Origin of the sequence: Flavobacterium sp. ACN6 (assembly GCF_002304005.1) — a bacterium.
Lineage (GTDB): Bacteria > Bacteroidota > Bacteroidia > Flavobacteriales > Flavobacteriaceae > Flavobacterium.
On the sequence record NZ_MRCQ01000005.1, the window covers coordinates 115,344 to 173,014 of the forward strand.

At 33.1% G+C, this 57,671-nt stretch carries 40 protein-coding genes, 1 tRNA gene and 1 pseudogene (2 of these 42 cut by a window edge); 25 read left to right on the forward strand and 17 right to left on the reverse strand.

Translation table 11 applies throughout. The features are described 5' to 3' along the window. Together BSF42_RS09460 and BSF42_RS09465 are read right to left on the reverse strand one after the other, a co-directional pair. Nucleotides 1-1,415: the 5' portion of a Tex family protein gene (locus tag BSF42_RS09460; protein ID WP_095952843.1), read on the reverse strand. Its footprint begins 709 nt before the window's first position; 1,415 of the gene's 2,124 nt are visible here — the first part of the coding sequence; it begins with the start codon at nt 1,413-1,415; its stop codon lies off the left edge, out of view. A 59-nt stretch (nt 1,416-1,474) separates the two neighbouring features. Further along, nucleotides 1,475-2,773, reverse strand: coding sequence for a Fic family protein (locus BSF42_RS09465; RefSeq protein WP_095952844.1), 1,299 nt, complete (start codon nt 2,771-2,773; stop codon nt 1,475-1,477). Between the two features lie 176 nt (nt 2,774-2,949). On the opposite strand from BSF42_RS09465, the gene BSF42_RS09470 reads away from it, so the two are divergent. Further along, a complete protein-coding gene (locus BSF42_RS09470; protein WP_095952845.1) occupies nt 2,950-3,219 on the forward strand; it encodes a DUF1294 domain-containing protein in 270 nt (89 codons plus the stop codon). Nucleotides 3,220-3,366: 147 nt separating this feature from the next. Here the strand turns inward: BSF42_RS09470 and rpiB are convergent, their stop codons facing one another. Together rpiB and BSF42_RS09480 are read right to left on the reverse strand one after the other, a co-directional pair. Further along, nucleotides 3,367-3,798, reverse strand: a complete 432-nt coding sequence (gene rpiB / locus BSF42_RS09475; RefSeq protein WP_095952846.1) for a ribose 5-phosphate isomerase B — start codon at nt 3,796-3,798, stop codon at nt 3,367-3,369. 790 nt (nt 3,799-4,588) lie between these two features. Next, complete coding sequence (locus BSF42_RS09480; protein WP_095952847.1) at nt 4,589-4,822, reverse strand: DUF2007 domain-containing protein; 234 nt, start codon at nt 4,820-4,822, stop codon at nt 4,589-4,591. A 110-nt stretch (nt 4,823-4,932) separates the two neighbouring features. Here BSF42_RS09480 and rnr point away from each other — a divergent pair, with 110 nt between their 5' ends. From rnr to BSF42_RS09495, 3 genes are read left to right on the forward strand one after another with little or no spacing between them, the layout of a single operon-like run. Next, nucleotides 4,933-7,113, forward strand: coding sequence for a ribonuclease R (gene rnr, locus BSF42_RS09485; protein WP_095952848.1), 2,181 nt, complete (start codon nt 4,933-4,935; stop codon nt 7,111-7,113). Nucleotides 7,114-7,137: 24 nt separating this feature from the next. Then, a complete protein-coding gene (locus tag BSF42_RS09490) occupies nt 7,138-7,806 on the forward strand; it encodes a head GIN domain-containing protein (protein WP_095952849.1) in 669 nt (222 codons plus the stop codon). 14 nt (nt 7,807-7,820) lie between these two features. Then, nucleotides 7,821-8,498 carry a LysE family translocator gene (locus tag BSF42_RS09495; protein WP_095952850.1) on the forward strand — a complete coding sequence of 226 codons (678 nt, stop codon included), beginning with the start codon at nt 7,821-7,823 and terminating at the stop codon, nt 8,496-8,498. Between the two features lie 812 nt (nt 8,499-9,310). On the opposite strand, the gene BSF42_RS22380 is transcribed toward BSF42_RS09495, so the two are convergent. The 4 genes from BSF42_RS22380 to BSF42_RS09510 form a co-directional block, all read right to left on the reverse strand. Then, nucleotides 9,311-9,381 (reverse strand) — tRNA-Cys (locus BSF42_RS22380). A gap of 94 nt (nt 9,382-9,475) precedes the next feature. Then, on the reverse strand, nt 9,476-9,835 hold the full coding sequence (folB, locus tag BSF42_RS09500; protein WP_095952851.1) for a dihydroneopterin aldolase: 360 nt from the start codon (nt 9,833-9,835) through the stop codon (nt 9,476-9,478). Nucleotides 9,836-9,840: 5 nt separating this feature from the next. Next, nucleotides 9,841-10,146, reverse strand: a complete 306-nt coding sequence (locus tag BSF42_RS09505; protein ID WP_095952852.1) for a type II toxin-antitoxin system RelE/ParE family toxin — start codon at nt 10,144-10,146, stop codon at nt 9,841-9,843. Beyond that, nucleotides 10,137-10,352 (reverse strand): hypothetical protein, encoded by a 216-nt coding sequence (locus BSF42_RS09510; protein ID WP_095952853.1) that lies wholly within the window; start codon nt 10,350-10,352, stop codon nt 10,137-10,139. Before BSF42_RS09510 ends, BSF42_RS09505 begins: the two co-directional genes overlap by 10 nt. A gap of 134 nt (nt 10,353-10,486) precedes the next feature. Between BSF42_RS09510 and BSF42_RS09515 the strand changes: the two genes are divergently transcribed. The 5 genes from BSF42_RS09515 (at nt 10,487) to BSF42_RS09535 (ending at nt 15,259) form a co-directional block, all read left to right on the forward strand. After that, a complete protein-coding gene (locus tag BSF42_RS09515; protein ID WP_095952854.1) occupies nt 10,487-12,604 on the forward strand; it encodes a glutamine--tRNA ligase/YqeY domain fusion protein in 2,118 nt (705 codons plus the stop codon). Nucleotides 12,605-13,679: 1,075 nt separating this feature from the next. Then, nucleotides 13,680-14,159, forward strand: a complete 480-nt coding sequence (locus tag BSF42_RS09520) for a hypothetical protein (protein ID WP_095952855.1) — start codon at nt 13,680-13,682, stop codon at nt 14,157-14,159. A 78-nt stretch (nt 14,160-14,237) separates the two neighbouring features. Beyond that, nucleotides 14,238-14,564, forward strand: coding sequence for a YtxH domain-containing protein (locus BSF42_RS09525; protein ID WP_095952856.1), 327 nt, complete (start codon nt 14,238-14,240; stop codon nt 14,562-14,564). A gap of 84 nt (nt 14,565-14,648) precedes the next feature. After that, nucleotides 14,649-14,999: a competence protein gene (locus tag BSF42_RS09530; protein WP_095952857.1), complete on the forward strand. Its 351-nt coding sequence runs from the start codon at nt 14,649-14,651 to the stop codon at nt 14,997-14,999. A gap of 5 nt (nt 15,000-15,004) precedes the next feature. Next, a complete protein-coding gene (locus tag BSF42_RS09535) occupies nt 15,005-15,259 on the forward strand; it encodes a DUF6327 family protein (protein ID WP_095952858.1) in 255 nt (84 codons plus the stop codon). A gap of 17 nt (nt 15,260-15,276) precedes the next feature. Here the strand turns inward: BSF42_RS09535 and BSF42_RS09540 are convergent, their stop codons facing one another. Then, complete coding sequence (locus BSF42_RS09540) at nt 15,277-16,260, reverse strand: SPFH domain-containing protein (RefSeq protein WP_095952859.1); 984 nt, start codon at nt 16,258-16,260, stop codon at nt 15,277-15,279. Nucleotides 16,261-16,425: 165 nt separating this feature from the next. Further along, nucleotides 16,426-17,931, reverse strand: a complete 1,506-nt coding sequence (gene gltX, locus BSF42_RS09545; RefSeq protein WP_095952860.1) for a glutamate--tRNA ligase — start codon at nt 17,929-17,931, stop codon at nt 16,426-16,428. A gap of 164 nt (nt 17,932-18,095) precedes the next feature. Between gltX and BSF42_RS09550 the strand changes: the two genes are divergently transcribed. From BSF42_RS09550 to BSF42_RS09580, 7 genes are all read left to right on the forward strand, one after another. Further along, nucleotides 18,096-21,494: a hypothetical protein gene (locus BSF42_RS09550; protein WP_095952861.1), complete on the forward strand. Its 3,399-nt coding sequence runs from the start codon at nt 18,096-18,098 to the stop codon at nt 21,492-21,494. Further along, entirely contained in the window at nt 21,491-21,910 is a 420-nt protein-coding gene (gene ybeY, locus BSF42_RS09555; RefSeq protein WP_095952862.1) for an rRNA maturation RNase YbeY, read from the forward strand. The genes BSF42_RS09550 and ybeY overlap by 4 nt, the downstream gene beginning before the upstream one ends. Before the next feature lie 451 nt (nt 21,911-22,361). Then, entirely contained in the window at nt 22,362-24,233 is a 1,872-nt protein-coding gene (mnmG, locus tag BSF42_RS09560; RefSeq protein WP_095952863.1) for a tRNA uridine-5-carboxymethylaminomethyl(34) synthesis enzyme MnmG, read from the forward strand. Nucleotides 24,234-24,888: 655 nt separating this feature from the next. After that, nucleotides 24,889-25,737, forward strand: a complete 849-nt coding sequence (locus tag BSF42_RS09565; RefSeq protein ID WP_095952864.1) for a bifunctional 2-polyprenyl-6-hydroxyphenol methylase/3-demethylubiquinol 3-O-methyltransferase UbiG — start codon at nt 24,889-24,891, stop codon at nt 25,735-25,737. A 234-nt stretch (nt 25,738-25,971) separates the two neighbouring features. Further along, nucleotides 25,972-26,556 (forward strand): OmpH family outer membrane protein, encoded by a 585-nt coding sequence (locus tag BSF42_RS09570; RefSeq protein ID WP_095952865.1) that lies wholly within the window; start codon nt 25,972-25,974, stop codon nt 26,554-26,556. Between the two features lie 103 nt (nt 26,557-26,659). After that, on the forward strand, nt 26,660-28,939 hold the full coding sequence (locus BSF42_RS09575; protein ID WP_095952866.1) for a helix-turn-helix domain-containing protein: 2,280 nt from the start codon (nt 26,660-26,662) through the stop codon (nt 28,937-28,939). Between the two features lie 163 nt (nt 28,940-29,102). Then, on the forward strand, nt 29,103-29,777 hold the full coding sequence (locus BSF42_RS09580) for a hypothetical protein (RefSeq protein WP_253251022.1): 675 nt from the start codon (nt 29,103-29,105) through the stop codon (nt 29,775-29,777). Nucleotides 29,778-29,820: 43 nt separating this feature from the next. On the opposite strand, the gene BSF42_RS09585 is transcribed toward BSF42_RS09580, so the two are convergent. Beyond that, complete coding sequence (locus BSF42_RS09585) at nt 29,821-30,282, reverse strand: hypothetical protein (RefSeq protein WP_141248444.1); 462 nt, start codon at nt 30,280-30,282, stop codon at nt 29,821-29,823. Between the two features lie 121 nt (nt 30,283-30,403). Next, complete coding sequence (locus BSF42_RS09590; protein WP_095952868.1) at nt 30,404-31,375, reverse strand: SPOR domain-containing protein; 972 nt, start codon at nt 31,373-31,375, stop codon at nt 30,404-30,406. A 237-nt stretch (nt 31,376-31,612) separates the two neighbouring features. Here BSF42_RS09590 and dprA point away from each other — a divergent pair, with 237 nt between their 5' ends. Then, nucleotides 31,613-32,713: a DNA-processing protein DprA gene (dprA, locus tag BSF42_RS09595; protein WP_095953026.1), complete on the forward strand. Its 1,101-nt coding sequence runs from the start codon at nt 31,613-31,615 to the stop codon at nt 32,711-32,713. 263 nt (nt 32,714-32,976) lie between these two features. Here the strand turns inward: dprA and trpS are convergent, their stop codons facing one another. After that, nucleotides 32,977-33,951 (reverse strand): tryptophan--tRNA ligase, encoded by a 975-nt coding sequence (trpS, locus tag BSF42_RS09600; RefSeq protein WP_095952869.1) that lies wholly within the window; start codon nt 33,949-33,951, stop codon nt 32,977-32,979. A gap of 259 nt (nt 33,952-34,210) precedes the next feature. On the opposite strand from trpS, the pseudogene BSF42_RS09605 reads away from it, so the two are divergent. Both BSF42_RS09605 and BSF42_RS09610 read left to right on the forward strand, forming a co-directional pair. Beyond that, nucleotides 34,211-34,587: pseudogene (locus BSF42_RS09605) on the forward strand (GxxExxY protein). A 156-nt stretch (nt 34,588-34,743) separates the two neighbouring features. Next, the gene (locus BSF42_RS09610) at nt 34,744-35,493 is read left to right on the forward strand and encodes a 1-acyl-sn-glycerol-3-phosphate acyltransferase (protein WP_095952870.1); all 750 of its coding nucleotides are present in this window, start codon (nt 34,744-34,746) and stop codon (nt 35,491-35,493) included. Nucleotides 35,494-36,039: 546 nt separating this feature from the next. On the opposite strand, the gene recA is transcribed toward BSF42_RS09610, so the two are convergent. The 4 genes from recA to BSF42_RS09630 all read right to left on the reverse strand — a co-directional run bounded on the left by recA (nt 36,040) and on the right by BSF42_RS09630 (nt 39,358). Then, nucleotides 36,040-37,047: a recombinase RecA gene (gene recA, locus BSF42_RS09615; RefSeq protein WP_095952871.1), complete on the reverse strand. Its 1,008-nt coding sequence runs from the start codon at nt 37,045-37,047 to the stop codon at nt 36,040-36,042. Between the two features lie 160 nt (nt 37,048-37,207). Next, nucleotides 37,208-37,717, reverse strand: a complete 510-nt coding sequence (locus BSF42_RS09620) for an acyl-CoA thioesterase (RefSeq protein WP_095952872.1) — start codon at nt 37,715-37,717, stop codon at nt 37,208-37,210. Nucleotides 37,718-37,818: 101 nt separating this feature from the next. Next, entirely contained in the window at nt 37,819-38,202 is a 384-nt protein-coding gene (locus BSF42_RS09625; protein ID WP_095952873.1) for a DoxX family protein, read from the reverse strand. A 7-nt stretch (nt 38,203-38,209) separates the two neighbouring features. Further along, complete coding sequence (locus BSF42_RS09630; RefSeq protein WP_095952874.1) at nt 38,210-39,358, reverse strand: DNA polymerase III subunit delta'; 1,149 nt, start codon at nt 39,356-39,358, stop codon at nt 38,210-38,212. A gap of 435 nt (nt 39,359-39,793) precedes the next feature. On the opposite strand from BSF42_RS09630, the gene BSF42_RS09635 reads away from it, so the two are divergent. From BSF42_RS09635 to BSF42_RS09660, 6 genes are all read left to right on the forward strand, one after another. Further along, complete coding sequence (locus BSF42_RS09635; RefSeq protein WP_095952875.1) at nt 39,794-40,246, forward strand: hypothetical protein; 453 nt, start codon at nt 39,794-39,796, stop codon at nt 40,244-40,246. Between the two features lie 192 nt (nt 40,247-40,438). Further along, a complete protein-coding gene (locus BSF42_RS09640; protein WP_095952876.1) occupies nt 40,439-41,731 on the forward strand; it encodes a hypothetical protein in 1,293 nt (430 codons plus the stop codon). A 101-nt stretch (nt 41,732-41,832) separates the two neighbouring features. Next, nucleotides 41,833-42,228: a hypothetical protein gene (locus BSF42_RS09645; RefSeq protein ID WP_095952877.1), complete on the forward strand. Its 396-nt coding sequence runs from the start codon at nt 41,833-41,835 to the stop codon at nt 42,226-42,228. Further along, entirely contained in the window at nt 42,225-43,685 is a 1,461-nt protein-coding gene (sprC, locus tag BSF42_RS09650; RefSeq protein ID WP_095952878.1) for a gliding motility protein SprC, read from the forward strand. Before BSF42_RS09645 ends, sprC begins: the two co-directional genes overlap by 4 nt. Nucleotide 43,686: 1 nt before the next feature. Beyond that, nucleotides 43,687-48,108, forward strand: coding sequence for a type IX secretion system membrane protein PorP/SprF (locus tag BSF42_RS22790; RefSeq protein WP_095952879.1), 4,422 nt, complete (start codon nt 43,687-43,689; stop codon nt 48,106-48,108). Nucleotides 48,109-48,242: 134 nt separating this feature from the next. Beyond that, nucleotides 48,243-57,671: the 5' portion of a T9SS type B sorting domain-containing protein gene (locus tag BSF42_RS09660; RefSeq protein WP_172426665.1), read on the forward strand. Its footprint extends 8,802 nt past the window's final position; the window shows 9,429 of its 18,231 coding nt (coding positions 1-9,429); its start codon is at nt 48,243-48,245; the stop codon falls past the right edge of the window.

A 57,671-nucleotide genomic window follows, 5' to 3' on the forward strand; every position in this document is an offset into this window, starting at 1 on the left:
GTATTATCTAATTCTTCTTTAAGTTTGGTTTGATCCACATCATGTTGATATTGGCCTACGCCGATAGCTTTTGGATCAATTTTTACCAATTCGGCTAGCGGATCTGAAAGTCTTCTTCCGATAGAAACCGAACCACGAACCGTTACATCATAATTTGGAAATTCTTCCCTTGCAATTTTTGATGCCGAATAAACCGAAGCTCCTGCTTCAGAAACAATGAAAACCTGAACCGGTTTGTCGAATGCTATTTTTTTGATAAAAAATTCGGTTTCGCGTGAAGCAGTTCCGTTTCCAATAGAAATTGCATCAATTTGATACGCATTTACCATTGAACGAATTTTTTTTATCGCCATTGCTTCCTCCTTTTGAGGCGCGTGCGGATAAATCGTTTCATTGTATAATAAATCGCCTTTTTCATCCAGACAAACTATTTTACAACCGCTTCTAAATCCAGGATCGATTGCCAAAATACGTTTTTCTCCCAAAGGCGGCGCCAATAATAACTGCCCTAAATTGTTGGCAAAAACCTGAATAGAATTGGCATCGGCTTTTGCTTTTGCTTCCTGCAAAGTTTCATTTCCAATCGCCGGATTTAATAAACGTTTGTAACTGTCTTCAATCGCTAATTGCAAATGAGCTGTTGTGTTATTTTGTTTTTTAATAATGATTTCGTCAATTACATCGTAAGCTTCGTCGATATCAACATCAATTTTCATTTTGATAAATCCTTCATTCTCTGCACGAAGCATTGCCAATAATCGGTGTGCCGGCGCTTTTGTCAAAGGTTCTTCCCAATCAAAATACTGACTGAATTTTTGTGCTCCCTCCTCCTCTGCTTTCTTTTTTACAACTTTGGTTCCAATGGTTGCTTTTCGCTGATATAATCTACGCAGCTGTTTACGAACATAAATATTTTCGTTGATCCATTCGGCTACAATATCTCGCGCGCCCTGCATAGCGGCTTCTTCATTAATAACATTTTCATTGATGTATTGTGTCGAAATAAAATCAACGTCAGCATCACTTTCAGACATGATAATTTTTGCCAAAGGCTCTAAACCAAATTCACGCGCAACATCTGCTTTTGTTTTTTTCTTCTTTTTATATGGAAGGTAAAAATCTTCAATTTCTTGAAGATCAAAACTCTGTTCAATTTTTTGTTTCAATTCTGGCGTAAGTGCTTTTTGTTCTTCAATAGATTTTAGAACGGCTTCTTTACGTTTTACAAGTGTATCGTAGTCTTTTTGCAATTTTGCAATCTGCTCAATTACAGTTTCATCTAGATTTCCAGTCGAATCTTTTCGGTATCTGGAAATAAACGGAATAGTACAATCTTCCTCTAATAATTTTACAGTGTTTTGAATGCTGATTGGTGGTGCCTGAACAGATTTGGCAATAAATTGAATATTAGTCATTTATTTATTGTTTAAAAAAGATGTAAAAAATGCGAGATTTAACGATAACCTCGCGTTTTTTATAATTTATATGATTTTAAAATTTTATTAAACTGTTTTGATTTAATAAAATTGTGTTTTATTTTATTAACTTGTATTTTTTCTAGAAACCCTAAATTTTCGAGATTATTTAAGTCAGCTCTAGCTGTAAAATTTGAAATTCCGAATCTATTTTCAATTTCCTTACTGCTTAAAACCCTATCTGAATCTTCATTTAAAATTTTTAAAATTTGTGCTTGACGCTCATTTACATTTGGTATTTTAATAAATTTTGCTGCTTGAATTACTTCTTTTTGTTTTCTGCCAATATATTCTTTCAAAGCTGTAAAAGCCTTCTCCATTGTTTTTATATGATAAGTTATAAAATAAGTAAGGTCATTTTGATCTATTTCTGAATATAAAAAAGCTTTTTCATACTGGACTTTTGTATCTTTTATAATAGTAGAAATCGTTAAATATTCTGTAAGCCAGTAACCATTTTTAAGCATATACCAATAAAATAATGCTCTAGCCGTTCTACCATTACCATCAGAAAAAGGATGTATCCACCCTATCATAAAATGAATGATAATCCCTTTAATAATTGGATGAATAAACGTTTTTTGTTCTTCATTAAAAAACAAACATAAGTCATTAATTAACTTTTGTATTTCCTCATCTTTTGGTGGTGTATGTACTACTTCACTATTTGAATGATCTACCACATAAATATCATTATTCTCTCTATATCTGCCTTCATCTTCGGTATCTTCTAATGTATTGGTAGAAATAAGCTTATGAATATACAGCAGATTTTCTGGGGTTAAATTATCATTTTTATGTTGAACAATATATTTCATTGTGAAATAATTGTTCATAATCATCTGTTCTGATTTGTTTTTTGGCTTACGCTCTTTTTGAATCATTTCTTTTGCCGCTCTTCTAGTGGTATTTGCACCTTCCATTTGACTGCTAGAAATAGCTTCTTCCATTATTGAACTGATCAGAAATTTATTTTTGTCTGTATCATTTATACCTATGTTGCTTCCAAGATTTCCTCCAATATGTAAATCAAAATGATGTAAAAGTCTAAGAATGTAATCCGTAACATTAAAATTAAAAGAATATGTTCCGAATAAAATATTTTGCTTATTTAATGATCGAGATAATTTAACAACATTCCAATATTGTTCAGGTTCAATAGATTTTGTTTTATATTTTACTTTATCCCAATATAAATATTCATCATTGATTTCTTTCAACTCGCCCGACAATGTAAGCTGAGTGAGTAAGTTTATAGTATTATTGTCGTATTTCGATATTGGTGGATATTCTAACATATAACAGTTTTATGCTAAATTAGTAAAAAATGCGAGATTCTTGTAAAATCTCGCATTTTTTACTAATTTTAAATTTTATAAGAAAATATATCTAATTAAATTAAAACTTATATTAAATTTTTAAATTTTGTAGTAACTTTCGACTATATAATATCTTTGTTTTTAATTATTACCCAATGAAAGTTTTATTACTATATTTTTTATTTGTAAACGTTCTCACGTTTATTATCACTGGTTATGATAAATTTCTAGCCAGACGAAATAAGAGAAGAATTTCTGAAGCTGCCTTATTTTTTCTTGCCTTTATTGGTGGGACAATTGGTTTGTTTGCAGGAATGTTATTCTTTAGACATAAAACGAGTAAAACTACATTTATTATGAAATTCCTCTATATTATTTTAGTTCAGGTTGTAATTATATATTTGAAATACACTCACAATATATAGATATTAACATTGTTGATAACCTTAAAAATCAACTATAAATAACTGTCTATAAAATATTTAAAAAATAAAAAAACCGGATGGATTTTAAAAATCCGCCCGGTGTGTTTATCTCTTATTGGTGCGAAGCACCCGCTTTTTTTTGACGTTTTACGAACAAGCAATTTTATTTACTCTATTCTGGTGTCTTCCACCCTCAAAAGCTGTTGTTAAAAAGGTTTCAACAATTTCAACTGCCTGAGGAATAGAAGTAAAACGCGCTGGAATACTCACAATATTAGCATCATTATGTAAACGTGTCAAATAAGCAATCTCTTTAGTCCAGCATAAACCAGCTCTTACTTTTGGGTGTTTATTAACAGTCATAGCAATTCCGTTTCCGCTGCCACAGATTACTACTCCAAAATCTGCTTTTCCTTCAGATACATCATTTGCAACTGGATGTCCAAAATCAGGATAATCAACAGAAGCATCCGTATCAGTTCCATAATTAGTTACTTCATATCCTTTAGCTTCAAGCATTGCAACAATTGCTTTTTTATATTCTGGTCCAGCGTGGTCGTTTCCTATTGAAATTTTCATTTTTTCTATACTATTAAGTTGTGTAGTACAAATTTACTCAATTAATAAAATGTTTGCCACGAATTTACCAATTTTCACTAATTTGTTTTCTTTAACAATACATATAACATTATTAAAAAGTAAAATACAGCTCTAACAAATTCGTTCAATTCTATTGCAAAAACCTTTATTTTACAACTATCTTACTGTCAGAATCTTATCACTTATTAACAATTTTAATAACTATATAACTATCTCATTATCAATAAAGAATAAACAGAATATTTGTTAAAATTTTGAAGTGTTAATAGCGAAACCTAATTCGTTGATATTCAATTAACTTTAAGTTAACATTATTTGTTAATAAGTTCAGAAAGAAAATTAGAAGTTTTTTTTGGTTGTGTCAAAAAAAAGCCTAATCCAAAACTGGAATTAGAAAACCTAATAAAGTTTCAGGAATTTTTGGAAAAGTTATCAATATCAAAAATGCCATTTTCAACAAATAGCAGCATATCAACTTATCTACAAAATGAATCTATTTTTAGTTGTCAACCGTTGTTAATTAAAATACAAAAAGACTTATAAATTAATCTTTTAGCTCCATATAAGTATGTTGATAACTCTATATAACTAAGAGAAACTTCATTTCAATACTTTTAAAAATAAATTTATTCGACATATTAACACACTATAATAACCAACAAATTTTTTTAAATTTTTAAAAATCTTTTTTGTTGTATTTAATATATGTTGAAAACTAAAAAAGTTTAAAAAGAAAAAAATTGAATTTTAGTTTGAAAAAAGAATCTGTCTAAACGATTTTGAGAGGATTGTTTAGTCTGTCCAAAATTTCCTGAACTTGTTCAAAATCGTTTGGATGAACTTTGAGTTTGATGCCGCCCAATGCAGCCGAGTACATTGGAACAAAAGAAAGTGTCATTTCGTTTTCAAAAAAATATGGAATTTCTTCTTGTTCGAGTAAGTGTTTGAGAACCACTGTTTCGTGTTGATAATTGAATACGGCGATCGTCTTAAAGCTTTCCATATAAGGTGTTTTTGTAAATGTACGAAAAGTTATATTTTTAATAATTCTATTTGTTAAAAAGTATTATCTGATTTCTTATTTGTAATTTTAAACCTTATAAGAAAAGATATATGAGTAAGAAAATTAGAAAGCCGATAAAAAAAGAGAAAGATTTCTCTGGAAAAATAATAAAGATTTTATCGCAAAATGCTAATAAACCATTCAATTATAAACAGATAGGAGCAAAGCTTGAACTTGATGATACTAATAGTAGAAATCAGATTATAAAGGAATTAAAGATTCTAGCTTCGCAAAATAAAATTATAGAATCAGAACCTGGAAAATATCTAGTAAAAGCCGAAAGTCAGGATTACTACGAAGGAACAATAGATATGACGAGCAGAAAAACTGCTTATTTTATTTGTCCAGATTTTGCAGAAGATGTTTTTATTCCCACCAATAATTTGAATCGTGCATTAGACAAAGACAAAGTAAAAGTTTACGTTTATAACAGAAGAAAAGGAAAAAGACCTGAAGGTGAAGTAATTGAAGTTGTCGAAAGAGATAAAACAGAATTTGTTGGTGTAATTGATATGCAGCCAAATTTTGCTTTTGTTTCGACTGCAAATCCTAAAATGTATACCGATATTTTTATTCCAAAAGATAAAATTGGAGAAGCAGAAAACGGTGATGTTGTTTTAGTTAAGATTGAAGATTGGCCAAAAAGAGCTGATAGTCCGTTTGGATCTGTCATTAAAGTTTTGGGAAAACCTGGTGAACACAATACCGAGATTCACGCTATTTTAGCTGAATACGGACTTCCTGCAGATTTTCCAGTAGAAGTAGAGGTTTTTGCACAAAAAATAGATACTTCAATTCAGGAATCTGAAATTGCAAAACGTCGTGATATGCGTGATACGCTTACGTTTACGATAGATCCAAAAGATGCAAAAGATTTTGATGATGCATTGTCTTTCAAAAAATTAGAAAATGGAAACTTCGAAATAGGAATTCACATTGCCGATGTTTCGTATTATTTAGAAGAAGGAACAATCCTGGATGATGAGGCTTATCAACGCGCCACTTCGGTTTATTTGGTGGATAGAGTAGTGCCAATGCTTCCGGAAGTTTTATCTAATTTTGCGTGTTCATTACGTCCAAATGAAGAGAAATATACCTTCTCTGCAGTATTTGAAGTTTCTCCAACTGCGCAGGTTATTAACCAATGGTTTGGAAGAACTGTAATTTATTCAGATCAGCGTTTTGCTTACGAAGAAGCACAATATATCATTGAAACAAAAGACAATACAATTCCGGTTGATGTTTCAATTACAGGTGAATCGTATGTTGTTTCAGATGAAATAACCGAAGCCACTTTAAAGCTAGATGAATTAGCGAAGATTTTAAGAAAGAAAAGAATGCAGAATGGTGCTATTTCTTTTGATAAAGTAGAAGTTAAATTTAATCTGGATGCAGAAGGTGAACCAGAAGGTGTGTACTTCAAAGTTTCAAAAGATGCCAATCATTTGATTGAAGAATTCATGCTTTTGGCCAACAGAAAAGTCGCAGAATACATTGGAAAACAAAAGAAAACATTTGTTTACAGAATTCACGACGAACCAAACGAAGACAAATTAATTGCGATGCAAACCGTAATTGCTAAATTTGGTTATAAAATTGATTTCAGAAATAAAGGAGATATTTCGAAATCATTGAATGCTTTGATGGAAGAAGTAAACGGTAAAAAAGAGCAAAATTTAATTGATACTCTTGCGATTAGAAGTATGAGTAAAGCTAAATATTCGACAGAGAATATTGGCCATTACGGATTAGCTTTTGATTATTACAGCCATTTTACATCGCCAATTCGTCGTTATCCAGACGTTATGGTACACCGTTTGTTACAGTATTATTTAGATAACGGAGCTTCTGTAGACGAAGAAACTTATGAAACAAAATGTCTGCATTGTTCAAACATGGAAAGTTTAGCAACTAATGCGGAACGTGATAGTATTAAATACATGCAGGTTAAATACATGCAGGATCACCAAGACGAAGAATTTCTTGGCGTTATTTCTGGTGTTACCGAATGGGGAATTTATGTTGAAATCGTTTCTAATAAATGCGAAGGAATGGTAAGAATCAGAGAAATAAAAGATGATTACTATACTTTCGATGAAAAACAATATGCATTGGTTGGAGCAACTTCAAACAGCATTTTGCAATTGGGAGATGAAATTTATGTTAAAGTAAAAAATGCCGATTTAGTGAAAAAACAACTTGATTTTCATTTTTTACGAAGAGCAGAATAATTATTAATTAAAAAAAATAAAAGTATGAGAAAGCTAATAATTGGAGCAGCAATTTTATTTGTACAAATGTCTTTTGGTCAAGTGACCAAAGAATTAGGAGATTTTGACAGCGTTAAGGTTTACGATAAATTAAGTGTAAAATTAGTGCAGTCATCTGAAAATAAACTTGTGATAAAAGGAGCAAGAGAAGCAGAATTAGAAGCTGTTAATAAAAATGGTATTTTAAAAATAAGAATGCCTTTTCCAAAACTTCTTTCAGGAAACGATCTTGAAGTAACTTTGTATTACAAACGCATTGAATTAATCGATGTAAATGAAGGTGCAGAAGTTACAAGCAAGGAAACGCTAAAAGCAACTTCATTTAAAGTAAGCGCACAAGAAGGTGGAAAAATCAACGTAGATTTGGATGTTGATAAGCTAAAAGTGAGTTCAGTTTCTGGTGGAGAAATCACTGCAACTGGTAAAGCTGATAACCTTGATGCAGGTTTAGGAGCCGGCGGTTATTTCCTTGGAAGTAAATTATTAACCTCTCAAACGAAAGTAAGCGTTTCTGCGGGCGGAAAAGCAGATGTGAATGCTTCGACCTTAGTTGATGCAAAAGTAAGCGCAGGAGGCTCTATTTACATTTATGGGAAACCAAAGCAAATAAATCAAAAAACAGTTTTTGGTGGTAAAATCGAAGAAGTAAAATAACAACTAGTATTTTGATGATAAATGATATTCTGGCTGGACTGCCATGGGGACTTTTTCTAAGCTTTATGGTAGGTCCGGTATTTTTTATACTATTAGAAACCAGCATTACAAAAGGATTCAGAGCTGCAATTGTCTTTGATTTTGGTGTAGTTCTAGGTGATATCTTTTTTATAGCAATTGCTTATTTAGGAAGTTATAGATTGATTTCCAGTTTAAAAGATAAACCTGCACTATTTATTTTTGGTGGAATTATCATGCTGGCTTATGGTATTATTTCTTTCGTAAGATTGAAAAATGACGAAAAAATTGATGACGAAGAAATTGATCGTGATATTATAAAAAGAAATTACGGAAGTTTATTCATAAAAGGTTTTTTACTCAACGTTATTAATATCGGTGTTTTAGGATTTTGGTTAGCTGTTATTATTTCAATCGGACCAAAATTAGAAATGCAGAATTCAAGAATGATTACTTTTTTTACCGCTGTAATTATCACTTATTTATTGGTTGACTGCCTTAAAATAGTATTAGCCAAACAATTAAAATCTAAAATGACACCAACTAACATCCTAAAAATTAAGAAAGGAATTAGTATTGTTTTAATGGTTTTTGGAGTAGCTTTAATCACTCAAGGCTGGTTTCCAAAAGAAAAAGAAATGGTTCGAAATGCTTTTGAGAAGATAGAAAAGTAGTTGTTAATAACTCAAAAATATAAAATTAAGCCTCTGAATTTAAGAGGCTTTTTTGTGTTTATAACTGTTAGTTTAGAACTTTGTCAAAGTTTCAAACTTTGACAAAGTTGAATCCAGTTTGTCATTCTTGAGAAACGAAGAATCACACAAGTAATTCCGTAAGCAATATCTCCAATCTTTGTAGAGTTACTAGTGTGATTCTTCGTTCAGAATGACAAGATTGTGGAAAAATTAAACATACAAAAAACTTTCAAGGCAATTTAAAGGTTTTGAGTTATCGTCTGGATTCGAAGGTAATCTTTATCTAATTTTTTCAAAAAATTAAACATAAAAAAACCTTCAAATTGCTTTGAAGGTTTTAGAGGCATCGTCCGGATTCGAACCGATATATTTAATTAATTTTTTCAAAAAATTAAACATAAAAAAAACCTTCAAATTGCTTTGAAGGTTTTGAGGCATCGTCTGGATTCGAACCGATATATTTTAATTAATTTTTTCTAAAAATTAAACATAAAAAAACCTGTAAGTTTCCTTGAAGTTTTGAGGCATGGTTCGGATTCGTACCGATATATTTTAATTAATTTTTTCTAAAAATTAAACATAAAAAAAACTGTAAGTTTCCTTGAAGTTTTGTGACATCGTTTGGATTCGAACCGATATATTTAATTAATTTTTTCTAAAAATTAAACATAAAAAAAACTCTAAGTTTCCTTGAAGTTTTGTGACATCGTTTGGATTCGAACCGATATATTTAATTAATTTTTTCTAAAAATTAAACATAAAAAAACCTTCAAATTGCTTTGAAGGTTTTGAGGCATCGTCCGGATTCGAACCGGAGTAGGAGCTTTTGCAGAGCCCAGCCTAGCCGCTCGGCCACGACGCCATTGCTTGAACGGATGGCAAAAGTAACTAAAATCTTTAAATTTCAAAAGTTTCAAAGTAACTATTTTAAAATTTTAAGTTTTTAATTAGAAAAATTACTTTCTATTTTCCGTCAATTTTATGGTAACTGATTCAACATCACCGCCAATAGGAGGATTTATTTTAGAAACCCAAACTGTAGTTTTTTCTACCATTTTAATCTCTGCAAGCACTCGAATATTGATTCTTTTGGCTACATGCTCTAATAAATGCGAACGAATTGCCATTTCTTCGGTAACAATTTTGTTCAAATGAACGTAATCAACAGTGTCTAAAAGATGATCTGTTTCTGCAGATTTCTGTAAATTGGTTTTAATTTTTAGATCGACAGTGTAATCAGATCCTATTTTTCCTTCTTCAATTAAACATCCATGGTACGAAAAAGTGCGAATGTTTTTAAGTTTTATAACTCCCATTTTTATTATTTTATTCTTGTAGTATTTGGATCTTGGTAATTTGATGTTACAGCTAGTATGAAAACAGTTTTCTTGTTTTCATCAACTTTAAAATGAATAGTGTAAGGAAATTTCTTTAAGGGTAAGGTTCTAACAGTATTATACTTTTCTTCAAAAAAAGGAATATTTTCTAATGTTTTACGGTAACTTTTAAATTCTAAATAGAATAATTTTCCTACTCCTTTACTTTTAGATTCATAATAATCGGCAGCTTCATCAACTTCAAGTTTAGCTCGTGAAAGAATTTGAAGTTTAAAATTGTCTACAGCCATTTCTTATCCATTTCCTTTTCAAAATCATCCCAACAAATATAATCTTCTGGCTTAGCGTTTTTAATACGTTCTAAAACCATTTCCTGTTGCCATTGCGGAACTTCATTCTCTATGTTTTCATTGATAGAAACATCTGGAACATGTTTAAAAAAACTAATAAAAGTTTCGTAAAAATCGTCTGGAATTGTAACGGTTAATTGTCTCATAACTTTTAAAATTTATACAAAAATACTAATAATTTAGTTTCACGTTTAAAGTTTCACGTTTAACGCCAGTTAAGTAACTTTAAACCTGAAACCTGAAACCTTTTTTTTATCTTTGCTAAAATTACTATAAAATAATGGCATCAGAAGAGAAATCACTCAATTTTATTGAACAAATCATAGAGGAAGATTTGAAATCAGGTCTTTCGCAAACTAAACTTCATTTTCGTTTTCCACCAGAGCCAAACGGTTATTTACACATTGGACACGCAAGTTCTATTGCTTTAAATTTTGGTTTAGGAATTGATTATCAGTCACCTGTAAATTTACGTTTTGACGATACCAATCCAGAAAAAGAAGAGCAGGAATTTGTTGATGCGATTAAAAAAGATGTAGAATGGTTGGGTTACAAATGGGCCGAAGAGCGTTATGCATCAGATTATTTTCAACAATTGTATGATTGGGCAGTTTTATTAATTAAAAAAGATAAAGCGTATGTTGACAGTCAATCTTCTGAAGATATGGCGATTCAAAAAGGGACTCCATCAACTGTAGGGACTGATAGTCCATTCAGAAACCGTTCTGTAGAAGAAAATTTAGATTTATTCGAAAGAATGAGAAACGGTGAATTTGAGGCTGGAACTCATATTCTTCGCGCAAAAATTGACATGAAATCAACCAATATGCTGATGCGTGATCCTATCATGTATAGAATTTTGCACAGGCATCATCATAGAACTGGAGATGATTGGAAAATTTATCCAATGTATGATTGGGCACACGGACAAAGTGATTATTTAGAAGAAATCTCACACTCATTTTGTACGCTAGAATTTTTGCCTCATAGAGAATTATACGATTGGTTTTTAGATCAGATTTTAGACGAAAATAGATTACGTCCAAAGCAGAGAGAATTTGCAAGACGTAACCTTTCACATACCGTTGTTAGTAAAAGAAAATTACAGCAACTAGTTAAAGAAAAGCACGTTAACGGTTGGGATGATCCAAGAATGTCAACTATTTCTGGATTAAGAAGACGTGGTTATACAGCTGCTTCATTGCGTAATTTTGCCAATACAATTGGTATTGCAAAACGAGATAATTTGATCAATGTATCGGTTTTAGAATTTTGTATTCGTGAAGATTTGAACAAAATTGCACCTCGTGTAATGGCCGTTTTAGATCCGGTAAAATTGGTAATTACAAATTATCCTGAAGGAAAAGAGGAGTGGTTAGAAGCGGAGAATAACCAGGAAGATGAAAATGCTGGTTTCAGAAAAGTGCCTTTTGCTCGTGAATTATACATCGAAAGAGAAGACTTTTTAGAAGAAGCTCCGGCTAAATTTTTCCGTTTAACTTTAGGAAAAGAAGTACGTCTTAAAAATGCCTATATCATTAAAGGTGAAAGTGTTATAAAAGATTCTGAAGGTAATATTACAGAAATTCATGTCACTTATGATACTGATTCTTTAAGCGGAAGCGGAACAGAAGCAAGCCAAAGAAAAGTATCTGGAACCTTACATTGGGTTTCTATTTCACATGCAGTTGAAGCAGAAGTTCGTTTGTACGACCGTTTATTTACAGATGAAGCTCCAGACAGTTATAAAGACAAAAATTTCTTAGATTTTGTTAATCCAAATTCACTAGAAATTGTAACTGGATTTGTGGAACCAAGTTTATCAACAGCTCAAAATGAAGATAAATTTCAGTTTCAACGTTTGGGTTATTTTACTGTTGATAAAGACTCAAGTGCTTCAAAATTAGTATTTAACAAAACTGTTGGATTAAAAGATGCTTGGGAAGAAAAGGGTAAAAAAGAAGAAAACAGCATTAATAATTCTTTAAAAGAAATCAATAAATATTTTAAAGTTGATAGTAAACCAGAACGTATTGCAATTGAAAGTGCAATAGGGGAGAACATTAAAAATGTTACTAGTTTTTCACTTTTACAGAATTCATTAAAGAAGAATATCAGCAATAATAAAGCTTCATTGTTATTTGCTCAATTTATTTTGAAATATTCAACTTGGAAATCAACTGATTTTGAAGAAGAAGATGTTAAAAAATTATATTCAATGTCCTTGAAAAGTGAATCAACTTATGTTAGATCAAAAGCACTTTTAAATTTGAGAGATATTGAAGAAGTAAGTTTCAAAAATCAATATGATGATGAAATTTTGAAATTATATTCAAATCCTCCAAAAAATGCATCGGAGAGAGAAAATGAAATTCTTGCCGAAATGGTAAAGAAGTAAAATAATTAAAATCTATTGAAAAGCGCTTTTTAAAAGCGCTTTTTTATTATATATAAAATTTATTAAAAAATAATTTTCTATAGATTTTATAAATTAAAATCAGCTTTCATAAATTAAATTTAAAGCATTTTTTTAATTCTTCCACCTCGTTAATCTTATTTGTAAAATTCGTTTAGTAGAAGTCTTTATTTCAGTTTTTTTCCTTTTTTACTCCATTTTTAAGATTTTGATTTAATTTTTTCTCCGACGAAATTTTTTAAATAAAATTTAAGCAATAAATTCGATTAGAAATATTAAATATAATTTTAATCTATTATAATTATATTATTTATAGTTTATATGAATTATTTATAAAATTGATTGTTTGTAATTATACATAAATTTTAACAATTAAAACTAACAGTCATAATTATTTTAAAATTCTTTCCATTTCAATAATTCTGATTTTAAAAAAAAATAGAATCGGAACTTACTTCAATTTCTCTCCTTTAAATTACCAATTTCTGTGTATAAATTAATTTGATTAAAAAATCTATAATTATAAATTGTTATAATAATTAATATAATTTATAATTTATTAAATTTTAATAGTTTTTATATATTAAAAATAACGATAATAAATGAATTTTAAAGCTGTTTTTTAATGAAGTCGATAATGTAACTCATTTTTTAAATTATTGTTTATATATGATCTTTATTTTAGTTTTAGCTGTTATTTTTATCAGTTTAACGGGTTGTTAACATACAATTGTTTATAAAGTTGCTATTTTTAACTTAATAAGTAGAAGTCAGAAATGATTTTTATAAAATTAAAATTTGCCGTTAAAGAAACTAAAATGAAATCTGATGTTTTTAAAAACTCGTAATTTTTATTGCATCAGCTTTTCAAAATTGATTTCTTGTAAAGACAATTTTATGTTCTCATTTTTATTGTGATGTAATCTTGATAATATTTCGCGTAAAAGGTATTTTTCAAATTGTATCATAATGTACAAAATTCCATAATGTTGAATTTGTGTGAAGCTTTAGTTTTCAAATTTCAAATCTGATCATTTTTAATTTAAATCTAATTATCATGAAAATTTTATATTTTACGCTAGCCGTGTTATTTGCAAATGTTGCAATTTCACAAACACATCAAATTACAAAACACAATGGTGAACAACTTGATGTTAATTTCATAAAAAACGAAAATGGTTTAGTTTATTATTCTTTGAACGGAAGTTCTGAAGAAGTAAAAATTAGCAAACACGCTGTTTCATCAATTACTAATAAGCAAACCAAACAAACTCAGAAAGTTTCTGATAAAATAATAGTAGATTCAAAAGATGATTACAAAATGGTAACTGTTCTGCCTCAAGAAAAGACAATAGGACTGAAGCAGGCAGCTAGTTTTACAGGTGTCTCGACAAGGACGAAAGGTGAACCGCCTATTGCTAATCAGAATCAAACTGCTATGAGAATCAAAACTAAGTCAGCTTCCAACGGTTATCCTTTTGTGAGTATCATTGAAAAAGGTGATGGAAAGTATGAAGCGGTTTCTTATGTGTATTAAGTTTTTGTAAATAACTTTTAGTCACCAATTTATAATTCAAAAAGAAGTATCTTTATTAATCACTTAAATAAGAATATTATGTCAAATAATTCAAATACAATTGCAGCAATTTTAGCTGGTGCTGCAGTAGGAGCGGCAATCGGAATTTTATTTGCTCCAGACAAAGGATCAAAAACCCGAACTAAAATTAAAGAAGGAATTGATGATGCAAAACATAATTTGCAGGATTCTTTTGAAGCAAGTTCTGAAGTGCTTCGTGAAAAATTCACAAGCGCAACACATAATCTTGATGGAACGTTGAATGATTTACTTTCAAATGTAAGTCATAAAACAGAAGAAGTGATTACTTTTTTAGAATCTAAGTTGGCTGATTTAAAGGCACAAAACGCTAAACTTCAGAAATAAAATCTATTAATTTGTATAAGAAGCACATAACTTGCTTATTTTTATAAGACAGTTTTGTGCTTTTTTTATTTTAAAAAATCAATTATGGCTTTTGAAGAATTAAAAGAGAATACTGAAAAAATCCAAGATCAAACTAAAGTTTACATAGACAGTCATTTGGCTTACTATAAACTTTGGGGTTTTAAAGTAGCAATGAAATCGACAACGTTGATTTTTAAATTTACGTTGATATTATTATGCTTTACGATGGTTTTAATTTTCGGATCTTTTGCAGCAGCTTATGCTTTTGGAGAATTGTTCGAAAGTAATGCACTTGGATTCTTAGCAGTAGGAGGGATCTATCTTTTCTTTACAATTTTACTTTTCTTTATAAAGGATAAAATGGTTGAAGGACCAATTTTAGAGAAATTTTCAGAAATATTTTTTAACGATTAAGACTTATGGAAAAGAAAAAATACTCATCATATGCTGAAATCGACAGAGATTTGGAAATCTTAAAACTACAAAAAGATATTAATTATCAGAGATTAGTTTTAAGTTTTCAGAGAACAAAAGAAAGCATAACACCACAAAATATAGTGAGCGGATTTGTTTCATCGTACACAGATTACTTTAAAAATTCTTATCCACAAATTTTACAATCTATTATACCTTTTGTTATCAATTGGTTTACAAATAAAAAAAGAGGCAATTAAGCCTCTTTTTAGTTTTATTATTGTTGAACATCTGGTTGAATGTCATCTTCATATCCAGATTGAGGTTGAATTGGTTTTGGTTTTTCAACCTTTTTATTATTTTTCTTCATCATTTCTCCAACTTGGTTTGAAGCAGAGAATGAAGCAACCATATTGTTAAGCATATCACTTCCGGCTTGTGGAGAGTTTGGAAGCAAAATTAAGTTAGAATTTGTATCTGCTCCAATTGCTTGTAAAGTATCATAATGTTGTGTAACTACAATTAAAGCAGAAGCTTCCTGCGAATTAATTCCAACATTGTTTAAAACTTCAACACTTTCTACAAGACCTCTTGCAATTTCACGACGTTGATCTGCAATACCTTGTCCTTGTAAACGCTTACTTTCTGCCTCAGCTTTTGCTTTTGCAACGATTCTAATTCTTGAACTTTCAGCTTCAAATTCTGCAGCAGTTTTTTCTCTGTCGGCAGCATTAATTCTGTTCATGGCATTTTTTACCTGAATGTCTGGATCAATATCGGTAACCAAAGTATTGATGATATCGTATCCGTATGTTGACATTGCTTCGTTTAATTCACGTTTTACGGCAACTGCAATATCATCTTTTCTTTCAAAAACATCATCCAATTTTAATTTAGGAACTTCGGCACGAACTACGTCAAATACATAAGAAGTAATTTGATCATGCGGATATTCTAGTTTATAAAATGCTTCGTATACTTTTTCCTGGATCACTTTAAATTGAACTGAAACTTTCATTTTGATAAAAACGTTGTCTCTAGTTTTGGTCTCGATGATAACATCTAATTGTTGAATTTTAAGATTTACACGTCCGGCCAATCTATCAACCAACGGAATTTTAAGTTGTAATCCTGAATTTCTTACGCTATGGAATTTTCCAAATCGCTCGATAATTACAGAACTCTGCTGTTTTACAGTAAAGAAAGACGACATGAAAATGAAGAATGCCAATACTAAAAAGATAATAAATGCTGTACTCATGGTGATATAGTTTATGTTTATGAATTCGGTAAATTACGAAAATTCTTCTAAAATAAAATTTTTAAGCATTAAAAAAACGCTAAGAACATTTATTAGATGTTTCTTAGCGTTTAGTTTAAATTTGAAATTATTTCTAAATTCTCTTAATATCTCAATAATCAAATATTATAATGTTGTTATTGCTTTTTGAATTCTTGCAATAGTTTCTTCTTTTCCAATAATTTCAACAATGTCAAATAGGTGAGGACCTTTAAGAGCTCCAACCAAACTTAAACGGAAAGGCTGCATAACTTTACCCATTCCAATTTCATTTTTAGTTAACCAGTCTTTTACGATTGCTTCGATATTAGCAGAATCAAAACCTTCAATATATTCAAGAGTTGAAATCAATTCCTGCATTAAAGCCGGAGTTTCTTCCTTCCAATTTTTGCTTGCTTTTTCATCATATGATGTTGGTGCCTGGAAAAAGAAATCAGTTAAATCCCAAAATTCAGAAACAAAATGAGCTCTTTCTTTAATCAAAGAAACAATTCTTGTAACGTCATATTTAGAAACATCAACACCTTTTTCTATCAAAGTAGGAGAGAAACTTTTCGCTAAATCTGCATCATTTTGTTTGATTAAGTATTGGTGATTAAACCATTTATTTTTCTCTGGATCAAATTTAGCTCCAGCTTTATGAACTCTATTTAAGTCAAAAGCTTCTGCTAATTCTTCTAATGAAAATATTTCTTTTTCGGTTCCATCGTTCCATCCTAATAAAGCAAGGAAGTTTACAACGGCTTCTGGAAAAAATCCTTTCTCTCTATATCCAGATGAAACTCCTTCTTCCGTTTTCCATTCTAAAGGAAATACAGGGAATCCCATTTTGTCTCCATCTCTTTTTGATAATTTTCCATTTCCAACTGGTTTTAAAATCAAAGGTAAATGAGCAAATTCTGGAGCTTCCCAACCAAATGCTTTGTATAATAAAACGTGAAGCGGCATAGACGGTAACCATTCTTCACCACGAATAACATGTGAAGTTTCCATCAAATGATCATCTACAATATTGGCTAAATGATACGTTGGCATTCCGTCACTTTTAAACAAGACTTTATCATCAAGTAAACTTGTTTCAAATTTTACATCACCACGAATGATATCTTTTAAGTGTAAAGTTTCATCAACCGGAGTTTTAAAACGAATCACATAATGTTCTCCATTTGCAATTCTTTTAGCAACTTCATCAGCAGAAATTACTAACGAAGTATCCAATTTTTCACGAATGCTATGATTGTAGATAAATGTTTTTCCTTCTGCTTCTTGTTCTTTTCTCAAAGCGTCCAAAGATTCCGGAGTATCAAAAGCATAATATGCCCAGCCAGAATTAATCAATTGATCTGCATATTGCTGATATAATTCTTTACGTTCGCTTTGTCTGTATGGACCAAATTTTTCGTTTTTTCCAACTGTTTCTTCAGGAGCAATACCTAACCATTCTAAAGCTTCCATAATGTAAGCTTCTGCACCTGGAACAAAACGCGTTTGGTCTGTATCTTCAATTCGAAGATAAAAAACACCGTTATGTTTTTTGGCAAATAAATAATTAAATAGGGCAGTACGAACTCCGCCAATATGTAATGGTCCAGTTGGACTTGGTGCAAAACGCACACGAACTTGCTTTGACATTTGTTTAAAATTTTGTTGCAAAGATACGATATTAGTCAAAAGCCGAAAGTCGAAAGTCTGAAAGGTTTTTAGCTGTGTGCTAAACTTTTGACTTTCGACTTTTGGCTTTCAGACTTATTATTATAATTACTACTTTTATGGGTTATAATTAAAACAGATTTATTTTGAAAACAACATCTGCTATATACCAGAAGCTGGAGGCTTTCATTAAGAAATATTATACCAACGAATTGATAAAAGGATTGCTTCTTTTTACTGGTTTTGGTTTATTGTATTTTTTATTTACGCTTTTTATAGAATACTTTCTGTGGTTGAAACCGCTAGGAAGAACATTTCTTTTCTGGATATTTATTGCAGTGGAAGTTTTCCTTTTAGTACGTTTAATTATTTTTCCTTTGTTTAAATTATTTAAACTTCAGAAAGGAATAGATTATACTCAGGCATCTAAAATTATTGGAAATCATTTTACAGAGGTAAGTGATAAACTGACAAACTTTTTACAATTATCGTCTGATAATAATGCTGAAAGTTCAGAATTGGTTTTGGCATCAATTGAACAAAAAGCCAATTCTTTGCAGCCAATTCCTTTTGGAAATGCCATCAATTTTAAAGCCAATAAAAAGTATCTGCCTTTAGCTTTAGTTCCAATTTTACTTTTTGCAGTGTTTTATATTTCTGGAAATAGTAATATAATTTCTCAGAGTTTGAATAGAGTAGTGCATTTTAATTCCGCTTTTTTACCGCCGGCTCCATTTAAATTTGTAGTTCTGAATTCTAATTTACAAGCAGAGCAGAATAAAGATTTCGTTATCAAAATGGAATCGGTTGGGAATGTTGTTCCAGAGAATGTGATGATTCATATTGGTGACGAAAGTTATTTTATGGAATCTCCTCAAGCTGGAAAGTTTGAATTTAAAATAGAAAAACCAGTTGAAGATATTCGTTTTTCTTTTGAAGGAAATAAGGTAGTTTCTGAAGATTATGAATTGAAAGTGATCACCGTTCCATCTATTGCAAACTTCGAAATGGTTTTGAATTTTCCTTATTATCTAAAGAAAAAACCAGAAACAATTCAAGGTACAGGTAATGCAATTTTACCAGAAGGAACAACTGTAACATGGAGAATGAATACTAAATCTACTCAAGAAGTTATTTGGAAAAGAGATAATGAAGTTTTTAGATTTAATAAAGTAGAAAATGAGTTCAAATTAGCTAAAAATATTAGTCAAAATACAGAATATCAAATTCTTACGTCAAATAACAAGGTTAAAAACTACGAAAAACTAGATTATCAGCTGTCTGTTATCAAGGATCAGTTTCCAACGATCAATGTTGGTCCTGCACCAGACAGTTTGAAGCTAGATAAGAATTATATTCTAGGAAGATTGGGTGACGATTACGGACTTTCGAAACTTCAAATTGTATACTACGAACGTAACAAACCGCAGTCTGCTAAACGTGGAAACATTCCTGTAAAGGCAGGAGTATTTGATCAGTTTGTTTTTAATTTTCCAAGTAATCTTCCAGTAGTGGAAGGAGTTTCATACGAATACTATTTTGAGGTTTTTGATAATGATGCTCCACATAATTTTAAAAGCACAAAGTCTTCTGTATTTTCAGATCGCGTTGCTACAACAGATGAAATTCAGGATCAGGAATTACAACAGCAAAATCAAAATATTAATAGTTTATCTAAATCTTTAAAGAACCAAAACAAGCAGATTTCAGAAATGGATAAGCTTCAAAATTCAGGCAAAGAAAAAGATAATTTAGAGTTTAAAGATCAGCAGAAGATTAATGATTTTATCAAACGTCAGAAACAACAAGACGAAATGATGAAGCAATTTTCTGAGAAGATGAATCAGAATTTAGATAAATTCAAGTCGGATAAAAAGGATAAAACGGCCGATGATTTACAAAAGCGTTTGGATAATGCTCAGAAAGATTTAGAAAAGAATCAAAAGTTATTAGATGAATTGAAGAACTTAAACGATAAATTAAACAGTGAAGAACTGTTTGATAAGATGGAAAAGTTCAAACAAATTAGTAAAAACCAATCTCGTAATTTAGAACAATTGGTAGAATTAACCAAGCGTTTTTACGTTTCAAAGAAAGCAGAACAGGTTGCAGAGAAACTAAATAAATTAGCAGATCAGCAAGAACAACTTTCAAACAAAGAGAAAGAAAATACAAAAGAGAAGCAGGATGAAATCAATAAATCTTTCGATAAAATTCAAGAAGATTTAAAGGATTTAAAAGAGGAGAATAAAACTTTAAAAGCACCATTAGATATTCCGTCTGATGCTTCTAAAGAAAAAGATGTAGACAATGATCTTCAAAAAGCAGCGGAAGAATTGAGTAAAAAGAATACTTCGTCGGCTAAGCCAAAACAGAAAAGTGCTTCTAAGAAAATGAAAAGCATGGCTCAGGAAATGCAGAGCGAAATGGAAGGCGGAGAGCAGGAACAAATGGAAGAAGATGTAGCAATGCTTCGCCAGATTCTCGATAACCTTTTGGCATATTCTTTATCACAGGAAGATGTAATGAAACAGTTTAAATCTATGAAATTAGGTTCTTCTGCCTTTACAAAAAACATTAAAATTCAGCAGAATTTAAAACAACAGTTCAGACATGTTGATGATAGTTTGTTTGCGCTTTCACTTCGTAACCCTAAAGTTGCAGAAGATGTAACTAAGGAAATTGGAAACGTGCTATATAATATGGACAAGGCTTTAGAAACACTTACCGATGTTCAGATTCCAAGAGGTGTTTCACATCAACAATATGCTGTTTCATCTGCAAATAAATTGGCCGATTTCTTAAGTGATTTATTGAATAATATGCAGATGTCTATGTCTAAACCGGGTACTGGAAAACCTAAACCTGGAGATGGACAAGGAATGCAATTGCCAGATATTATTCAGAAACAAAAAGGACTTGCTGATAAAATGAAAGAAGGAATGAAGTCTGGTCAAAAGCTTGGCGACAAACCTGGAGATGGTCAAGATGGAAAGTCTGGACAAGGGCAAAGTGGTCAAGGTAAGGAGGGGCAGGGAAAAGATGGACAAGGTAAAGGTGGTGATAAAGGTTCTTCTGGTAAAGGTGGCAAAAGCGGAAAAGGAGAGAAGAATGGAAAAGAAGGTGAAGATGGAGAGGGAGATGCAGAAGCTATAATGGAAATATACAAAGAGCAAGTTAAGTTGCGTGAAGCTCTGCAAAAAGAATTAGCAAAGAAAGGTTTAGATTCTCAAGGTAAGTCTGTAATAGATCAGATGAAACAATCTGAAAAGCAGATTTTAAATAAGGGATTTAAAAATGAAAATTTACAACGCATCTTAAATATTCAGCAGGAGTTATGGAAATTAAACAATGCAGTTCAACAGCAAGGACAAGATACACAAAGACAATCTGAATCTAATAAAGCTGATTTCAACAACAGAACAAATGCATTGCCAAGTTCATTATTGGAATATTTAAACAGTGTAGAGATATTAAACAGACAATCACTACCTTTGCGCTCAAATTTTAATCAAAAAGTTCAAGAATACTTTAATACAAAATGATAAATTTTAATTACGAAACTGATTTTACTTTAGGAGACGAGCAGGCTTTTAGCGACTGGCTTAGTGCTGTAATTGTTTCTGAAAACAAGAATGAGGGAGAAATCAATTATATATTTTGTGATGATGAATATCTTCATAAAATAAATGTGGAATATTTAGACCACGATACACTTACAGATATTATCAGTTTTGATTATACTGTTGGCAACGAGTTGAATGGCGATATTTTTGTATCTGTAGAACGTGTTGCAGATAACGCAAAAGACTTCAATGTTTCTTTTGCAGAAGAACTCAAAAGAGTTTTAGCGCATGGTATTCTTCACTACTGTGGATACAAAGATAAAACAGAAAATGATGCTCAATTAATGAGATCTAAAGAAGAAGAAAAAATGAAGATGTTTCACGTGGAACAGTAGATTAAATATCAAACAAAAAGATTTAAAATTCTTTTTGTTTCACGTGGAACACGGCTATATTTTAAATCTTTTTATAAACGTTTCACGTGGAACAATTAGATTTAAGATTTTCTGAATAGAATGTATTAAAAGTGTTTCACGTGGAACATATAAAATAAGTTTTTAAGGGTTTTTAATTTTTAGCCGTTATGTATTTTTTTATCTGTTCCACGTGGAACAGATTTTTAAAAGTGAAATCAAAACTTAAATTTTAAACATAGCGTTTTAGCGCCGTTCCACGTGGAACAAGTTTTTAAGTTGAGATCAGAATTTTAGATTTTATATTGGAATTTGGAATTTGAATATTGAAATTTAGATATTGCGTGTAAGCGCCGTTCCACGTGGAACAAGAAAAATAAATTTAATTCTAAAACATCGCGTTAGCGATTTTTTTGGAGAATAATAAAACAAAATGTTTTTAGAAGAATACGATGTTATTGTGGTTGGTGCAGGCCATGCTGGTTCTGAAGCCGCGGCAGCGGCCGCAAATTTAGGATCAAAAACTTTATTGGTTACAATGAGTTTACAGAATATTGCACAAATGTCTTGTAATCCTGCCATGGGTGGAATTGCAAAAGGACAGATCGTTCGTGAAATTGATGCGCTTGGTGGATACTCAGGAATTGTTTCTGATAAAACAGCAATTCAGTTTAAGATGTTGAATAAATCGAAAGGACCTGCAATGTGGTCTCCGAGAGTTCAAAGTGATAGAATGCGTTTTGCTGAAGAATGGAGAATGATGTTGGAGGGAACTCCAAATTTGGATTTTTATCAGGAAATGGTAAAAGGTCTGATAATCGAGAACGGAAAGATAAAAGGAATTAGAACTTCACTTGGTGTGGAGATTCGTTCCAAATCTGTTGTTTTGACAAACGGAACTTTTTTGAACGGTTTAATTCATATCGGAGAAAAACAATTCGGTGGAGGAAGAGCAGGAGAAAGTGCTGCGACTGGAATTACAGAAGATTTGATTAAAGCAGGTTTTGAAGCAGGAAGGATGAAAACGGGTACGCCGCCGCGAGTAGATGGACGTTCTTTAGATTATTCTAAAATGAATGAAGAAAAAGGAGATGCGAAGCCGTCTAAATTTTCTTATTCAGATATCACTGCTCCATTAACGCATCAACGTTCTTGCCACATGACATACACGTCTTTGGATGTTCATGATATTTTGAGAGAAGGTTTTGATCGTTCTCCAATGTTTAACGGAAGAATCAAAAGTTTAGGGCCAAGATATTGTCCGTCGATTGAAGATAAAATAAATCGTTTTGCAGATAAAGAGCGTCATCAACTATTTGTTGAACCGGAAGGGTGGAATACATGTGAAGTTTATGTAAACGGATTTTCGACTTCTCTTCCAGAAGATATTCAATTTAAAGCTTTAAGTTCTGTAGCTGGTTTTGAGAAAGTGAAATTCTTTAGACCTGGTTATGCAATCGAATATGATTTCTTCCCGCCAACACAATTGAAACATACTTTGGAGACAAAGTTGGTTGAAGGTTTATATTTTGCTGGACAAATTAATGGAACGACAGGATATGAAGAAGCGGCTTCTCAAGGTTTGATGGCTGGAATAAATGCACATTTAAAAGTTCATGAAAAAGATCCTTTGATTTTAAAACGTGATGAAGCGTATATTGGAGTTTTGATTGATGACTTGATTACGAAAGGAACGGAAGAACCTTATCGTATGTTTACGTCAAGAGCAGAGTATAGAACTTTGCTGCGCCAAGATAATGCTGATTTTAGATTAACGCCAATGTCGTACGAAATTGGTTTAGCTTCTGAAGACCGTCTTCGTAGAATGGAACGTAAACTAAACGAGTCTGAAAAGATGGTTTCATTCTTTAAAGAAACAAGTGTCAGCATTGCGGAAACAAATCCAATTTTGGAAGCAAAAGAATCTGCGCCAATAACGCAGGGAGATAAAATGTTTAAGATTTTTTCTCGTCCACAAGTTGAATTGGAAGATATGGTCAAATTTGAAAAAGTATCATCATATATTCAAGAGAATGATTTGGATGAAGAAATTGTTGAGCAAGCAGTAATTCAAGTTAAATATTCTGGTTATATTGAAAAAGAAAGAAATAATGCGGATAAACTAAATCGTTTGGAAGAAGTAAAAATCCCAGAAAATTTCGATTATAATAAAATTAAATCAATGTCTATTGAAGCAAAACAAAAATTGAGCAAGATTCGTCCTGTTACAATTTCTCAAGCTTCAAGAATAAGCGGAGTGTCACCAAGTGATATTTCCGTTCTTTTGATTTATATGGGAAGATAAAGAGTTTACAGTCGCAGTTTTTAGAGGACAGTTTTACTGCGACTGAAAATTGCGACTTTAAACTAAATTGTTCCACGTGAAACTATTTATGGTTTTACAGTATTTTTAAGAAGAGAAAATCTAAATCTAAAATATTTTTTGTTCCACGTGAAACCTTTTATTAAAAAAGTGGACTGGAAAGAATAAAAGTTGGGAAAATGATCTTTTGAAAAGAAAGACATTGTGCAAATGAGAAATAATCTATATCTATTTCAATTTGTTGATGAAACAATTCAGGAATTCGAATCGTACATAAGTGCGATAAAAAACTAAAAATCACTTATTGATTAATTCTGAAATGAAATTCAAGTTGGCATATGCTTTTTTCGTGAGTTGAAATTTCGATTGTAATTATGTTGAATTTTAAAATTGAAAGAATAGGTTAGGAATTATTTTCATTAGAAGAAATTAAAAACAATTATTTCCAAACCGATAGATTGTAGATCACAAAATGATATCAAGAAAAAATGGAGATGAATGTAGAATTGAAAAATTAAAAAGTTAATGCAGTTAAATAAACTGGAACAAAAACGAATTAAAAATAAAATCCTAAAAATGAAAAATTTTCGTTTTTAGGATTTGCTATAAATTAAACCCAAATATCTAGAATTAAAAAATGGACGTTTTAAATAAAAAACACTTTCTTACAGTAAAAGACCATTCTGTTTCAAAAGAAATTTTTGATTTGTATTATGATGAAGAATTAGATATGCTGATTACTTCACCACAGCCAGAACTTCATAATCTGGGAAAATATTACGAAAGCGAAGATTATATTTCACATACAGACAACAAACGTTCCTTATTTGAAAAAGCCTATCATTTTGTAAAAAATATTGCGCTTCAAAATAAATTAAACTTGATTAATGCGGAACAACCTCAAAAAGGAAAAATTCTAGACATTGGTGCTGGAACTGGAGATTTTTTGTTGACGGCAAAAAATAACGGCTGGGAAACAATTGGAGTAGAACCAAGCGAAAGAGCAAAAAATATTGCACAGCAAAAAGGGATTTCTTTCGTGGAAGAAACAAGCTCTTTAGAAAATAATTCTTTAGATGTAATTACCATGTGGCACGTCTTGGAACACGTTCCAGATTTAGGACTTCAGATCCAAGAATTAAAGCGATTGTTAAAGCCAACTGGAACATTAATTATTGCGGTTCCAAATTTCAAATCGTTTGATGCAAATCATTATCAAACATTTTGGGCGGCTTATGATGTGCCAATTCACTTTTGGCATTTTTCTAAAAAATCGATTCAGCTGCTTTTTGAAAAGGTAGATATGAAATTGGACAAAATACTTCCAATGAAATTTGATTCGTTTTATGTGAGTCTTTTATCAGAGAAATACAAAACAGGAAAAATGAATTATATCAAAGCTTTTTTCATTGGTTTAAAGTCAAATTTGACAGCAAATAAAACAAACGAATTTTCATCGCACATTTACGTGCTGAAAAATAAATAAGATAAAAAATCTAAAATAAGCTATTTTGCCCGAAAAGGATGAAATGGCTTTTTTTGGTTAAAAGCAATTCTAGAAAGATCAATTTAATTGTAATAGTGTCGGTTTATTGCTATTATTTTTTCTATAAATAAAAACAATATCATAAAATTTGCGCATTTTTTAAACTTTATGCTGATGCTATTGATTTTTTTATATTTTTGTCTTTAATACTTAAAAAAAATAGAATTAAAAAAAATGAAAAAAGCATTAGTTATTATCGCACTTTCAGTTTTCGCAGTTTCTTGTAACAAAACAGCAGAGGTAAAGGAAGTAAAAACAGCTTACGTGGATACTTCGGTTTTGATGAAAGAGTACACTGAAGCAAAAGATTTAGAGGCAAAATACAAAGCTCAAGCGGAAGAAAAAGGAAGACAATTACAAGCTGAAATTTCACGTTTTAAACAAGACGCTGCTAATTTTCAAAGTCAAGCACAGGCAAATGGTCAAGCTTGGGCGCAGCAAAGAGGAGCTGAATTGCAAAAGAGAGAGCAGCAATTAGGTTATGCTCAACAACAATTAGCGCAGCAATTACAGCAAGAAAGTGGTGTAGAAATGGATTCTCTTGTTAGCGGTGTTAAAAAATTCATCAAAGATTACGGAAAGAAAAACGGTTACTCTTACATCTACGGAACTGGAGATGCTGCAACAGTTTTGTATGCTGAAGATAAATATGATATCACAAAAGCGATTATCAAAGAATTAAACGATAAGTATAAAGCAGAGCCTAAAACAGATGCAAAACCAGCAGCTGAAACTAAAGAAGGCGAAGCAAAAAAATAAAAAACTACCAAACTAACTAAATTACTGAAAACCTAAATCCACTGCGATTTAGGTTTTTTCTTTTTATAAAAATGCGGTAATTTTATTTTTTAATACAAGCCCAATGCAAAACGTTTCAGAAGCGGCAGCTTACACCTTGCAATTCATTAATCAGACTCAAAAATCCATATTCCTGACGGGTAAAGCAGGAACAGGAAAAACTACGCTTTTGCGCGAAATCATAGCTACGACTCACAAAAACACAGTAGTGGTAGCGCCAACCGGAATTGCGGCTTTAAATGCTGGTGGAGTAACGATTCATTCTATGTTCCAGCTTCCTTTTTCGGCATTTATTCCGTCTTACGAAGGGAGCGCGCAATTTACAGAAACAGTAAAGTTTGAAAATAAGGAATCACTTCGACGTCATTTCAAAATGAACAACGTCAAGCGAAATGTGATTCGCAATATGGAACTGCTGATTATTGATGAAGTAAGTATGCTTCGTGGGGATTTGCTGGATGCGGTCGATTTTATGATGCAGTCTGTCCGCCGAAACAGCCAGGCTTTCGGGGGCGTGCAGGTTCTGTTTATTGGAGATTTACTGCAATTGCCTCCCGTAATTCGAGATGAAGAGTGGCGTACTTTGAGAAATTATTACAAAGGGAAATTCTTTTTTCATTCTCATGTCTTGCAGCTCAATCCGCCCATTTATATTGAATTGTCGAAAATCTACAGACAAACGGATGATACTTTTATTTCGGTTTTGAATAATCTGCGTAATAATCAAATCACACCTCAGGACATTGCTGTTCTAAATCAATACGTTAAGCCATATTTTGATTTCAAAGAGAATAAAGGCTACATAACGCTTACAACGCATAATGCTAAAGCGGATTCAATTAACTCTCAGTCAATCAATGATTTAGATGGAAAAGAATATGTGTATACACCTTTTGTGGTTGGCGATTTCCCTGAAAAGATATTTCCTGTAGAAGAAGAATTGAAATTGAAGATTGGCGCTCAGATCATGTTCGTTAAGAATGACTTATCATTTGAGAAGAGATATTTCAACGGAAAAATGGGTGTAATCAAATCTCTTTCTGACGAGGAAATTTTTGTTCATTTTCCAGAGGAGAATATGACGCTCGAAGTAGAGAAGTACGAATGGAAAAATATCCGCTACAAAGTCAATGAACAAACTAAAGAAATCGAAGAAGAGGTTTTGGGAACCTTCGCACATTATCCAATCAAATTGGCTTGGGCGATTACGGTGCATAAAAGTCAAGGTTTAACTTTTGACAAAGCCGCGCTCGATGTATCGCAAGTTTTTCTGCCTGGACAAGCGTATGTAGCGCTTTCGCGTTTACGTTCATTAAACGGTCTTATTTTGCTTTCTCCGATGCAGATGAATGGCATTTCCAACGACCAAGATGTAATGGATTATGCTTTGAATAAAGCCACTGAAGAAGTTTTAAAAAATTCTCTTCATTTTGAAACCAAGAATTTTATTCATAACTATTTGGTAAACAGTTTCAATTGGACCGAATTGGCGCAAGAATGGCGAAACCATCGTTTTAGTTATAACGAAAATGCGGCCGGTTCAGAAAAATCGAAACATTCCGCTTGGGCGCATAAACGTTTGGAAATAATCGAACAGCTTTTAGAGCCTTCGCAGAAATTTATCATTCAGCTGAATAAAATTTTCAATAAAGAAACCGTCGATTTATTTTTTGTGAAAGAAAGAGTAGAGGCAGCCTACGATTACTTTTTCAAACCAATGGATAAATTGGTCGATGATTTAATTTATAAAATGGCTGAAATACAGAAATTTAAAAAAGTAAAAGAGTTTTATGAAGAACTTAATCTTTTAGAAGATCTGCAGACAAAAGCGGTTTTGCGTTTACTAAAAGCAAAGTTACTGCTTGAAGTTGTAGTTTCTGGTGAAGCAATTTCTAAAGAAAAATTATCGTCTCCATTAATTAGAAATTATAAAACCAACAAAGCAGAAAGGATTCGAGAAGAGCTTAAAATAACAAATACAGACATTTTTAGGACAGAAGAACCCGTTGTTCGGTATAAGGCAGCTAAAGCGGAGAAAAGTGAGCTTAAAACGGCTAAAAAGACCACAGTTGAAGAGACGCACGATTTATGGCTGGAGAAAAATTCTGTCGAAGATATCGCAAGAATGCGTAAATTGAATGTTCAAACTATCGAAGGACATTTGATAAGACTTATTCAAGCAAAGAAAATTGATATCAACGAAGTTTTGCCGTATGATAAAATTTTGGCTTTGCGAGAAGCATTTCAATTTTATCAGGAAGAATCTCTAAGCGGTTTGAAAGAAAAACATGGAGATGAATTTACCTGGGATGAATTAAAAATGTTCAAAGCCAGTATAAATTAATTTTTGAACGTCCCACGTGAAACATCATTTTTGTTTTTCAAAAAATTGATTTCTAACGCATTAAATTATTTTGGATATGAAAATAGTTCGATTTTTTTTAGTTTGTTTGATCTTTTGCAACTTCAGTATGACGGCTCAAGATCTGAAACCAGAATATCAAAAAATGATTTCGAAATTTATTTTGGAAGTAAAAAATGGCAATAAAACGGCAGTTTCAAATCGTGTAAAATTTCCGTTAAAGAGAGAGGTTCCAATTCCTGCGGTAAAAAATAAAGCAGATTTTGTAAAGAGATACAATCAAATTTTTGATGCAGTTTTAATTGAAAAAATTACCAAATCGAATCCAGCAAAAGATTGGTCAGAAATGGGCTGGCGCGGCATAATGCTCAATCAAGGCGATTTATGGATTGATACCGATGGAAAAATTACTGCAGTAAATTACCAGTCAAAAGCAGAAGAAAAATTAAAAAATTCGCTGATTGCTTCCGAGAAAAAAAGTGTAAACAGCGCAATTTCAGATTTTAAAGAACCTGTTGCGATTCTTGAAACATCAAAGTTCAGAATTAGAATTGATGATTTAGGAAATAATAAATTTCGATATGCATCTTGGTCGATCAAAAAGAAAATGACCGATACTCCAGATTTAATAATAGAGAATGGTATTTTTTATGCTGACGGTACAGGTGGAAATCATCATTACGAATTTAAGAAAGTTGATTTTCGATATGAATGCCACTTCGTCGTTTTGGGCGAAAAAAATTCGGCGCCTGCGGCGTTAATTATATATCAAGCAGGGAAAAAAATTCTTTCTCAAAATGCGAAGATTGTTTCACGATAAACAGACTAAAAAAGCCTAATTCAGAACGAATTAGGCTTTTTTATTAAATAGCTGACATCACTTTTTCAAGCTCTTTTTCCTGAGTAATCTGAGTCAATTTCAGTTTTTGGATATTGACATCATTTTCCTTTGTTTTAATTTTTTGTTTTTGAATCTCTTCATCAGAAATTACCGAAGTTGTTATTTTGTTTTCAATTTTCTGATTTGTGAGCTCAAGTTTACTGATTTTTTCCTTGGTTGCTTTCAAATTGTTTTCAGATTTAGAAAGATTTTTCTTTTTGGTTTCCAGTTCTTTCTTTCTGCTTTCTATGTCTTTCTGTTCTTTTTTGAGCTGCTCAATTTTATCATCCAATATTTTATGATTCTGTTTTAGCAATTTTTGAGTTTGAGCTGCAGCATTTTTTAACTCCAATTCGTGTGCGCTAGTGGTTTGAATTTGCTGTGCAAAAAAAGATTGTGAATTAAGTAATAACAAGATTACTAGTGTTTTGAAGATTTTATCCATTTTGTTTAAATTTAATGGAACGAATTTATTCGAAGTGATCTTCAAAGATTACCAGTGAAATTTTTTAAAATAACAGAATAGGACAAAAAAATCCCGTTCGAAAGAACAGGATTTTGAAGTTTTATAAGTTTTCGACCAGAATCCAAGCTTGTGGATTTTCGCCTTTTTGAATTTCTTTTTGAGCTTGTTCAGCTTCTTTCATTGTTGGATAACTTCCGTACAAAACAGGGAATAAGCCATGTTTGTTTTCTTTCAACATTCTAGCTTTAAAACCATCTTTGATTAATTGGTTATAAGCTTTTTTTGCATTTTGTTCACTTCTAAAAGCACCAGCCATAATATGATACGACATTGTTGGTTCAGCAATTTCAACTTTCGCAGAATCAACAGAAAGCGTCACTGCCGGAAGAGGGCTTTTTATAAAAAACGTAGCTTCTTGAATTTTGTTTTCTACTTTTTTCTGAACCGATTTTTCTACCAAAAGTGTTTGATTATCAATTTGGTTTTGGTACAAAGGATAACCAATACTTCCTGTAATTCCAAGTCCTAAAACGAGAATTGCAGCGTATCTTAAAAACGGATTTGAAGATTTAGTTTGTTCTTCATTTTCATATAATAAAACAGCTTCTTTTTCTTTTGCCGCGATCTTTTCGATTTTTTTCTCGAAAGCTTCTTTTTTCACCATCGGAGAAACAAACGGACTTAATCCAAAAGAAGTTGACAAATAATTAATCTGATCGTTTGGTGTGAAAATGATATTGCTTTCAGAGTTCAAGCGTAATTCTCCAATATTTTTTAAAAGGATTACTTCATTTTCTTCTAAAGTTTTTTTCCAGTTCAAAACCTCAAACGCAATAGCGCTAACAGCAAAACCATAAGATGTTTTTTCTGCCTGAGCGATATGATTTGCAAGTAAACCGTCGTTGTTTTTCAAACGGCTGTTGAATGAAATGGTTTTTTTTGGAGGAAAAAACGAATTAGTGCTTTCATTTAGCTGCGCCGAATGAATTTCTGTTAAAAATGCACCAAACCCTGGAACCGTTACACACTGATAACGATACAATAACTGCGAGATATATACTTCGATTTTCATAGTAACAAAGTTATGCATCGCTTATAGTTATCAAAATTTTATTCACAATTTTTATTAACAATTCGGAATTATTTTTAGACAATTCGTTTTCAAATATTTAGCTCAATGTTTGTGCTGATTTATAAATTCGAATTCATTTTAATTATAAAAATTATTAAGAAATTACTTTGTTTTAATGATCTTTGTGCTTCAAAAAAAGTAAAATAGTTTTTTCTATTTTACATAATGTTTTATAAAATGACAGATCAAGAATTATTTTATTTGCTGGCTTTGTTAAAGGTTGATGGAGTGGGAGATATAATGGGAAAAAAACTGCTCACTTCTTTTGGAAATGCTCAGGCTATATTTACGGCAAAAAATAATCAATTGGCTGCGGTTGATGGTATTGGAACGGTCTTATTAAAAAATTTAAAAGATAAAAGCATTTTTGAGAAAGCAGAACGAGAACTAGAATTCATAAAAAAGAATGATATTCAGATTTCTTTTTTTCAGGATGAAACCTATCCCGAAAGGCTTAAGCATTGTATTGATGCGCCAATTTTAATATTTACAGCTGGAAATATCGATTTTAAAGCCAAGAAAATAATTAGTATTGTTGGCACGCGTCAGATAACATCTTACGGTGCGGAATTCTGCCGTAAACTAATCGAAGATCTTGCTCCTTTAGATCCTGTAATTGTAAGCGGATTTGCCTATGGAGTTGATATAGTCGCACATCAAGCCGCGATGGATCATAACCTGCAGACTATTGGAGTTTTGGCGCATGGTTTAAATCAGATTTATCCAAGAACGCATAAAAAATATATGGCGCGGATGGAGGAGAATGGCGGTTTTATAACGGAATTTTGGAGCGATTCTAATCCCGATAAAGAGAAATTCGTGCGGCGAAACCGAATTGTGGCCGGCATGACAGAAGCAACAATTGTCATTGAATCTGCAGATAAAGGAGGTTCGCTGATAACAGCCAATATGGCAAACGAATATAACCGAGATGTATTTGCAGTGCCTGGACGAATTACAGATAAATACAGTCAAGGCTGTAATAATTTGATTAAGACTCAGAAAGCAAATGTATTAACAGACGCAGCTGATTTGGTTTATATGCTGAATTGGGATATTAAAGAAAAACCTAAAAGCATTCAGAAACAGCTTTTTATCGAATTGGATTCTGATGAACAAAAAATCTATGATTTTCTTCTAAAAAATGGAAAAGAATTATTGGATACCATTGCCGTTAAATGTGATTTTCCAATTTACAAAATGTCTGGAATTCTCATAAATATGGAACTCAAAGGCATTATTAGGCCGCTTCCTGGAAAACTTTTTGAGGTAATTTAACGGAGAAAATCTGTCACTATTTATTTTTAAAATGTTTGTATAATTTGTACAGAATAAAAATGAGTAGTAGTCCAAAAATGATATTCAGAATCGGGAACAAGTACGGAGGAGCATCATAGTTTTCAATATATTTATTCATCTTTTCATTTTTTTAAAAGATTAATAAACATGAAGTTACAAAAAATATGATTCATAAAAAAACGTTGAAAGGTTTTGATACCGTTTCAACGTTTTTTATTTATTAAATCTTTTGGGATTTATTCTTATTTACCAAATCCTAAAACTTCTCGAACTTTTGCTAAAACCCCATCAGCGACAACAGAAGCTTTTGCTGCACCTTTTTTCAATAGCGCATCTACCTCTTCAAGGTTGTTGATGTAGTAATTGTATTTCTCTCTTTCAGTTTTAAATCTTTCTGTAATCAATTCAAACAAAGCTTGTTTGGCGTGGCCATAGCCATAATTTCCGCCTAAATAATTTGCTCTCATTTCGGCAATCTGTGCTTCATTTCCTAGCAGAGAATAAATGGCAAATGCGTTGCAGGTATCAGGATTTTTTGGATCTTCAAGCGGTGTGCTGTCTGTTTCAATGCTCATTACTTGTTTGCGTAATGCCTTGTCATCCAAGAAAATATTAATAATATTATTGGCAGATTTACTCATTTTGCCTCCGTTTGTTCCAGGAATCAACATAATGTTTTCCTGAATTTTAGCTTCAGGAATTACAAATGTTTCACCCATTTGGTGGTTGAAACGAGAAGCAACATCGCGGGTAATTTCTAAATGTTGCAGCTGATCTTTTCCAACAGGAACAAATTCAGCATCATACAATAAAATATCTGCAGCCATTAACATTGGGTAAGTAAAAAGTCCAGCGTTTACGTCGTCTAAACGATCGGCCTTATCTTTGAAAGAATGTGCTAAAGTCAATCTTTGGAACGGAAAAAAGCAGCTCAAATACCAAGTCAATTCTGTAGTCTGCACCACATCCGATTGTCTGTAAAACGTTACTTTTTCAGGATTCAAACCACATGCCAGCCAAGCCGCAGCCGTGCTGTAGGTGTTTTCTCTTAAAGTTTTTCCGTCTTTAATCTGAGTAATCGAATGCAAATCAGCAATAAACAAATAAGATTCGTTCGCCGGATTATTTGATAATTCGATCGCTGGAATAATTGCTCCTAATAAATTTCCTAAATGCGGTGTTCCTGTACTTTGAACACCCGTAAGTATTTTTGCCATTCTAGATTTTTTCTTAATTGCAAATGTCGTGATGTTTTTTTTAACCGCAAAGTGTGCAAAGGTTTATCGCAATGTTTTGTTTTTTTGTCAGTCATTTTAACGCAGAGCACGCAAAGGATTTTCGCAAAGGAAAGAAGTTTTATTTTTTTGAAGTTGCTTGGCAATAAGTTCACTAAGCTTTGTCTTCTATAAAGTAATCTTATAAAAAACCTTTACTTTAATTATAAGAAAATATTTATAATTTTGTTTTTTTTAGATTATGACAGAAAACGAAATATCAAATATTGTAATTGGATTAGCTATTGAAATTCATAAAAAACTTGGACCGGGTTTATTAGAGAATGTGTATAAAGAATGTTTATTTTATAAAATTAAACAACGCGGACTTCTTGTTGAGAAGAGAAATCTTTGCCATTAGTTTTTGAAGAAGTTAAACTTGATTGTGGGTACCGCATTGATTTGCTTGTGGAAAACAAATTTCTAATCGAGATAAAAAGTGTAGAATCACTTACTGTTAATCATTTGGCACAAACATTAACCTACTTGAAAGTAGGAAATTTTAAACTTGGCTTATTGGTAAATTTCAATGAAAGTCTTTTAAAAAATGGTATTAGAAGAGTTGTAAATAATTTATAAATAAAGCTTTGCGAACTTATTGCAAAGCAATCTCTAAAAGAAATAAAACTTCTTTCCTTTGCGAAAATCCTTTGCGCGCTCTGCGTTAAAAAGCAATAAACATAGGAAAATAAAAATCTTTATAAAATTCACTTCTCTTTTCTTACTTTTGAAACTATGAAAATATTTAAAATTGCTTTTTGGGTTTTATGGCGTATATGGTTTTATATTTTAATGGCCATTCCGATTTTGATTATGCTGCCGTTTTTACTGATTTCGATTATCTCAGAAAAAGGTTATCCATATTTCTTTAAAATGGCTCGCATTTGGGCAAAATTTATTCTTTATGGAATGGGGTTTTATTACACCGTAAAACGCGAACAGAAGCTCATTAAAGGCAAAAGTTATATGATTGTGGCCAATCACACCTCAATGACAGATATTATGCTGATGCTGGCTTTAATTAAGAATCCGTTTGTTTTTGTTGGGAAAAAAGAATTGGTGAAGATTCCGCTTTTCGGATTTTTCTATAAAAGAACCTGTATTTTGGTGGACAGAAGTTCTTCAAGAAGTAAGAATGAAGTTTTCAAAAGAGCTCAAAGCCGATTAAATCAAGGTCTGAGTATTTGTATTTTTCCAGAAGGCGGTGTTCCTGATGACGAAAGTATTTTATTAGACGAATTTAAAGACGGTGCTTTTAGACTGGCAATAGATCACCAGATTCCGATTGTTCCAATAGTTTTTGCCGATAACAAACAACGCTTTTCGTATACTTTTTTAAGCGGAAGTCCCGGCATAATGCGCGTTCGAGTTCTGCCATTTATAGAAACACAAAATTTGACGATTGATAATAGGAAAGAACTTAAAGATCAGGTTAGAAATGTAATTTACAACGGATTAATTGACTTTCAAAAATCAAAAAAATAAAAAATAAAAGCCGATAGATCTAAAAATCTATCGGCTTTTGCTTTGAATTAAAAACCCCCATTTTTTATTCAAAAGTTATCTGTGATTATCTTCTCTGAAATAAAACGTAATACTTTTCTAAATTTCAATTTGGTTTTTCTTCGGTTTTTATTGTACAACAATTCCATTTTTTCTTTCATGGTTAAAAATATTAATGGTTGATAATAAAGAGTTTATAATAATAACTCAAGTTGATGACATATTATTATAGATGCAGCGAAATAAAAAAGGTTGCGTAGAATCCGAAGAAAAAGTAAAAAAAGTTTGATAAAAAATCCGTTAGCATGAAAAACTAACGGATTTCTGTTCAAATAACCAACCAATGTAAATTTTAAAAAGCCTCAAATTGATATATGGCCTATCAATTTGGCAACCCTGCTTTTTTTAATAGATGTACTTTTGTCAAAAAGGTTGCGTGAAATTTTTTTTTATTTCGAAATAAAAAAATCCCGATAGATTTTGTTGTCTATCGGGATTTAAATAAGTCTTTTTTGACTTTATATTAGATTAAGCATTTGCCAAATCTTTAATATGTTGTTTAATTTTAACTTCTAGTTCGTCAGCAAGTTCCGGGTTATCTTTAATTAAAGTTTTAACGGCATCACGACCTTGTCCTAACTTTGTATCACCATAGCTGAACCAAGATCCTGCTTTTTTAACGATATCAAATTCTACAGCTAAATCTAAAATTTCACCTGTTTTAGAAACTCCTTCTCCGTACATAATGTCAAATTCTGCAGTTCTAAAAGGCGGTGCAACTTTATTTTTAACGATTTTCACTTTAGTTCTGTTACCAATTACGTTTTCTCCATCTTTAATTTGAGCAGAACGACGAATATCTAAACGTACAGAAGCATAGAATTTTAATGCGTTACCTCCAGTTGTAGTTTCAGGATTTCCGAACATTACACCAATTTTTTCACGAAGCTGGTTAATAAAGAAAACAGTACAATTTGTTTTGCTGATAGTTCCAGTAAGTTTTCTCAAAGCCTGAGACATTAAACGTGCATGAAGGCCCATTTTAGAATCTCCCATTTCACCTTCAATTTCACTTTTTGGAGTCAAGGCAGCAACAGAGTCAATTACCACAATATCAATTGCTCCAGAACGAATTAAGTTTTCGGCAATTTCTAAAGCTTGTTCTCCATTGTCTGGTTGAGAGATAATTAAATTCTCGATATCAACGCCTAATTTTTCAGCATAATTTCTATCAAAAGCATGTTCCGCATCGATAAAGGCAGCAATACCACCAGCTTTTTGAGCTTCTGCAATTGCGTGAAGTGTCAAAGTAGTTTTTCCAGAAGATTCTGGACCGTATATTTCAATAATTCTTCCTTTCGGATAACCATTTACTCCAAGAGCTAAATCAACGCCAAGTGAACCTGAAGAAATCGTTTCTACCTCCACAATGGCTTTGTCGCCCATTTTCATTACGGTTCCTTTTCCGTAGGTTTTATCAAGTTTGTCAAGCGTAAGCTGTAATGCTTTTAATTTGGCTTCTTTGTCTGAACTCATCTTTTTTAAATGTCTAAATTGTTATTTTTTCTTTCAACAAAATCAAAAAAAAGTAAATAACTTCCTGATTTTTATTTAAGAGGCTTATAATTTTGGTAAAAATACTTCTTTTTTTTGAAGTTTCACTGCTGCAAGTTGTTCCAAATTGTCACAAATTGTACTACAAAAATAAAGCCTTTAACTCTGTAGCGTCAGATGGTTTTATTTTTCCAGCCAGCAGTAAACTCAATTGTTTACGGCGAAGTGCGGCTTCAAAACGTTGAATTTCTAGATCGGTTTCTGGTACAATTGGTGGCACTTCAACAGGTCTTCCGCTGTCGTCCACTGCAACAAAAGTATAAATAGCTTCGTTGGCTTTGGTTTTGCTTCCAGATTCACGATCTTCTACCCAAACATCAATAAAAACTTCCATAGAACTTTTAAAAGATCTAGAAACCTTTGCTTCTATTGTTACTACGGCTCCAAGGGGAATGGCTCTGTTAAAAGCTACGTGATTTACAGAAGCGGTAACTACAATTCGGCGTGAATGTCTGCGCGCTGCAATACTTGCTGCACGGTCCATTCGGGCTAATAATTCGCCGCCAAATAAATTGTTTAAAGGATTTGTTTCGCTCGGTAAAACTAAATCAGTTAAAATAGTTAATGAGTCTGAAGGATGTTTTGGATTCATTTTTTTAATGTAAAATTTATTTTTGCCATAGATTGAACTGATTAACGATTAAAAAAATCGGTGAAATCTGTGGCTAACGTTTTTTAAAATTGCAGGTTGTTTTAATTCAACCAGTAAACAGCTATTACAGCTGGTATAAAATATATAACGATGGTTCTCGCGCCATCATAATCTTTTGCAAGTCTTTGCCCGAAAAGCATCATTAACAAACAGATGCATGAAAAAATTGCTCCGTAAAAACCAAATTCCCTTCCGTTAGTTGTTAATAATTGAATTCCTCCAACAACACATAAAATTCCTGAAATTAATTCTAAAATCAGTAAGTGTAAAAGAGCAAGCGGGACTTGATTTTTTAGCGGTGTTTTAGCAAAATGTTCTTTCAGCCAAGCGACATTATCTTTCCAATAAAAAATTTTTTCGTAACCTGATTGTAAAAAAGTTAAAGCCAAAAAAGCTAAAATTAAAATTGAGGCAACATTATTCATTTGATATTTATTTTTTATGAATTAAACGAGTTAATTTAATCGATAAATCGGTTAGAATTATTTTTGCATTTCCGTTTCTTTCAATATGATACATAGCGTCTGAAAGTTCTTTGAATATTTCATGAATATTATTTCCGTTTACAAACGGCGCAAAATTCTCCAATTTAAATTTATCCACTTTTGGTTCAATGTAAACCAAACTCGGTGCCTGATAATTTAACATTAAAGCCTGCCTGAACATTTCGATACAATACTGGATAAATTTTTTCTGGCTTTCGCGTCCGAGCGCAGCAATTTGCTCACTCCAGGAAATCAAATCCTGAATTGCGGCTGCATTTCCTTTTGCCCTAAAAGCAGCTCGAACCCAATTGACAAACCATTGTTCAAACGGAAGTTCGTCATCATCTTGTTTTAATAAATGCAAAGCCTTGCTAAAATTTCCCTGCGCCTGATGAGCAATTTTTTTAGCGGTGTTGGGATCTATATTTTCTTGGGCAACCAAAGCTTCGGCTATTACTTTTTCTGGAAGTCCGTTAAAGTGAATTACCTGACAGCGAGAGCGTATAGTCTGAATAATATCTTCTTCATTTTCAGAAATCAGAATAAACATGGTTTTATCTGAAGGTTCTTCTAGAAGTTTTAAAAGTTTATTTGATGCCGCGATATTCATTTTATCTGCCATCCAGATAATCATGATTTTATAACCGCCTTCGTATGATTTCAGCGCAAGCGATTTTAAAACTTCCTGTGCATCCTCGACACGAATTTCTCCCTGTTTGTTTTGAACACCCAGAATTTTATACCAATCGAATAAACCGCCATATGGCATTTCCTGAATAAAACTACGCCAGTCTTGAATAAAATCTAAACTTTTGGGTTTTGTCTTAACATCTTCGGTCGTAACAGTTGGATAAATAAAATGCAGATCGGGATGCGAAATGTTGTCAAACTTCAGATTACAGGAATCGTTTCCGTTTGAGTTTTCATCGCCTGTATTACTGCATAAAATGTACTGGGCATAGGCAATGGCAGTGATTAATGTACCGCTTCCTTCTGGACCAATGAATAATTGCGCATGAGGAATTCTACCAGAAGCAGCACTTTTTATCAAGTGGCTTTTGATGTAATCTTGACCTAAAATTTGAGAAAATTGCATGGAGCAAAGATAGAAGAAAATGATGTAGTCAAAAATTTTCCAGATAAGATTATTTTGAGGTCTTAAATTTAAAATTGCATGGATATTTTTTGTATTTTTTTAAGGCTCACTTTCGATATAATTTTGTTAATAAATGACTCAACCTGAGCAGATATGAAGATTTTTTTGTTAATATTTTTTTTCAGAAATCGATAAACGTAAGTTTTTTTTTATTATTTAAAAGAAAGAATTTGACTAGTTTATAGCGATTATCTTACTGTTTTGCTTTTAACAATTTTAACATAAAGCGCGTTAAAACGCACATTTTCTCGACATAACACTGGTTTTTAAGGTTTTTTTAAGGTTTTTTTTTGAAAAAATATAGTATTAAAGTTGGAGTTTAAGTTAATTTATATATTTTTGTTTTTATCAACAACCAATTATAAATAAGAATATATGAAAGGGAAAATTACTCTGCTAAGTGCACTTTTTATCTTAACTACTGCAGCCGTTTCGGCACAAGCTAAGAATGCGCCAAGAAGTATTATTAGTACAACTGCTCTTATTCGTAAATACCATGATCAAAAAGAATTAAGTGGTATGCAAAAAGGGGAACTTTTAGAATTATACATTGAACGTATTAAAGTTCTTGTAAAAACTCTTCCTTACATTGCTTTGGTTACAAAACCTGGAGTTACTATGGCCGACCTTGGTATTCCAGACGATTCTGAACACAAAAAAGTATTAGATAATCAGGCTACAGGTACATCAACATTTTTGGATACAACTGTTGAGTTTCAAAGAAAAATGATGCCTTACTCTGATAAAGGAAATCTAATTGCTGCAATCTTGTTTTACGAAAGTACATTGAAATCATTACACGAGTTCAACGATTTGAACGAAATGTAATAAAAGACTATTTTTTTTAAAAACCTTTTTCGAAGTGTTTGCGTAGATGGATAAAATCTATTTGAACATTCTTGAGAAACAAAATAAAAAAAAACTCATTCTCGAGGGTTCTGATAATTTCGGAAAACTCGAGAGGAGTTTTTTCATTTACGCATACCCAAATTTATTATTAACCGTAATACCCCCCTTATCATGAAAAAAATTACTCATTTAATCTGCGTTCTTTTGACAGTTACGAGTATGAGTGCTCAACAAGAGAAAGGAATTATGGGCTACAACAATTGGTTGAACAACTGGACCGAGTTTAAGCCTAACAAAGTGGACTATGGAGAAGCAAACCAAATTTTAGCAGGAAATATTTCTGTTAATACTAAATTGCTGAAAAGAAATATCTACGTTTTGCAAGGAAACGTATATGTTACAAACAATGCTGTTTTAACTATTGAACCAGGAACTTTAATTATTGGTGATTTCGAAACAAAAGGAACATTGGTAGTTACAAAAGGTGCACAAATTGTTGCAGACGGTTTAGAAACAGATCCAATTGTATTTACTTCAAACCGAAGCTTGAAAAAAGCTGGAGATTGGGGTGGAGTAGTAATCCTAGGAGATGCTCCAATTAATAAATTTGGAAACGTAGGTTCTTACAACCTTGATCTTGACCCAACACTTACAACTTATGGTGGTGATAATGCAACTTCTAACTCTGGAGTTTTAAGATTCGTTAGAATTGAATTCGCTGGTAAAAAAGTAAAAGGATTAGATACTTTCAACGGTTTAACTGTTGCTGGTGTTGGTAACAAAACAGTTATTGAAAATGTAATGGTAAGCTACTCTGGAGGTGACTCATTTGCTTTCTTCGGAGGTGATGTTAATGCTTCTAAATTAGTTTCTTATAAATCTATTAATGACGACTTCAAATTTACTCAAGGTATCCAATGTCGTTTATTCAACTCTTTAGCTGTTAGATCTTCTTACTTATCAAGTAACAAAGATGGATCTCGTTGTATGGAGGTGAAATCTTATGAGAAAAAGAATGAAACTGACTTTACAAAAAAACAAACTCTTGTAGCTGCTACAAATATTACAATGCTTAACGATAGCGAAAATATTAAAGCTGATATTCAATCAGGTTTAGTAAAAGAAGCTGTATATGTTGCAGAAGGCGCTTCTCTTGAAATGAAGCGTAGTGTAATTTCTGGGTTCAATCCAGCTGTTTTACTAGACAGTAAAATAGAGATCAATGATGCTAATCTTAAAAAAATCAAAATTGAAGAAATGTATTTAAACCTGTGTAATGGAAACATCTTTACAGAATACAACTCTAATAATGAAGATTTAGAAAGCTGGTATGGAAACAGTGTGTTTTTCAATGTTATGTCACAAAGTGATAACAAAGAAACATTCATTGATATTTACAATCCTAAAAAACCAGATTTTAGATTACAATTAGGAAAAATCACGGCTTCAAGCGGCAATAGATAAATAGATTTCGATTTTTATTTCCACGCGTAAATTTTATTAATAAAGTCCCCAGACACAATTTATGTATCGTCTTACCGGACCCAAATAAAGATCAAAACATAATGGTATCTACGAAAAAATATTTTTTATATATAATATTTTTGGTTTCGCCTATTTCGTTAACTCTATATGCACAGAATACAGCAGAAAAACCTACAATGGCTGCTGATTCTGCGTGCACATTAACTTTAGGCAATGTTAACCAAAACAATACAAATGCTGCAATTAAAAACAGCATTAATCAGTTTATAGTAGGGATGTCCAACCCCAAGGACAGCCTTACTATAGCAGCTGAATCAAATACTGTATCAAACGATTGTCAAGACAATTCAACACTTACGTCAACTTCAATTCTTGCAAAAGATATTATTGAAAACTACAAGTATGATTTTTCAGAAACATTCATAGATATTTTGTTTTTTGAGCGTATAGACTTAGCAAGAACACGCACTATATGATTCAAAAAATTACTTTATCTTTTACCAAATTTTTACTTTTATTTAGCATTTTGATTTTTGCTAAATCGAGTACTTATGCTCAAAATATAGTACCTGATATTTTAACTTTTGACAGAATTTGTGCCGGTGGTATAACTAATCCAACTTACCGAGCATCATTTACTTTTACAGGTTATCAAGCAGGAACAACATTTGAGGTTGAGTTGTCTGATAAAACAGGAAGTTTTACTAATCCTACTTCTACGACAACAATAAACGTAATTGATGATGCAGTTAATAAAAAAACAATTGTATTCAACGTTCCTTCTGATTTAGTTGGATCCGATACTTATGCCTTAAGAATTAAAAGTTCTGGAGGTCAGCCTTCTAGTGGAAGTTTTGCTTCTTCTACGACAAAAAGGCTTTTCCCAATTTATTACAAAATACATGATCAGCAGTATACCATTAATAACTTTAATGGTTCTGCTGCTATTTGTGCTGGTGGCAGTTACGTATTATCTATTGATAATGTAGCTAGTAATCCAGATTCTCCTTTAAAATATTCATCTATATCATATAACTGGTTTAGATACAACGGCGAAACAACTTTACCAACACTTGTGCAAGGTAATGGAGGACCTGAATATACAGTTACTACACCAGGTACATATTATGTTGAAACAAACTACGGAACTTGTACCTCACAATCTTATTCAAACCGTGTTGACGTTGTTTCTTCAAGTTCAGGATCAGGTGTAACTATCAATTCAAGTTTAGGAAATCCTTTTTGTGCCAGCGGTGCAGGAACTGTCTTAACAGCTACTTCAGGAAACAGTTATGTTTGGAAAAAAGACGGAACTGTTATTACAGGAGCAACTAATCGTACGTATTCTACAAACGAGTCGGGAGTTTACACTGTTGAAGTTGATTTTGGAGGATGTAAAGCAACAGGAAGTATAAATCTTCAAAGTAATGGCTTCGATGCCGCTATTGATGCTGAAGATGGATATAAATTAAGTGAAGGGGAAACGATTAATGTAACCGTTACTACCGATGCATCTGCAGCTTCTTATGAATGGTATTTAAATAACAATATAATTTCTGGAGAAACAGGAAATTCGTTAGTGATATCCGTACAAGGTAACTATAAAGTAATAATTTCTCAAGCAGCAGGTTGTGTTGCAACAAAAGAATTTACATTTAGAATCAATGGAGATTCAGGACCATCAAGTGTTATTCCAAATATTATTAGATTAAGCGGGATGAATCCATATTGGAATATTCCTGATGAATACAAAAATGCAGCGACTAAAGTAATTATCATAAGTTCAAACGGAGATAAAGTTCTGGACGTTGTGAATTATCAAGGCGATTGGCCTCAAAACAATGTAGATTTTAAAAATGTAAATCCCGTTTATTACTATGTCATTCAATCCGACACAGGTGAAAAAAAAGGATCAATAACAGTGCTAAAATAATATGAAGAAAATTTTACTATTCATCACTTTATTTTACGGTTTTTCAAATGTACTCTATTCTCAAGAAGCTTCTGAGGATGGAGTTGTTTCGTTTTCATTACCCATCAGAAATTCTTTAAAGTTTAATAGATATTTAATCAACCCAACATTCAGTTTTGTTCGAGAAACAAATCCGTATGTAAGTTTTTATAATAAAAGACAATGGACGCAATTTGAAGATGCTCCAAACACTTACTTATTTAACTATTCTGGACGCTTTAGAGAGAATGAAGCATTTGCAGTTGGTCTATTTCAACAGAATTACGGGTTAATGACTGTTTTTGGCGGAATTGCCAATTTCGCTCATAACATTGTTCTTGAAGAAGACAGCAATTTGACTTTCGGTTTAAATTTTGGTGTTTATCAAAGTGGTTTAAATACTGGAAAAATTATTTCAGATGATCCAACTATTTTAAACGGAGACTTTCCAAAAAGCACCTTATTAACCGTAAACCCAGGGATTAACTACGGTACTGCATTTTTAGATTTCGGATTGTCGATTAACAATTTAGTTTTATACAATTTTGGATCTGGAATGGTTAAAGAAGATCCTGAAAGAGCTATCGAACTACATGCTATGTATACTGGATATATTGATAGTTATGGTTTTTTTGATAGAAGTAAATTTTCAGGTATCATCAAAACAGAAGTTAAAAAAGACAAAACAGTTATTTCAGGACTTGGTATGCTGACACTTCAACAAGGAGTTTGGGCGCAGGCAGGTTATAACACTTTATACGGAGTTTCAGCAGGACTTGGGGTTAATATTTCACCAAGTATTGCTATTGAATACAATTACGAAAGAGGAATGGGCAATTTCTCTAATTTAGGCGGTTCTCATGAATTTGCCATTGCTTACAAATTCAAAAATAGAAATTACTATTACGGAGATGATGAGGAAGGTTCATTAATTGATCCAGCAAAACCAAAACCCGTTCCTGCTAAACCAAAATCAGCAGCAACTCAAGTTACAAGAGTTGACGGAACTGAAAAAGCAAGATTAGCTGCTGAAGCGAAAGCAAAAGCTGACGCAGAAGCTAAACAAGCGAGACTTGCCGCTGCAGAAAAAGTTAAGGCCGATGCCGAAGCTGCAGCAAAAGCAAAATTAGAAGCTGATAATAAAGCTAAAGCAGATGCTGAAGCTATTAAAATAAAATTAGCTGCCGATGCTAAAGCCAAAGCAGATGCTGCGGCTGCAGCGAGAGCACAAACTGCAACGGCAAACAGAGCGGTTGCTGCAACACAAAAAACACAGGCACAATTAGCTGCTGATAAAGCAAGAGCTGATGCAGAGCAACGCAGAATTAAACTGGCTGCTGATAATAGAGCCAGAGTAGATGCCGCCGCTGCTGCGAGAGCACAAGCTGCCGCAAACAAGCCAGGAGCCACTACAGCACAAAAAACACAAGGGCAATTAGCTGCTGATAAAGCTAAAGCCGATGCTGAAGCAATGAAGTTAAAATTAGCTGCAGATGCAAAAGCAAAAGCAGATGCAGAAGCTGCTGCAAAAGCAAAAGCAGCGGAAGCGAAACCAGCTGCTCCACAAAAAACTGCAGCACAACTTGCTGCTGATAAAGCTAAGGCAGATGCTGAAGCAATGAAATTAAAATTAGCTGCAGACGCAAAAGCAAAAGCGGATGCCGAAGCTGCTGCAAAAGCAAAAGCTGCAGAAGCGAAACCAGTTGCTGCGCCACAAAAAACGGCTGCACAGCTTGCTGCTGATAAAGCTAGAGCTGATGCTGAAGCTGCTGCAAAAGCTAGATTGGCTGCTGCCGAAAAAGTAAAAGCCGATGCAGAAGCTGCAAGACAAGCGAGACTAGCTGCAGCTGAAAAAGCAAAAGCAGATGCTGAAGCTGCGAGATTGAAACTTATTGAAGATAATAAAGCTAAAGCTGAAGCTGCAGAAACAAAACGTAAAGCAGATGCAAAAGCAAAAGCAGAAGCTGCAGATATGCAGTCAATTCTAGCTGCAGATGCAAAAGCAAAAGCAGATTCGGATGCATTACAAGCAAGATTAGCTGCTGAAGCAAAAGCAAAAGCTGCTGCTGAAGCAAAAACTAAAACATCTATAGATGCTGCAAACAAAGCAAAACTTGCCGCAGATGCAAAAGCAAAAACGGCTGAAGAAGCTGCATTAAAAGAAAAATTAGCTGCAGACGCAAAAGCTAAAGCCGATGCAGAAGCAAGACAAGCAATTATTGCTGCTGAAGCGAAAGCAAAAGCGGATGCAGAAGCATTAAAAATAAAACAAGCAGAAGAAGCTCGTCAAGCGCAATTAGCTGCTGAAGCAAAAGCCAAGGCAGATGCAGAAGCATTACAAGCTAAACTTGTGGCAGATGCCAAAGCAAAAGCAGATGCTGAAGCTGCGGCCAAAGCGAAGTTAGAAGCAGATGCGAAAGCAAAAGTTGCTGCTGAGGCAGAACAAGCAAGATTAGCGGCAGAAGCTAAGATAAAAGCAGATGCAGAAGCTGAACAAGCAAGATTGGCGGCTGACGCAAAAGCGAAAGCGGATATGGAAGCTTTACAAGCTAAACTTATTGCAGATGCTAGAGTTAAAGCGGATGCTGAAGCTACAGCAAAAGCAAAAGCGGAAGCTGAAGCAAAAAAATTACAAGAAGCAGAAGAAGCTCGTCAAGCTAAGTTAGCTGCAGATGCAAAAGCGAAAGCAGATGCTGAAGCACTACAGGCAAAACTTGCAGCTGATGCCAAAGCAAAAGCAGATGCAGAAGCATTAAAAGCACAACAAGCTGCTGAAGCAAAAGCGAAAGTGGAGGAAGAAGCTCGTCAGGCGAAATTAGCTGCAGATGCAAAAGCGAAAGCAGACGCAGAGGCGCAACAAGCTAGACTTGCTGCAGAAGCTAAAGCAAAAGCAGATGCAGAAGCATTAAAAGCACAACAAGCTGCTGAAGCAAAAGCAAAAGTGGAAGAAGAAGCTCGTCAGGCAAAATTAGCCGCAGATGCTAAAGCAAAAGCAGACGCTGAAGCACTAGAAGCTAAACTTGCAGCAGATGCAAAAGCTAAAGCTGATATGGCGGCGCTGCAGGCAAAATTATTAGCAGACGCTAAAGTTAAAGCAGATGCTGAAGCTACAGCAAAAGCGCAAGCAGAAGCAGAAGCTAAAAAATTACAAGAAGCAGAAGAAGCTCGTCAAGCTAAATTAGCCGCAGATGCAAAAGCGAAAGCAGATGCTGAAGCATTAAAAGCGACACAGGCAGCTACGGAAAAAGCAAGATTAGAAGAAGAACGTCAGGCGAAATTAGCTGCAGATGCGAAAGCAAAAGCAGACGCAGAGGCACTTCAAGCTAAACTAGCTGCAGACGCAAAAGCAAAAGCTGATATGGAAGCTTTACAAGCAAAACTTCTTGCCGATGCCAAAGCAAAAGCAGATGCTGAAGCAACAGAGAAATTTAAAGCTGAAGAGGAAACAAGAAAGCTTAGAGAAGAAGAAGAGCGCCAAGCACAATTAGCTGCAGAAGCTAAGGCAAAAGCCGATGCTGCCGCACTTGCTGCTACAGCCAAAGATGATACAGGAAAAGCTATTGAAAGTTTGACTCAATCTGTTGAAAGTTCAAGTAAAATTGAAAGCGATTTGTTAGATCAGTTTAAAGCAAATGTTGCGAATAAGCAAAAAGACTTGAACGATTTAAAAGAAGAAAACGATTTAAGTGAAAAAGGAATTTATAGAGAGCCAAAACCATTCAAAAGTGTAGCGTCAGAGAATAGTCAAATCGAAGCTTTAAAACTTCAAATTGCTGAAGCAAATAAAAGCATGAAGAATGAGATCGATAGATTATCTGCTTTGTATAATGACAGACTTAAAAAGTTCCCAAAAAATGATCCGTTGAATAAAACGTATCTGGATAAGATAAACGAATTGAAAGCGGCTCAATTAAAAATGGAAAGAGAAGGAGCTGCTTTATTAGCCGATCTAGAGCGTATTAAAACAGAGACTGAAATTGAGCGTAAACGTAGAATTAAACGTGCCGCTTATGAAAATGATCAAGGAAGATATGCGCAGGACGTTGCCGCTCTAAAACGTATTAAAGAGACAACAAAAGTAAGTAATACACCATTGACAGCAAATGATTTTGATTTTGGAGAAGAGCAGTCAAACATGCAGATTATTAAGAATATTAAGAATTCTGACAGCGGTTATTATTTGATTATTGCAGTTCATAACAGTGTACAGAAGCGTGACGAGTTCTTGACTAAAGCAGTTGCTGCCGGACGTACAGATGTGAATTTCTTCTACAATGTAGCAACAAGTAAATACTATATCTATTACGAGAAGTTTGAAGGTTTACAAGACGCAACTAAAGCATTAGACGCAAAGGGTAATAAACCATACAACGGAAAAATGGCTATCGTAAAAGTGGAGAATTAATATTAAGTAAGATTAAACAATGGTTCCTCTCTAAACAGGAGGGGAGCTGGATTAATAAATATTTTAGAGTACTAATTGTATTATTCTTTAATGCCCCTTAGAGAATAATGTACAGGGTAAACAAAAAAAGGACTATGGAAAAACCTACTATTTTTAAATCAGTTAAAACTGTTTTTACTTCTATCAAAAGCATTGTTTCTGATACTCAAAAACAGTTTGAAAAATTGGCAGAATCATTTGGAAACAAACCAAGGATACAGCCACTGCTTGTGAAAGTAAAAGAAAACCGAAAATCTGTTTTTGCGTTTTTATTGCTTATGCTGTTTAATACTGGATACGCTCAGGTTGGAACAGACTTTTCTCCAAGATTAAATGATGGAAAAGGCAATACGTACCTTAGAGTTAAAGGAGATGTTAAATTAATAGGTAATACTATTTTAACACCTGACGGAGAAAGATTACCTTATAACGGAAATTCAGACAACAATAGCTTAAACGCAGTCTATTTGAATCGTGATCCAGATGGTGGAAGAAATACGAGTTCAAGTAGTGCTAATTTAAATATAGATAGTGAATGTAAAGAAATAGTCTTTGCTGGTTTGTATTGGTCTGCTATGTATTCTAGTGGTCATAGTACAAATGCTAATTGTTTTAACTGTGGTACTGCTGTAAGAAGCGATTGGAATGAAGTAAGATTAAAGATACCTGGAAAAGGATACGAGACAATTGTTGCTGATAAAAATAATCCTAAAGAAGTTATCTTTAAAGGAGATGGCAGTAACAATTTTAATAATAGTGTTTATGTATGTTTTAAAGATGTAACCGATTTATTAAAACCGCTAAAAAATGCTGTAAATGGTACTTATACTGTAGGTAATATTAGAGCTACAACAGGTATTAGACAAGGAGGATCTGCCGGAGGGTGGACTTTGGTTGTTGTATACGAAGCACCAGATAAACCAAGTAAATTTATTTCTGTTTTCGACGGAGCAAGAATGACTAACGTTGATGGTGGTCCAAACCGTCTTTTACAGGTAGATATTCCAATTAAAGGGTTCAAAACATTACCTGCACCTTTTAATGTATATGCAAAAATTGGTGTTGCGGCATTAGACGGGGATTTGAGTAGAAAAGGAGATGCACTTGCATTTAGACAAGGACCTTATTCAGGAACAGCTACCAATTATACTACTATTTGGAATACCTCTAACCCTGAAGACAATTTCTTTAACGCTTCTATTACAGAGAACAATGCCAATGTCACCACGCGAGATCCTAGTAGTAGAAACAACTTAGGTTTTGATATTGACTATTTAGATATTCCTAACGACGGAAATGCTGTAATTAGCAATGACCAAACCGAAGGAACTTTTAGACTCTTAACCACCCTCGCAGGAGGTGATGGTTATGCCGCATTTTTATCGACTTTCGCGGTAGATATTATTGAACCTAAAATTGTATTAACAAAAGTTGTAAAAGGGGTTCGTAAAGAAGGAAATGCAGATGTCGAATATGATTTGGCAGGACAATCTGTAAAATTAGGGCAGGAGATGCGATATGAAATCGGATTTAAAAATCAAGGAAATGATAATGCCAAAGATTTTACGATTACCGATATATTGCCAAAGAATGTAATTTTTAATCCTGCAACGGATATTTTTCCTTTACAACCAGGTATTAATTTTGAATCTTATGATGCTGCGACAAGAACACTAAAGTTTAAAGTAGACAATGCTTTGGTTGTAAAATCGGGAGGAACTTATTCTTTCAAATTTAGAGTTAGAGTTATAAGTGATTGTAACGAATTGGAAGATGCTTGTTCTAACGTTATTAAAAATACTGCATTATCTACCTATTATGGAGATGAAAATCCTACTAATAATGGTCTTCCATATGGTGACAGCAGTTATTCTTTCAATACAGGCTGTATCATAGGTGATCCAACCTCTACTAATTTCCTTGTTGGTGTTGATGAGTGTCGTTTTAACAAAGAAGTTTCTTTATGTGGAAGCGCAATTTTAACAGCAGCAAATGGATATAATACTTATGTATGGAAAAATTCTGCTGGCGTTACTGTTGGAACAACAAGATCAATTACAGTTACAAAAGCAGATACTTATACAGTTCAAACTGGTGGTAATCCAGATTGTATAGGTATATTGCAGACTTATGTAGTAAAAGATCACATTGATGGAGCAAACGTAAATCCTGTAAGTACTTACGCAGACAATATTGTTGCTGGAACAAATAGACCAGAAACTTGTACAAGAGATAATATAGAGTTTCCTAAAATCTTTTTATGCGGTTTAAATGATACTAGATTTATTGATACCAAAATTACATCGGCTTCAAGTATCGTTTGGCAGGAAACAAAAGATGTTCCTCCAACAGGTTTTCCATCAAGTTGTCCTTTTAACGAAGCAACGAGCTGGACAAATGTAACTTCAGGTCCTAGTTATACTGTTACCAGACCTGGTGCATTTAGAATAGTGGTTACTTATGGAAATAATTGTGTGAACACTTTTTACTTTAGTGTTTTTCAAAATCCATTAGATCCTAAAGCTGATCACACCGATATTACTTGTAACACCGTTGGTAGTATTACAGTAACAAACCCGCCAATTAATACGGGTTATACTTATAGTTTAGACAGTGGAAACTTCCAGGCTTCCAATGTTTTTAATAACGTAAGCGAAGGAAATCATAGAGTAAATATTAGACAAACTCCAGCTAATGGTCAAACATCTACTTGTCCGTTTTTTGTAGATGTTACTATTATAAAAGAAACATTTACAGGAACTGTAGAAAAAACAGATCCATTATGTCCTGGAAGTAAAGGTGAGATTCGTGCTTTTGCAAATGGTATTAGTGGTGATTACAGATTTATCTTAAAAAGAGCGGGTACTAATACGGTTGTTACTAATTCAGGTAATATTACATTTCCAAATTATTTTGATTTTATAAATCTTAATCCGGGATCATATGATGTTGAAATTTATGGATTAAAAAACAACTGTTTCCAAAAGGTTACAAATGTTCAAATTTTAGACAAAGAATTAAAAGCTTCTGTAAGCACAAAACCAATAGCTTGTGGTGACGGAGAAATTTTAATCAGTGCTACTGGCGGTACTCCACTTCCAGGGCCAACACCAAGTTACAATTATATTGTTAATGGTGTTAATATTGGTTCAGATCCTAAAATAATAGTTACTAGAGATAATTTACCGCCTAATGGTGAGTATATTATTGTTGTAGCTGATTATGCAGGTTGTAAATTTACAATACCAACAATAAAATTTGAAGCACCTGTTAAACCAACAGTTGTCATTAATCAGAAAAATGTAAGATGTTATAATAGTAAAGAAGGTGAGATTTCTATTACCGTTACACCTGCAAATTCTGGTTATGCAGTTTCTTATAACGTAAATGGCGGCGCGTTTACTACTTTGCCTACAACAAATCTTGACCCAGGTACTTATAAAGTTATTGTAAAATATACGTACAGCGGTACAGAATGTCTTGATGACCCAAAAGATATTGTAATAAAGGGACCAACAGCTACTTTAATAGCTTCAGGTGGAGTTGCCGCATTATCTGGTTGTGGAATAGCACCTAATGAGAATCAAGGTTTGGTAAGAATTACAAATGTTCAAGGTGGAGTTACATTTCCTGCACCGACCTTGTATAGATATAGTTTTGATGGTGGAAAGATATGGATAACAGATAATCAGGCATATGTTGATCCAAGTCCATTACCTTACACTTTATTAGTAAAAGATGCAGCAGATTGTATCTTCTCTATTTCGGGAATTATTTTAGATCCTAAGCCAGCAAAACCCACATTTAATGTTCCTCCAGCTGTTTATAACTGTAAAGGAGAGGGTACAACTACAGTAACTGCGAATACTTCTGCAAGTGCAAACTACACTTATAGTTATTATTTAGGTAAACCAGATCCTGCGAATCCGGGAAGCTATATTTATACTTTAAATACAAACACACCGGCAAATATTTTTAAAGATATTCCTGCAGGAGATTATAAAATTAAAGTAGAATATAATTTAGTAGCGGCATCAACTTTTAGTAATTTATTAAAAGAAGATTTCGGAATTGGTGCAAATACTAAAACTCCTGGTATTGCTTCCGCTTACTGTTTTCATGATTTAGATCTTCCATCTACATGTTCAAATAAAGCAGGAACACTCGAAGATAATCAGTACGTCGTAACCAGAGGTTTAGTACCGAATAATTCTGCTTGGTATCCGTTTAGAGATCATACTTATAACGGAACAAATACTCAAGCGCGTTTCTTAGCGATTAACATTGGAGATGCAGCTGGAGCAAATGGTGTTTTATATAGTAAAGTAATCAACGATGTCATACCAAATCAGCCTGTAATTGTTGAGGCTTATTTAGCGAATTTATTTAGAGCAGATTTTGTTGGTAGTGCAGATCCAAGCTTCTCTTTTGAATTAGTAGATTCAACAGGAAAGATTATTGCGCAGCAACCTCCAATTCCTCCTACACCAAACCCAACAAATATTCCAGCGATTCCACCAATTTTGCGTTCTAACAAATGGGAATTAAGAACAGTTTCTTTAGATCCAGGTAATAATACTTCTTTAACATTTAGAGTAAGATCTGGAAGTACAAGATATGATGGAAATGATGCAGGTATTGATGATATTACAGTTTATCAATTACCAAAATCATGTTTACAAGCCGAAGTTTTAGATTTAAAAGTTGAAAACGGAAAAGGATTTACAGCTGAAGTTAAAGGTATTACAGGAGTATCTTGTAATGGTGTTAATGATGGTGGTTTTAGTATTTATGCAGAAAACTTTAATACAGACGGATTCTACTATACTTTAAATGGTGGTGCTACATCACCAACATGGGTTAAAGCGACTTCTTCACCAGTTTTAATATCAGGAAGAGCTGCAGGTACTTATGACGTTCGTGTACGTTATGCTGATAATGCCACAACTTGTAACTTTACAATTCCAACAATTGTTCCTAATAAAGATCCATTTATTGTAAATGCATCTGCATTAGCAGCAACCTGTAAAGGCGCAACTGTTACGGCTAATGTAACAGGCGGTACTCCAGATTATACGATAACATTAAAAGATAAAAATTCTCCATATACTAAAACTTTCCCTGCTAGCGGAATTCTATATGAAGTTCCTGCAGGTACTTATATTATTTCTGGAATTGATTCTAAATCATGTACAGATGCTATGGATACTGAGTTAGTAATTAATCCAGCAGGTAGGCCAACTGCTGAAGTGATACAAAACTCAGGTTTGTGTTTTAATAACACAAGCGCGAAAATTACAGTTAAAATAGATGGAGGTAAAGGGCCTTATAGTTATAAAGTCAGTACAAATGGAGGAGTTACATATGGTAACCCTAGTGCTACATTTGATGGACCAACTTTCGATTATGTAGCTACCGCTACAGGTAAGTACGATTTCTTAATTACAGATGCAAATAGCTGTGATGCAATAGCAGTTAGTCAAACAATTAACGACAATATTACTGCCTCATCATCTATTTCAGGTGCATTAACGTGTACTTCAGGAAATGCGACAATAGAAGTTACTATTAATGGAGGAACAACTCCGTTTAAATATGTGGTTAAAAATAAAGCCAATAACGCAGTTTTATTTACTAGTGGTACTATTACAGGACCTAAGTTTACGTATACTAATGTTCCAGGAACTTATGTTTTTGAAATAACAGACAAAAATAACTGTAAAGTTGTTGAAGAAAAAGAAGTTAAGCAATTAGAGCCAGTAACGGCTTCTCATAAAGTAGAGAACGTAACTTGTTACAATGCAGGTAATGGTTATATTGATATTACACCATTAACAGGAGTTGGACCATTTACTTATTTGTTTAACGGTGCTGCTACAGCAACATCAGATACGCATTACGGTAATTTAGCAGGAACTGTTGCCGGTAGAGATTACAGCTATATTGTAATAGACAATTTAGGTTGTACAGAAACCTACACTTTTAAAGTATTCCAACCAGCAGATTTAGTACCTTCTGCATCAATTACTATTCCTTACAATTGTGAAACTAATGCAGTAATTACAGCATCTGCAGTTGGAGGAAACACAGGTGGATATACTTTTGTATTAAAAAATACTACAACAAACACAACTATAGCTACTAATACTACAGGAGTATTTAATAATTTAAGCACAGCAGGAAGTTATTCAGTAACTGTAACAGACAGCAAAGGTTGTACTAAAACAGTTGCGGTTACAGGAACTATTGTAGCATTGAATCCTCCAAAAGGAATGACAATCGGTAATTCTGCTGTAACTTGTCCAACGAATACAGCAACTGTAACTATTACGAACGTTGTTAATGCTGCTGGAACAGCGGTATCAACAACTGGCTTAGAATACAGAATTAAAGCACCAACTGCAACAGCATTTCAATCTGGTAATACTTTTGCAGGATTAGCTGCGGGTGTAACGTATACTTTCGAAGTTAGAGATGCTAACAAATGTCTTTACGAGAAAATTCACGAAATAAAAGCCTTGCCGGTATTCACGGTAACTGAGAAATCTAAAACCGATGTAAAATGTTTTGGCGCATCTGATGGTACTGCAATCTTTACAGTTTCAGGATTGGGTAACGTTGTTAGATACAGTTATCAAGTTGATGCTTTAGCGGTAGTAACACCATTAATATCTCCAAATACAGGAAGTTCACTTGATATTTCTGTAACTGGTTTAAACGCTGGAAATCATAAAATCAGGGTTACTAATTTAGATACAAATTGTTTTGTAGAACAAACTGTTAATATTGCTGCACCAGCGGCGGCGTTAAGTTTGAATGTTCCAACGTTGACGCATGTAACTTGTGACAATAAAGGTACAGCAACAATAAATGCTGTTGGAGGATGGGGAACTTATACTTATGTAGTAACTCCGCCTACAGGACCAGCAATTACGCAGTTATCAAATAATTTATTTACTAATTTAGCTAATGGTAATTACACATACACAGTTACAGACATAAACGGATGTCCAGTAAGCGGAAGCTTTACTATTAATGATAAAGTTCCACCTGTTGCTTCTATAGCAGCGACTACAGATTATTGTGCAGGTGGAGCGGGAGCTACTATTAGAGTAACTCCGAATACTGCGCCAAACTATGTGTACACGATTACTGGAGGTTCACAACAAAATGATGGTACTTTCTCAGGATTAATTCCAGGTAATTATGTGGTAACTGTTTTAGATACCTCTACAGGATGTTCTATTAATTTAGCTAGTACAACAATTGCTTCACCGGTTGAAGGATCTGTGAAACTAAATAAAGATTTAGATTGTGATCCAGTTAATCCAAATGCTATTATCGAAGTAACAGTTAAAAATGGTTATCCAGGTTACAGATATAGAGTTAGTACAAACGGTAGTCCTTATACGGGTGCTTATACTCCAATTGACGCAAGTAATATATTTACTTACACGACAACTACAGGAGCAGCAGCAGCAATTTATAAGTTTGAAATTTTAGATAGTAATAATTGTAGAACTGAAGTTACACAAAACATTGCCGCTAAAGTTTTACCAGATTTCAATACAGTTATTGAACATGTTAAATGTAAAGGTGCTTCAACAGGAAGTATTACGGTAACAGGTATTCCTGCTAATGGAGATTACGAGTACAAAATTGGCACTGGAGCATATCAGGCTTCAAATGTTTTCCCAGGATTAGGACAAGGAACTTACCAAGTTACAATTATAGATGATAAAAAATGTGAGAGAACAAAATCTATAACAGTAAATGAACCGGCTATAGCTTTATCAGCTACTGCTACTGCTACTGCTTTAAAATGTGGAACAAATAATGCGCCGCAAACCTCTACAATTACAGTTACAGCGCTAAACGGAACACCATTTACAGGAACGAACAAATACAAATATTACTATAACGGATCTACAACTTTTGTATATTCTAACACATACACGACAAGTACTTCAGGTGCAGTAAGTATTGTTGTAGAAGACGCAAACGGATGTACTGTAAACACTTCTGCAACGGTAAATACATTAAACCCGCCAAGTGCTATAGCTTTTTCAGCGCCGGCAATTACATGTGCTCCAGCAAATTTAAATACAGATTTACTTGTTACAGTAACAAACGGTGTACAGCCTTTAAAATATGAGATTACATACACAAATGCTGCAATAGCACCAGCAACTACTGTTGCAACAGTGAGCTCTAATACTTATACTTTTACAGACTTATATCCAGGTACTTATAACATCAAAGTTACAGATGCAAATGGTTGTATTAAAACAGAGACTCACGTTATCGATAATGTAGTTAAAATTTTCGCATCAAATAGTGTTGTAAAACCTGTTTCTTGTATTAATGGTAATGATGGACAAATTAGATTTACGGTTTCTGGTAATACTACAGGAGGTTACACAAATACCTTAACTGGAAGTGTTACAGGAGCAATTACTACAGGAAGAACACAAGTAGGTGACGTTATTACTTACACAGGATTAACAGCTCAAACTTATACATTTGTAGTTACTAATACAGACACAAAATGTGATGCTACACAAATAGTAACTTTGACTAATCCTACAGCAGTAACTATTACTGCTGCGGCCGGAACGAAAGTATTTTGTGATAGACCAGACACTACAATTACTGTTACTGCAACTGGCGGAACAGGAACAATATATTATGCGGTGGTAAGAGCAGGTGCGACAGCTCCTTCTTTCCCATCAGACTATAACACTACGGGTGTATTTGTTAGAAGTACAACTCTTCCAACTCCAATTACAAGTTTTGAAGTTTACGTACAAGATAAAAATGGTTGTCCAGTACAAAGAACGATCAACGTAACAAGGGATGCACCTCCAACAATTGATCCAGATTTGGCAACATGTTTTACAGGAACTGCTGAAGTAACTATTACAGGAACTGTATATAACGGAAACGCAAATGCATTGTATGGTTTAAATGGAGTTTATGATAACAATCCAGTTAAAACTATTCCAGGATCTGGAACTTATATTTTAAGTGTTAAGGATGATAATAACTGTGAGGCAGAAACAACATTGATTGTTAATGACCAATTAAAGCTTAAAGTTACGCCAACTAAAGATCTTACATGTACTGTGGTTCCTCCATTTACAACTACGGATGCGCAGGTTACTTTAGCCGGAAGTGGCGGAAATGGAACGTATTCTTATGGATATAGTACTAGCAGTATTGGTCCATTTAGTACTCTTCCGGGAAACATATTTACTACATCAACGGTTGGTACTTATTATTTTAATGTTACATCTGACGGATGTTCTACAGTATCTACGGTCTCTTTTGAGGTTACGACCCCAGTAAAACCTACAGCGAGTGCAGTCAGAACTAATCCCAAATGTAATAATTATTCTGAAGGAACTATTACTGTAACGGGATATGGCGGTATTCCAGGTTACCGTTACCGTATAAACGGAGGAGCTTGGCAAGATTCACCTTTATTTACAGATTTACCTGCCGCTGTAACGCCTGGTACAACT

Bases quoted from the DNA above. Each gene is read 5' to 3' on its own strand.
- BSF42_RS09465 (WP_095952844.1), bottom strand. From the start codon at position 2,773: ATGTTAGAATATCCACCAATATCGAAATACGACAATAATACTATAAAC.
- BSF42_RS09470 (WP_095952845.1), top strand. From the start codon at position 2,950: ATGAAAGTTTTATTACTATATTTTTTATTTGTAAACGTTCTCACGTTT.
- rpiB (WP_095952846.1), bottom strand. From the start codon at position 3,798: ATGAAAATTTCAATAGGAAACGACCACGCTGGACCAGAATATAAAAAA.
- BSF42_RS09480 (WP_095952847.1), bottom strand. From the start codon at position 4,822: ATGGAAAGCTTTAAGACGATCGCCGTATTCAATTATCAACACGAAACA.
- rnr (WP_095952848.1), top strand. From the start codon at position 4,933: ATGAGTAAGAAAATTAGAAAGCCGATAAAAAAAGAGAAAGATTTCTCT.
- BSF42_RS09490 (WP_095952849.1), top strand. From the start codon at position 7,138: ATGAGAAAGCTAATAATTGGAGCAGCAATTTTATTTGTACAAATGTCT.
- BSF42_RS09495 (WP_095952850.1), top strand. From the start codon at position 7,821: ATGATAAATGATATTCTGGCTGGACTGCCATGGGGACTTTTTCTAAGC.
- folB (WP_095952851.1), bottom strand. From the start codon at position 9,835: ATGGGAGTTATAAAACTTAAAAACATTCGCACTTTTTCGTACCATGGA.
- BSF42_RS09505 (WP_095952852.1), bottom strand. From the start codon at position 10,146: ATGGCTGTAGACAATTTTAAACTTCAAATTCTTTCACGAGCTAAACTT.
- BSF42_RS09510 (WP_095952853.1), bottom strand. From the start codon at position 10,352: ATGAGACAATTAACCGTTACAATTCCAGACGATTTTTACGAAACTTTT.
- BSF42_RS09515 (WP_095952854.1), top strand. From the start codon at position 10,487: ATGGCATCAGAAGAGAAATCACTCAATTTTATTGAACAAATCATAGAG.
- BSF42_RS09520 (WP_095952855.1), top strand. From the start codon at position 13,680: ATGAAAATTTTATATTTTACGCTAGCCGTGTTATTTGCAAATGTTGCA.
- BSF42_RS09525 (WP_095952856.1), top strand. From the start codon at position 14,238: ATGTCAAATAATTCAAATACAATTGCAGCAATTTTAGCTGGTGCTGCA.
- BSF42_RS09530 (WP_095952857.1), top strand. From the start codon at position 14,649: ATGGCTTTTGAAGAATTAAAAGAGAATACTGAAAAAATCCAAGATCAA.
- BSF42_RS09535 (WP_095952858.1), top strand. From the start codon at position 15,005: ATGGAAAAGAAAAAATACTCATCATATGCTGAAATCGACAGAGATTTG.
- BSF42_RS09540 (WP_095952859.1), bottom strand. From the start codon at position 16,260: ATGAGTACAGCATTTATTATCTTTTTAGTATTGGCATTCTTCATTTTC.
- gltX (WP_095952860.1), bottom strand. From the start codon at position 17,931: ATGTCAAAGCAAGTTCGTGTGCGTTTTGCACCAAGTCCAACTGGACCA.
- ybeY (WP_095952862.1), top strand. From the start codon at position 21,491: ATGATAAATTTTAATTACGAAACTGATTTTACTTTAGGAGACGAGCAG.
- mnmG (WP_095952863.1), top strand. From the start codon at position 22,362: ATGTTTTTAGAAGAATACGATGTTATTGTGGTTGGTGCAGGCCATGCT.
- BSF42_RS09565 (WP_095952864.1), top strand. From the start codon at position 24,889: ATGGACGTTTTAAATAAAAAACACTTTCTTACAGTAAAAGACCATTCT.
- BSF42_RS09570 (WP_095952865.1), top strand. From the start codon at position 25,972: ATGAAAAAAGCATTAGTTATTATCGCACTTTCAGTTTTCGCAGTTTCT.
- BSF42_RS09575 (WP_095952866.1), top strand. From the start codon at position 26,660: ATGCAAAACGTTTCAGAAGCGGCAGCTTACACCTTGCAATTCATTAAT.
- BSF42_RS09580 (WP_253251022.1), top strand. From the start codon at position 29,103: ATGATTTCGAAATTTATTTTGGAAGTAAAAAATGGCAATAAAACGGCA.
- BSF42_RS09585 (WP_141248444.1), bottom strand. From the start codon at position 30,282: ATGGATAAAATCTTCAAAACACTAGTAATCTTGTTATTACTTAATTCA.
- BSF42_RS09590 (WP_095952868.1), bottom strand. From the start codon at position 31,375: ATGAAAATCGAAGTATATATCTCGCAGTTATTGTATCGTTATCAGTGT.
- dprA (WP_095953026.1), top strand. From the start codon at position 31,613: ATGACAGATCAAGAATTATTTTATTTGCTGGCTTTGTTAAAGGTTGAT.
- trpS (WP_095952869.1), bottom strand. From the start codon at position 33,951: ATGGCAAAAATACTTACGGGTGTTCAAAGTACAGGAACACCGCATTTA.
- BSF42_RS09610 (WP_095952870.1), top strand. From the start codon at position 34,744: ATGAAAATATTTAAAATTGCTTTTTGGGTTTTATGGCGTATATGGTTT.
- recA (WP_095952871.1), bottom strand. From the start codon at position 37,047: ATGAGTTCAGACAAAGAAGCCAAATTAAAAGCATTACAGCTTACGCTT.
- BSF42_RS09620 (WP_095952872.1), bottom strand. From the start codon at position 37,717: ATGAATCCAAAACATCCTTCAGACTCATTAACTATTTTAACTGATTTA.
- BSF42_RS09625 (WP_095952873.1), bottom strand. From the start codon at position 38,202: ATGAATAATGTTGCCTCAATTTTAATTTTAGCTTTTTTGGCTTTAACT.
- BSF42_RS09630 (WP_095952874.1), bottom strand. From the start codon at position 39,358: ATGCAATTTTCTCAAATTTTAGGTCAAGATTACATCAAAAGCCACTTG.
- BSF42_RS09635 (WP_095952875.1), top strand. From the start codon at position 39,794: ATGAAAGGGAAAATTACTCTGCTAAGTGCACTTTTTATCTTAACTACT.
- BSF42_RS09640 (WP_095952876.1), top strand. From the start codon at position 40,439: ATGAAAAAAATTACTCATTTAATCTGCGTTCTTTTGACAGTTACGAGT.
- BSF42_RS09645 (WP_095952877.1), top strand. From the start codon at position 41,833: ATGGTATCTACGAAAAAATATTTTTTATATATAATATTTTTGGTTTCG.
- sprC (WP_095952878.1), top strand. From the start codon at position 42,225: ATGATTCAAAAAATTACTTTATCTTTTACCAAATTTTTACTTTTATTT.
- BSF42_RS22790 (WP_095952879.1), top strand. From the start codon at position 43,687: ATGAAGAAAATTTTACTATTCATCACTTTATTTTACGGTTTTTCAAAT.